A 57671-nucleotide genomic window follows, 5' to 3' on the forward strand; every position below is an offset into this window, starting at 1 on the left:
AGCGTTAATCAGAAAGCTTTATCTCACCAGGCAAGCACCCACACGAATTGCCTGAATTCTTTGTTAAAGATCGCTCATCAACGCATTTCGTGATGAGGATTGCTGAAGCTCTTTATCAAAACCGCCAAAGGCTTACTTGATAAGAGAAGGAAGCTAAGAAGCTGTCCGATCAGCGAGGCCGCCATTTTACCGTGGAAGCTGTCGGTGTCAACCAGTCATTTCATTCAAGATTTTAAAATCGATTTAAAAATTCGAAATCGGACGCAACAACCTGCGACCAATGACCATCAACAGGCGGCGCATTATATATTCAGTCTTAGTGATTACAAGAGCCAAACAGAAGATAATTACACGACAGCGGGAGAGGCTTTATTAAACAGCCGATAAAAGTTATCTGTTGTTATCTGCGCCAATTCTTCAACACTTACACCTTTTAATTCCGCAAGGTAGCGAGCAACGTCGGCAACATATTTAGGCTCATTGGATTTTCCGCGATGAGGAACAGGAGCCAGATAAGGGGAATCCGTTTCAATCAAAAGACGATCAAGCGGCATTTTCTTGGCCACCTCTCGCAAAGCATCAGCATTTCGAAAGGTCACTATTCCTGAGAGAGAAATATAAAAATTCATATCCATGGCAGCTTTAGCCATTTCCCAACTCTCAGTAAAACAGTGAAGAACACCTGCCGACTCCTGACACACATGAGCTTTCATCAAGTTCAACGTATCTTCACGGGCGTCCCGAGTATGGATAATAACCGGCAGGCGCGCCTGAGCGGCCACCTCCAAATGTGTCACAAACCGCGACTGCATCTTTTCTTTACGATCACCGGCATAGAAATAGTCCAGCCCAGTTTCACCAATCGCCACCACTTTCTCATTCTGAGCCAGCTTGAACAACTCATCAGCCGTTGCCTCTCTGCACTTATCTTCTAGTGGATGTACGCCAACAGAAGCCCAGACATTATCCAACTCAGAAAGCTTAAGTACGGAAGGGAAATTTTCGAGGTCGATGCAGACACAGAGAATAGTATCAACACCAGCCTGACGGGCAGCTTGAACCGCTGCTTTTACATCGCCACCATAGGGCTCGAGATCCAGACGGTCCAGGTGGCAGTGGGAGTCAACAAACATAGAATCACATAGTATTGGTAGGACGCTCAGACTTAAGCGCACCTGCCAGATGAGTTTCGATTTTCCCGCGAACAAGATCATCCTGATCAGTGAACTGCAGCCCAATACCAGGCTGGCGATTACCTTGAGCCCCACCTGGGGTTACCCAGGCAACCCGGCCAGCAACAGGTAACTTGCCCGGCTCATCCATCAAGGTCAGTCGCAGAAAAACCTCGTCACCAACGTTGTAGCTTTTACTGGTTGGTATAAACAACCCTCCCCCCTGCAGGAAAGGCATATAAGCCGCGTAAAGCATCGCCTTATCTTTAATAGCTACAGAGATAATACTTCCCTTACCGCCCAAACCTGCCATGTAAAGCGCCCCTCACATATCTCTTCTATTTATATTCTATACGGTCAGCGCCAACCAGCGCCCTAAAACAGACTCTATTAATAGCTGCTTATTCAGAGTTACCTGAGACTGGACTATTGATCTCTGCTCCAGCAACCATTGCAACATGTCTAGCAATTTACGTGAACCTGCCCGATCAGCGATATAGCGAAGCATTTTCGCCATATCTGCTGTCTGCAGATAGCCGTCATTACCCGTTGTGCTATAGCGTATCATTTCCTGCAGCCACAACCCGAGCCACTCAAGCACAACGACCTGGTCATAGGTCTGCCACACTAAAGCCATTTCGGCAGGGGTCACCTTACCCCGAGTCAAACCTGTCAGCCCGGTTCTCATGGTCTCGCGCTGCTCAAGCAATCCTTCCTGTTCATAACGCAAAGCGGTAGACGGCTCACCAGCTGCAAGTTGCAAAAGAGTGAGAGCCTTTTCCTGCTCAGGGACAGATTCTTTCAACCATTCAAGAGCAACTTCTGTGGTCGGCCGGGTAAACAGTACCTGCTGGCAACGACTGCGAATAGTTGGCAGCAGACTACTGACCTGCTGACTCACCAGCAGCATCAACGTATCCCGCCCCGGCTCTTCCAAACATTTCAGCAGCGCGTTGGCAGAACTGATATTCATCGCCTCCGCCGGACAAAGCACAACCACCCGAAAACCACCCTGCTGAGGGGTTTTCTCGGTGAACTCGATCATACTGCGAACCTGAGCAACCTTTATTTGCTTGCCCCGCTCTTCCGGCTCGATCAATAACAGATCCGGGTGGGTGCCGGCCTGATTCAGCTGACAATTCCGGCAACGCCCGCAGGCCGAACCGGCAGTTTTGTCATGACACAACACATACTGAGCAAAGGCCAGGGCAAACTCACGCTTCCCAACACCGGTTTGCCCCCGCAGCAAAAGCGCATGGGGCAACTGTTCATTAGCCAGACGCTGACTCAACTGCTGCCAGTTTTCACTGTGCCATGCCATCGGCTTGTAGAGCCGAGATTCACCCATGATTCACCCGACTTTCCAGAACCTCTTTAAGAGCAGCCTGGACTTGTTCAATAGAGTGCGCAGCATCAACAATTTCAAACCGATCAGGCTCATCTGCCGCACGAGCAAGATAACCCTGACGCACCCGAACAAAGAAATCCATCTTTTCCAGCTCAATACGATCAAGCTCACCACGCCCAGAAGCCCGGGCCATTCCCACCTCAACAGGAAGATCCAGGAGGATTGTCATATCTGGACGCAACTCTCCCTGAACCAGAGATTCGAGAGCAGACAACGATTTCATGCTCAACCCGCGCCCTGCTCCCTGATAAGCAAAACTGGCATCAGTAAACCGATCACACAGCACCAGCTTACCGGCAGCCAAAGCTGGCTTAATAACCGATTCAATATGCTGAGCACGAGCTGCAAACATCATCAGCAGCTCAGTCATATCCGCAACCTTTTCATCGCCCGGCGTCAGCAACAATTCGCGTATACGCTCTGCGAGAGGTGTGCCACCAGGCTCACGGGTTTGAACAAATTCAATATTCTGACTTTTCAGCCAGGCAGAAATAAACTCGATACTGGTTGTCTTTCCGGCACCCTCTCCACCTTCAATGGTTAGAAAGAAACCGGGATAACCGGTTTTACCCTGTACAGACATAACACTTCCTGCGCCCTAATTCGTTTCCGGCGGCTGATCAGCTACCGGTGTACTGCGATAATCTTCGCGTCGGTTTAACTGATACTTTCGCACAGCACGGTTGTGTTCTGCGAGAGAATTGGAAAATTTGTGGGAACCATCACCACGAGCAACAAAATAAAGCGCCACCCCATCAGCCGGATTCAGAACAGCCCGAATAGCCTCACGCCCCACTGAAGCAATAGGTGTAGGCGGCAAACCGTTGATCCGGTAAGTATTATAGGGCGTGCGGGTATTCAAATCCCTGCGGCGTATCTTTCCCTGATAATTCTCCCCCATTCCGTAAATGACGGTGGGGTCACTTTGCAAACGCATCCCTTTTTTCAGGCGACGTACAAAGACTCCCGCAATAACAGGACGCTCTTCAGAAACTGCCGTTTCACGTTCAACAATGGAAGCCAGAACCAGCGCCTCATAAGGAGTCTTGTAGGGGAGCCCTTGCTGACGACCTTTCCACTCTTCCTGTAAAACATTCATTAGCCGCTGGTGAGCCCTGCGCAGAATAGAGAGATCAGTATCTCCCGCCTCATAAAAATAAGTATCCGAGAAGAACAACCCTTCCGTTGAAGGCGAATTGATCTGAAGAATTGATGTCAGTTTCGCATCATCCGCAGAATCCAAAACCAGATCCAGACGGGATTCCTGCCAGCCAGCCAGATTTTCCGACAGAGTCTGCCCTTCAACGAGAGTCACGGAATACTGAATAACATCTCCAGAGGAAAGGTGTTCTACCAAACTGGCAACAGTCGTACCGGGAGAAACAGAGTATTCACCGGCAACCAGCCCGGTATCCTGCCCAGTCAGCCGACCATAAGCCTTAAACAGAAGCGGCTGATGAATTAGTCCCTGAGAAACAAGGCGAGAAGTGACCGCCGAGAAGGTGTCACCCTTTTCTACCACAAACACAACATCCCGATCAGAAACAGATTGCTGCAACCAGGAAGAGAGATAGAAGAAGCAACCCCCTATAAAAACGACACCCAACGTTAGCAGTAAAGAAAAAACTCTGAGATAACCCTTTAACATTACTGCCAACCATTAACCTTCAGCATTCAAAATAATCCTTAAGCAAAAAGCGCCGCAAACTCTTTCTGAATTCCACGGGAAACAGTCCCCGGCGCCCAGCGCTGTTTGCCACACTCCCTGACAGGCAAAATACCCATTACGCTATTTGCGAAAAAGACTTCATCCGCCGCCAACAAATCATCCAGGGTAAGGCGACAAACCTTCACAGAAGAACTTTTCCGAGAAGCTTCCAGCAACCATTGGCGACACACCCCCTCAACCCCACACCGGGAAAGATCCGGCGTCAGGATTTCACCCGATACTACCAGAAAAACATTCGACATAGTGCCTTCAACCAGGTTGCCGGCAATATCGCTCACAACCCCCTCTTGAAACTCCGAACCCTGCCACTCACCTCTGGCAAGCACCTGCTCAAGGCGATTCATATGCTTCAAGCCAGCAAGCACTGGAGTGTGACCAAGACGGGCTTCACAAACCTTTACCCTGATTCCATCTTCAAACCAGGATTCAGGAACACCCTTTGAAGGAAACCAGCCAAGTGCAGTGCGGCCTGTAGTATTAGCAGGATTGTAACCACGCCCACCACTGCCGCGGGTTACCATCACCTTTAGGGTCCCGTCACCGCACTCACAGATAACGTTCGAAACCTGTTGAACCACACCCTCCAAATCCAAAGGCAAGCGCAGCCGATCACAGGAACGCTGAAGGCGGCGATAGTGCCACCTCTCAAGAGGAAGCCTTCTGCCAGCAATACGAATGGTTTCAAAAACGCCATCACCGTACTGAAAGCCCCGATCAGTGATCGGAACAGTGTCAGCCTGCTCACCATCCACCCAGAACCGGGGACAAACCTCTTCAGACACCTTCAATTTAAAACCTTACTGAAAACGGGAAAAAGCCAGGGTTGCATTGGTACCACCAAAGCCAAAGGAGTTAGAGAGTGCATGATCTATTTTCATGTCACGGGCATTGCCGGAAACATAATCCAGAACACACCCCTCATCAGGGTTATCCAGATTAATGGTTGGCGCGGCAACCTGCTGATAAATAGATTGAGCTACCACTGCAGCCTCAAGGGCGCCAGCAGCACCAAGCATATGACCGGTCATGGATTTGGTAGAACTCATAGCCAGTGTTTTTGCATAATGGCCAAACACCTGTTCAACTGCACGAGATTCCACCACATCACCTGCCGGCGTTGAAGTACCATGGGCGTTTATATAGTCAATCTGCTCAGCATTTAATTCAGCATCTTTCAACGCACCAGCCATAGCCTGAACTGCTCCATGACCATCTTCAGGCGGTGACGTCATATGATAGGCATCACCACTCATAGCGAAGCCGCTGACTTCAGCAAGAATTGTGGCACCACGAGATTGCGCATGTTCCAGAGACTCCAACACCAACGCAGCCGCACCATCAGATAGAACAAAACCATCCCTGTCACGATCCCATGGGCGACTGGCCGCTTGCGGATCATCATTGCGAGTGGACAGCGCCCGAGCTGCTGCAAAACCGGCAATCCCGATTTCGGCAGAGCCTTTTTCAGAACCGCCAGCCACCATAACATCAGCATCACCCCAGGCAATAGTGCGCGCAGCCATTCCTATACAGTGGGTTCCTGTCGTACAGGCTGTTGTCATAGCAAAGTTAGGGCCACGAAGATTGAACTGCATGGAAAGCCATCCAGCAATCATATTGGTTATGGCAGAAGGGACAAAAAACGGGGATACACGACGAGGCCCTTTTTCACCGATAAGAGCAGCCGTTTCTTCAATGGTGGTAATACCGCCAATGCCTGAACCGAAAGCAACACCTGTCCGAGGGCTCAGCTGATCATCGATTTCAAGACCGGAATTACGAATCGCCTCAATGGATGCTGCCAGACCATACTGAAGAAACAAATCCATCTTTCGGGCATCTTTTGGTGAGAACCAATCTCCCACCTGAAAATCATTCACTGCACCACAGATTTTTACCGGGTAAGAAGCCGTATCGAAATGCTCTATAAGGCCGATACCGCTTTGCCCTTCCAGCAGCTTCTGCCAGGTCGCCTCAAAACCTGAAGCCAAAGGAGTTATTGCACCAACTCCAGTAATCACGACACGTCTGCGGTTCATTTTATTCTCCTGCAATATCCTGTTGCAGCGGGCTTCTTACGCCCCGACACTAAACACCATAAAGCAGAAAGGCCGCACATTCTCCAGTTCTTATGAACGGGTCAGGTGCGGCCTCTCGGGAATTCGCGTCAATTACTGACGTGCAAATCTATTACTGATGAGCAACAACGTAATCGATAGCTTCCTGCACAGTAGTAATCTTTTCAGCTTCCTCATCGGGAATCTCGGTTTCAAACTCTTCTTCAAGAGCCATCACGAGTTCTACCGTGTCGAGAGAGTCAGCACCAAGATCTTCTACAAAGGAAGACTCATTGCTTACTTCCTCTTCCTTAACGCCAAGCTGTTCGCAAACAATCTTCTTGACGCGTTCTTCAATAGTACTCATGCCTTACTTTGCTCCTGTCTATTCCATGCAGACTGAACTGCGAAAGAGTAGTGTATATAAACGCCTGAAAGAATTTCAAGCGGTTAACTAAATCAAAATTCATACATTAGGTGATACATTAGCTATGCAGTCATGCATTTGCCAGATATCACCCCATATACATACCGCCATTTACGTGCAGGGTTTCGCCTGTCACGTATGCACCTTCATCACCGGCCAGAAAAGCTACAACACCGGCAATTTCTTCAGGCTGCCCGAGTCGCCCCAGTGGAACCTGGTTCAACAGGTTTTCACGATGCTCTTCCGGCAACCCTTTTGTCATATCTGTATCAATAAAACCCGGAGCTACGGCATTTACAGTAATCTGCCGACTGCCCAGTTCACGGGCAAGAGAGCGAGTATAACCCTCAAGACCAGCCTTGGCTGCCGCATAATTCGACTGCCCGGCATTACCCATAGAACCTACTACAGAGCTGATATTGATAATCCGACCCCAGCGAGCTTTAGTCATAGCACGCACACAGGCCTTACTCATGCGATAGATAGAGCTGAGGTTAGTGTTAATAACACTATCCCATTCATCATCTTTCATACGCATCAGAATATTATCACGGGTAATACCCGCATTATTCACCAGAATTGTCGGCGCGCCAAATTTTTCAGCAATCTCTTTAACAACACTGGCAACAGATTCCTGATCAGCCACGTTCAGGCACATACCCATGCCCGCAACATTATTTTGCTTCAGGAACTCTGAAATCGCTTCAGCACCACGTTCGCTGGTAGCCGTACCCACAACAGTGGCTCCAGCAGCACCAAGGCGCAAGGCAATAGCCTGACCAATGCCACGACTCGCACCAGTTACCAGAGCTACCTTACCAGACAGACCAGCACTATCCTGCTGCATGCCTTTGAATCCTCTTATCAATCAAACTCAGCTTTTACTTTATTCAGGAAAAGCTGAAAGACTTTCCATCCCGGCAACCGGTACAGAACGCTCAATTCGCTTACCAAGTCCAGCCAGAACTTTACCAGGGCCACACTCACTGAATCCGGTCATACCTTTGGCAACCATATACTGCACAGACTCCACCCAGCGCACCGGCTGACTCAACTGGCTGACCAGATTCGCACGGATAGCGTCAACATTTTCCGTCACCTGTGCTGTCACATTCTGGACTACCGGAATAACCGGTGCAGATAAAGTGATACCAGCCAGGTCCTGACCCAGCTTAACGGCCGCTGGCTCCATCAGAGCACAATGGGATGGAACGCTCACAGGAAGAGGCATAACCTTACGGGCACCCGCCTCAGAAAATACAGAACCTGCACGCTCTACCGCAGCTGCTGAACCAGCAATAACAACCTGTCCGGGTGCATTAAAGTTTACGGCAGACAACACCTCACCAGCCTGTGCTGTTTCTTTGCATAACTCGATAACCTTTTCATCATCAAGTCCCAGCACAGCTGCCATAGCACCCTCACCTTGAGGCACCGCATCCTGCATGTACAAACCACGGTTACGCACCAGCCGCACAGCATCATCAAATGCCAGAACGCCAGCCGCAACAAGGGCAGAATATTCACCAAGACTATGACCGGCAACGAAAGCTGGCTGTTCACCACCACGAGCCTGCCACAAACGCCATAAGGCGACACTGGACGCCAAAAGAGCAGGCTGGGTATTTTCTGTCGCATTCAGCGCTTCAGCCGGACCATTAAGAATCATGTCACGGAGATCAAAACCCAAAACCTCTCCGGCCTCAACCAGAGTGTCATTAACCACTGCTTCCTGAGAAGCCAGCTCGGCCAGCATACCCACCTTCTGGGAACCCTGCCCTGGAAAAATAAATGCAGTACTGGAACTCATTGACTCGGTAAATCCTGTTACTGAATGACCCTATTATAGGGAAATGAAATTACGCAGTCGGTAAAAATATGTTTCTCAGACATTGCTACAAGGTAACAGAAATGTGACATTCCTGAGACAAACAGAAGAAACTCAGGAAAACCTGCAAGCAAAAAACCGAAACCGCACTTAAAACTGCGCAGCTTAAAGCATCAACTCCAGACGCTCATTAATGCGTTGAACAGCAGACTGTTCAACAGCTTTAACCGCCTGATCAATAGCATACCCAAACTGTCGTTCATCAGAGGCTCCATGACTCTTTACAACAACGCCCTGCAAACCAAGCAGAGTAGCACCATTAAATCTTGCCGGGTCAATATTTGCGGACAACATTTTGATCAATGGCCGCGCTAGCCACAACAAAGCCTTACGCCACCACGAGAGACCATCACCACTTATAAAGCGGCTGACAGCAAACCGGACCACACCTTCACTTGCCTTAAGAGCGACATTGCCCGGATAACCATCACAGACGACAACATCAACACGCCCGGAAAACAGGTCGTCACCCTCAACATAGCCGCAATAGTTCAAGTGTTCGTGTTGTACCAACAACTGCTGGGCCAGACGCACCCGCTCACAACCTTTTACATCTTCTTCGCCAACATTCAGCAAACCTACGCGAGGTTCTGCAACATCGTAGACTTCGCTCATCATCAGCGAGCCCAGTACGGCAAACTGCATAAGAAGATCGGAGGAACAATCTACATTCGCCCCAAGATCCAGCAGCAATGTATGACCAGAGGCAGACGGCACCTGACCAACAAGCGCAGGGCGATCAATTCCAGGGAGAGTTTTCAGAAGGTGGCGCCCCATAACCATCAGCGCTCCGGTATTACCGGCACTGACACAGGCCTGAGACATGCCCATTGCAACCTGCTCTAGGGCAAGCCACATGGAGGAATCCTGTTTACGACGCAAAGCCTGGGTTGGCTTGTCATCCATTGTGACAGTCTGTCCGGCATGAACAACCGTCACTCTGTCGCTTTCACTATCGGGAAACCCGTTATCTTTTAAACACTGGCGAATTAAAGATGAATCCCCCACAAGCACCAGATGAAGATCTGCATGCCTGTCCAACGCATCCTGCGCAGCCCGGATACGAGAATGGGGACCGCAGTCCCCACTCATCACATCCAGCGCTATGGTCGTCATTTGACCCAAGCGTGAATTACTCAGCTTTGTCAGCGATAACTTTCTTACCACGGTAGAAGCCATCTGCAGTCACGTGGTGACGCAGGTGAGTTTCACCGGAAGCTGCATCTACAGACAGGGAAGGAGCAGTCAGCGCATCGTGAGAACGACGCATGTCACGCTTGCTGCGAGTCTTACGATTTTTTTGAACGGCCATGGATAAATCTCCTGAAAAAATTACTCACCGGTTTTCAATCCGGCCAGCACACTGAACGGGTTGGGGCGCTGGACATCCTCGACATCCAACTCTTCAGCACCGCCTTCCGGCAGAGTGCTGTATGCCTCCTGACCACTATGACATGTTTCATTTTCGTGATAGGCGAAAGCAGGTAAACCAAGCAACACTTCCTGTTCCAGGAGTGGTACCAGCTCCACATTTTCATCTTCCACAACAAATAACGGATCAAGATCTGCCGGCAGGTTCCGGGCTTGCTCTTCATTCCGAACAACAGCCATGTTGACACAGGCAGCAAATTGAATCTCAGCCACATCAAGACAACGCTGACAAATCATAGACAGAGTTCCTTGCATCTCACACTGAACAACGGCTCGACGCTGGTGATCAACATCAAACTTCAGTGCTACCTGCAAACTCGCCCGATCGTCAGCAAGAATATCTTGTAGCCTGGGGCATGAGGCTACAGCTAATTCACCTTCCAGCGTGGCATTCTGATATGCCAGCTTACGGGGTGAAATATGCTTGGGTAACTGTCCGATAAACATAAGCGCGCAATAATAGGGACATCAAAACCGGGTGTAAAGATGCAATACATGATTTCCACACACCGGATTGACCCTATAGACTAGCGCACAACCGCCACTTTCTAACGCCACTCTCTTATCTTAACGACCAAAAGCCCCGTTAACGCCCATGAACATTATACTCGCATCTGGTTCACCTTATCGCAAACAGCTACTCAGCAGGCTCAATATTCCTTTCTCCTGCATCAGCCCGGATGTGGATGAAACCCCCGAACCCGGAGAAGATCCAATTCTACTGGCAGCCCGCCTGAGCAGAAAAAAGGCAGCTACTATTTACACCTCTCATCCAGCCAGCCTTATTATTGCCTCCGATCAGGTGGCCGTTCGTGGAGACACAATTCTTGGAAAACCTGGCACGGAAGAAAACGCTATTCACCAGCTCCAGCAATCCAGCGGGCAGATCGTTAAGTTTCTCACCAGCCTTTGCCTTCAAATACCCGGCAACAACGAACCAGTCGTTCGCGTCACTCCCTATCAGGTAAAATTCCGCGAGCTATCCGAGGAAGAGATTGTCCGCTATGTAAAAGCAGACAACCCTCTGGATTGCGCCGGCAGCTTTAAATGGGAAAAGTTGGGTATCAGTCTTTTTGAGAAAATGGAAGGCAGCGACCCCACCGCACTGGAAGGGTTGCCATTAATAACCCTTTGCGAACTCCTGAGAGAACAAGGGCTGCAGATACCCTGAGCAGGTCACGCCATCCACACACCCCTCCCGTACTATCACGCATATACAAGAACTATACAGCATCTCTACCCTGCCAATCCTGGAGGTTAAAGGCTTTAACCTCCAGCCGCGCCCAAAACACAACGACCAATTCATAGCCGTTATAGGTGAAATTTATGACCAAGCAGAGATATAGGACATATGCTCTGTTACTAACCTCACTATTTGCCGGACAAACCCTAGCAGCAGATCTTACGGCAGGTATTGAGCCTACATCTTCCGATGCATTCGAATCCAAAACAGGGCAATGGTCACTGGGGCTTGCAGCAGGAAATATCGACAGCCCTTATAAAGATATCGATAACTCCTTCTCACCTGCACCAATCGTACATTACGAAGGAGAGAGAACCTTTATTCGAGGGCTCCGCCTTGGTTACAAGCTGTTCAGCAAAGATAACTTCTATGTCAACGTTATCAGTGAACGGGGCATCGACTCCTTTGATGACAAAGACTCTGATGACCTGAAAGGTCTTGAGGACCGCCGCCACAGTTACAACGCTGGCTTCCATGGCGGCTGGAAATCCAAGAGTGGCAACCATATTCGAGCAGCCATTCTTACCGATATCAGCAACACCCATAATGGCTCTTACGCCAACCTGAGCTATGGACGCATATTTGGCTCACTCCAGGACGGCTGGACCATAACTCCTGAAGTTGGCGTTAACTGGATGAACAGCAACTATGCCAATTATTATTTTGGCGTAACTGAGAAAGAGCAGGCGAAAACAGGCATCAAAGCCTACAACGCAGGCGCCGAGCAAAATTACTATTTCAAAGTCAGCGGTACTTACCGCTTAACTCGCAGAACATCCCTTGTGGGCAACATTTCCTATAGAAAGCTAGGGGATGAAGTTAAAAACAGCCCCATGGTGTCTGACGATAAAACAACGTCAGCCTTTATTGGCGCCGTTTACCACTTCTAACCCAAAAAAATGGGAGCCAAAACAAAGGCTCCCATTTTTTGCAACAGACAATTTAACAATTATCGCACTACAGGCCCTTCCAACCCTAAACTAGCGCTGATGGTTTCTGCGGCACTGGCACCAATTTGACTGGCAAACCGCTCAAGAGCACTGGGCTTAACGGTGAAATCGACTATATCCTCCACACCAACCACCTCACGTGCGACATAACCAGAACTACCCAAACCATCTACAAGCCCCAAACCAAGCGCCTGCTGCCCTGTCCAGATAAGGCCTGAGAAAATCTCCGGCGAATCACTTAAACGATCACCCCTGCCTTCTTTCACACTGGCAATAAACTGCTCATGAATACTGCGCACGGTGCCACGCAGATGCTCAGCAACCTCAGGATCTTCAGGTTGAAATGGATCGGTTAGCGCTTTGTGCTCACCGGAGCCATAAAAACGACGGGTTACACCAACCTTCTTCATGGCTTCCTCCAACCCGAAGGTAGCCATATAAGCGCCAATAGAACCTACCACTGAACCCTGATCAGCATAAATTTCATCAGTAGCCGCAGCCATATAATAAGCAGCTGAAGCACCTACATCAGAAATCACACCGTAGATTTTAATATCACTGCGCGTCTCGCGAAGGCGGTTGATTTCGTCATAAACATAACTGGCCTGCACAGGGCTGCCACCAGGACTATTTATACGAAGGATAACACCACGAACCTTTTCATCTTCATAAGCATTGCGCAACCCGGTCACAATAATATCTGCGTTTGCTCTCTTGTCGGCAGCAATAGCCCCCTGAATATCAATCAGAGCCACATACTCTTTTGGAGCAGCAACCCTGCTCCCTTTCAGGGAGAATGCGATGGAACCGATAGCCGCAAACAACCAGATAAAAAACAGAAACCGGAAAAAAATACTCCAGCGCCTTGCCCGCCGCTGCTCATTAGCGGCATTGAACAGCAATTTTTCTATTAACTGACGATCTTCTGAAGCCATGGATTCTCCACCACCCTGGTTATCTGACATTTATTATTCTCCAGATTTCTTTTTCTGGTACAGGTTGAATATATCAGACCTGCGACAAACCGTTCAGCACCGCAACCAACTCCTGCGGTAAAGGCGCATTAAATTCACGATAGCTGCCATCGGGGAGATTTACCCCTACTTTTGCCGCATGAAGAAACAATCGCTTTAACCCCGCCTGCTGGGCAAGCTGAGCTGTACGTTCAAAGCCGTATTTGGTATCACCAAGAATCGGGTGACCAGTATGAAGAGTATGAACACGAATCTGGTGGGTACGCCCGGTTTCAAGGCTGGCCTCAACCAAGGTAGATTCACCATAACGCTGCAACACCTTAAACCGGGTGCGGGATGGCTTACCATCTGGAGCGACACTTACCATTCGCTCACCGGACTGCAAAACATTTTTTCGCAGTGGCGCGGAAACAGCCGCTTTCCGGGCAGGCCAGCGACCATCTACCAGTGCGTTGTAAACCTTCAACATATGGTGTTCGCGAATTTGGGCATGGAGATGGCGCAGCATACTGCGCTTCTTCGCCACCAGAAGGCACCCGGACGTATCACGGTCAATTCTGTGCACCAACTCAAGAAAGCGACAATCAGGGCGCAACTGACGCAACGCCTCAATCACCCCAAGACTCACCCCACTACCGCCATGAACAGCCAAACCACTCGGTTTATTCAGCACCAGTAGGGAATCGTCTTCATAGATAATGGCTGCCTCAAGCTTTTTGGAGACTTCCATACCAGGAGCAACAGGCATCTTGGCCTCACTCACCCGTATGGGGGGAATCCGGACAACATCTCCCCCTTGAAGCTTGGTCTCAGCCTTGGCACGACCTTTATTAACCCGCACCTCACCCTTGCGGATAATCCTGTAGATCCGAGTTTTGGGTACCCCCTTCAGGACTACACGCAAGAAATTATCCAGCCTCTGGCCGGCCTGATCTTCATCAACCGTGACAAAACGAACGGCAGCACCTTTTTTCTGGCTGTCGCTCACCCCATCTCCAACGTTTTTGTCTACCGGAGCACCGGTTTTCAGAACTTCATTCATCATCAGCATATGGTAACAGTTTTCCTGCTGTTTGAAGCACTTAGGAATAGCTGATATATTTCCAGTACTGTTGCGGATTACATACAATCGCATCAGAGAATGTAACAAAGTGATAAAAAGTCCGTATACCCGCACTCGTGTCATGGAGAAAATGCCCCTTCTGGCTGTCCAACTGACCAGTGCCCTCTACGGCACAGCCTGAATGGCGTTCTGAAGACTGGAACCCCTCTAAGGCATATTTACAGAATGGCGCAAAGCGAAAGAACATACTTTGCGCTGCGAGTTAACCAGCGTCATCCAGATTGACTGGACGCTCCTATTACAAATTCAATAGTCAAGGCTTCAGGCACTCGTTCACTGCTGAGAAACACTCCCACATTAAGGAGTTACAAGACTCGGCAACAGATAAGACCTGAACCCTGGTTCGCCAAAGGCGAGATTAGCCCCTGAGAGAGAACAGCTCAGGGCATTCCCTGTTATGCAGAATGCTGCAGTTTCAGGATGATAAGAAGAATGAATAATAGGACGTACCAGGCATGAAGAGGATGGCCTAACAGATAGAACCGGATTTGCATGAAAAGAATGCTAATCAATGCGACACAACAGGAAGAGCTGCGTGTTGCACTGGTCGATGGCCAAAAACTTTATGATCTCGATATTGAATCGGGCGCCCGCGAACAAAAGAAAGCCAACATCTACAAAGGTAAGATCACCCGCGTAGAACCAAGCCTCGAAGCGGCTTTTGTTGATTTCGGTTCGGAGCGTCACGGCTTCCTCCCTCTCAAAGAGATTTCCCGCGAATACTTTACTGGCAACCCCGGCTCCGGACGCCCCAGCATCCGTGATGTGATCAAGGAAGGTCAGGAAGTTATTGTTCAGGTAGATAAAGAAGAGCGCGGTAATAAAGGCGCAGCTCTTACTACCCTGATCAGCCTGGCAGGTCGCTATCTGGTACTGATGCCCAATAACCCTCGTGCTGGCGGTATTTCCCGTCGTATTGAAGGTGAAGAGCGCACCCAGCTCCGTGAAGCCCTGGCCCAGCTCGACATTCCACAAGAAATGGGCGTAATCGTTCGTACTGCAGGTCTTGGCCGTGATGCCGCCGACCTCCAGTGGGATCTGGACTACCTCCTGAAAGTCTGGAGTTCCATTAAGGAAGCGACCGCCGACCGCCCTGCTCCATTCCTGGTTTACCAGGAAAGCAACGTAACCATTCGCGCTATTCGCGATTACCTGCGCCAGGACATTGGTGAAGTTCTGGTCGACAACCCAGTCGTACACAAGGAAGCCCTGGAGTTCATCTCTCAGGTTATGCCTCAGTACCAGAACCGGGTGAAGCTGTACCAAGACGAGGTCCCCCTATTCAATCGCTTCCAGATCGAAAGCCAGATCGAAACAGCCTTCCAGCGAGAAGTGAAGCTTCCTTCCGGCGGTTCCATCGTTATTGACCCAACTGAAGCACTGGTTTCCATCGATATCAACTCTGCCCGCGCAACCCGTGGCGGCGATATCGAAGAAACCGCACGCAACACAAACCTTGAAGCGGCAGAAGAGATTGCCCGCCAGCTTCGTCTGCGTGATATCGGCGGCCTGATTGTTATCGACTTCATCGATATGAGTTCTAACAAGAACCAACGCGATGTTGAAAATAAGATGCGCGAAGCCCTGCAAATGGACCGCGCCCGCGTACAGCTGGGTCGCATTTCTCGCTTCGGCCTGCTGGAAATGTCCCGTCAGCGCCTACGCCCTTCTCTGGAAGAAACAAGCGGTATTGTCTGCCCACGGTGTAACGGTCAGGGCACCATCCGTGATATCCATTCTCTGGCTCTGTCCATTCTGCGCCTGGTAGAAGAAGAAGCTCTGAAAGAGCGTACTTCTGAAATCCGCGCCACAGTACCTGTTGCAGTTGGTACATTCATGCTGAACGAAAAGCGTGATGTTATCAGCCGCATTGAAAAGCGCAGCAAAACCCGTGTTCTGGTTATCCCTAACCCACACATGGAAACACCTCACTTTGAGGTTCAACGACTGCGTGACGACCATATTGGTGAAATTCCGGCCAGCAGCCTGGAAATCAGCAAAGAGATTCAGCCTGAAGCTCAGGAATACCTGCAGGACAAAGAACTGCAGAAAGCCCCTGAAGCTGCGGTTCGCAATATCACCCCTAATAAGCCAGCCCCAGCCCGCACTCCGGCGACACAGAAGGCAGCCGATTCTGAGTCTGGCGGCCTGTTGAAAGCTATTGCCAAAACCTTTGGCAGCCTGTTCTCTGCTCCAGAAGAAGAGAAGCCTGCACCCAAGACACAACAGCGTCAGGAAAAATCCAGCAACAATCGCCCAGGCGGCAACCGTCGTAACGACCGTAATCGCAGTAACGACCGCCGTCGAGATGATCGCAACGCCCGCAACGAACAACGTCGTGAGCGCAATAAAGATGCACAGGAAGAGCGCCAAACTCGCGAACGTCGCCAACCACAGCGTCGCGATCAGCGCAATGAACGCAGTCAGGAAAAGCGTGACGATTCCCGTCGTCAGCAACAGGACAATCGCCAGAACGAAGCAAGTTCCAGCGAAGCCCTGAAGCGTCCACAGCAAACTTCCAGCTCCGGTGAGCAGCAGGAAGAGAAGCGCCGCCGCCCACGCAACTTGCAGAACCGTCGACGTAACAACCGTCAATCCCAACGGGATCGTGTTCAGCCAGATGCGCAGCAGCAGACTACTGAAGCGCCAGCTCAGCAACCCCAGGCACAGCAAACCGCCAAACCTGAAGCTGCTCCACAGCAACCAGCTAAACAGGAGCAAAAGCCTGCACCACGCAAGCCTAAGCAGGAGCAACAACAGCCTGCAGCCGCTAAGCCGGAAGCACCAAAAGAGACTGTAAAAGTTGAAGCTGTTGAAAGAAAGATTGAGGAGAAGCCTGCTCAACAGAAGCCACAGCAAGAAGCCGTTAAAGCTGTAGCGCCTGAAGCAGCTCCTGCAGTTCAGCCTGAAAAAAACCCTCAACCTGCACCTGTTCAAAAGCCGGCCGCCGAAACTCCAGTCGCTGCACCAGCACAGGAAAAGCCAGCTATTTCTGAAAAACCAGCTCAGGAAAAGCCTGCTGAGAAACCTGTACAACCTCAGCAAGCCGAACAACCAAAAGCTGAAGAGAGCAAGCCCGCAGAAACAAAACAGGCTCCTGCGCCTGCGGCGGTAGAACCTGCTCCAAAACCAGAAGTAGCAGAAAAAACTGCAACTCCAGCTCCGACAGCAGAAACAGAAGAGGCTCCGGCTGCTTCTGAGCGCCCTCGCCGTCGCCGTCGCGCCACCCGTGCCGCTAACGATCCACGGGAGATTCGCCGCCGCAAGCTTGAAGCTGAAAAGGCCACCGCTGAAACCGCAAAACCAGCTGAGCCGGGTCCTGTAGAAGCACCAGCACCTGAGCAGAAACCAGCTCCAACACCGGCATCTGAGCAACCTGCTCAGCAGCCAGTAAAAGAGCAACCTCAGCCAGAGCAAAAGATTGCCCAGGAACCACAGGCAACTGCAGCTCCAGAGCAAACCAAGCCAGCAACACAAACACCTGTTGTTGACCAAAGCTCTGATCAGTAACGACTACTGAAATACGCTGATAAAAAATCCCCGATCATTTCTGATCGGGGATTTTTTTATGCTTTTAAAACAATATAAGCAAAACGAAAAAAGATTTAATAAACCCTTGGCTCTATCTCGAGATCAACACCAAACCGCTCACTGACCGCTTCACGTATATCACCAGCAAGTGCAAGGATTGCGGAACCATCAGCTTGCCCATGGTTAACCAGCACAAGAGCCTGATACTGATAAACACCAGCACCACTGCTGTAGGTAACACCTTTGAAGCCGCACTGATCAATCAGCCAGCCTGCGGCTAATTTCCAATAATCATCACCAGCAGGAAAGGCAACGATACCAGGCTCCCGCTCTAACAATTGCTGGTAATGATCGTGGCCAACCACTGGATTTTTAAAAAAACTTCCAGCGTTACCCAATTGCTCTGGTGAAGGCAATTTCGAATTACGTATTCGGCAAACAACGTCACTGACCAGCTGGCCAGTCACAGGACTACCACCTGCAGCCTGCTGCACTTCTTTTTGAAGCTGGCCATAACCCAATTGAGATTCAAAGGTTTTCGATAAAATAAAAGTTACCGAGACAATTACAAACCGGTCCCGATACCTTCCTTTGAAGACAGAATTGCGATAGCCAAACTGGCACTCTTCAGCCGTCAGAGTAACAACCTCACCGGTCACCATATCCATAGCCTGCAGGCTATGAAAAACATCTTTTATCTCAACACCGTACGCCCCGATATTCTGAATGGGTGCAGCACCCACACAGCCAGGGATGAGTGACAAGTTTTCCAGTCCATAATAATTCTGACTCAGGGTCCACTGCACAAACTCATGCCAGTTTTCACCAGCGCCAGTCTTTATCAGAACCTGACCATCAGTTTCACCGGGAATGACTTCACAACCTTTAATGGCAAGAGCAATGACCAACCCTTCAAAGTCACCACTAAAAATAACATTACTACCTTCACCTAGCGGGCAGATAGGCAGCTTCTTCTTACCTGCCCACTCCAGAGCTTCACGAAGCTCACCTTCTGATGAAACCCGGGTCAGATAATCAGCAAAACAGGAGATACCCATCGTATTGTAGGGTTTAAGGTCTACGTTATGATTTAACTCCAACATCACAACGCATCATCCCTGAGTCCGGCAACAAGGTTATCCGCAGCCTGCTCAACCAGATCAAGAACATTGCTGAAATCTTTTGCGCCACCATAATAAGGATCAGGCACCTCATCCGTGCCAATAACACCGGAGTAAGGTAAAAACAGGCCGACCTTCTCTTTGCATTCTTCCGGGCAACAACTCATTAGCTCATCATAATTGCTGTAATCCATAGCCAGAATCAGATCAAACCGGGAAAAGTCATTAGCCTGCACCTGCTGTGCCCGCAATCCGGAAAGGTCATAACCCCGGGCTTTTGCCGCTTCAATTGCCCTGGCGTCCGGAGCCTCACCAACATGCCACGCTCCAGTACCAGCGGATTGCACTTCTACAAAATCAGAAAGACCGGCCTCTTCAACTTTCCCTTGCAGAATACCATGGGCTGTTGGGGAACGGCAGATATTCCCCAAGCAGACCAGTAAAATCCTTTTCACACGGTTTCCTCTATCTCTTGTTGCTCAGCATAAACAGAACGAACTCGCTCCAGATCGGCTTCGGTATCCACACCAGCTGGAGGAACTTCACAGGCTTCAGCAACATGAATGCGATCGCCATTCCACAGAATGCGCAACTGTTCGAGTCGCTCGGTAATTTCCAAGGGAGACTCGCCCCAGGTGACAAAGCGATTTAACAAGCCAACCCGGTAGGCATAAATCCCCAGATGCCTCTGATGCAAGGCACTGCTACCAACGGTTTCACGGGTAGCGGCAAAATGATCACGATCCCAAGGCATAGGGGCACGGCTAAAATAAAGTGCCAGCCCATTCAGATCCGAAACAACCTTCACCGCATTGGGGTCAAACAGCTCATCCGCCTCAGTGACAGGATGAGACAGGGTGGCGACTGAAGCCTGCACACAAACTTTCAGGTTTTCAGCTACCTGATCAATAACAGCTGGCGGAACCAAAGGTTCATCACCCTGAACATTGACAACAATCGCATCCTCAGAAAACCCGTATTTACTCACGACTTCCTGAAGACGATCCGTGCCGGTCGGGTGATCAGCACGGGTCATACACACCTCAGCACCAAACCGGACAGCAACGCCCTGCACCTGCTCATCATCCGTAGCGATGATAATACGTGAAGCCTGGCTGCGGGATGCCTGCTCCCAGACATGCTGAATCATTGGCTTACCACCAATATCAGCCAGAGGCTTACCCGGAAGGCGAGTGGAAGCAAACCGGGCCGGAATAATTACGGTATAGGACATGTCGGTAATAATCTTGTGCTGATCAGAGTCGTTCGTCGGTCGTTAAAGTGCGGGCTTCTGATTCCAGCATGACCGGAATATCATCCCGCACCGGAAACGCCAGCCCACAAGGGCGGCAAATCAACTCATGTGTCTCACGCTCATGCTTCAGATCCCCTTTGCAAAGAGGACAGGCAAGAATTTCAAACAGTTTCTTGTCCATGAAATATCACCACATTGAAAGCCGGCTTCAGCCAGCATCAGAGATTACCCAGGCGATCCAGTACTTTAGCCCAGAATGGCTCGGGAAGTTGGGCTTCAACAGCCAGATACCACCAGTTTTTCCTGGCGAAAGGCCGGCACTTGATAGCATCTTTGCCGGTCATTATAACGATTCCATCCCCCAGGGACGATAAGTCATCGCTTTGAAACCCGTGATGGTCAGCAAACGGGTGCCGTTTAACGGTAAAGCCCTGCTGCTCAAGGGTTAAGAAAAACCGTTCCGGGTTTCCGATACCCGCCACACCATGCACCGGATAGGAAGGATTAACGGGAAAATCCCGAGAACTGCCATCCACAGCAATCATCCCTGCGGGCTTCAACTCCATAAGAACAGACTCAACAGGAAGCTCTCGCTGTAACGCACCGTTACTGACAACAAGATCAACACTGTGTAACCGCTCACCGGATTCCCTGAGCGGCCCGGCCGGCAAACAATAGCCATTGCCCAACCCTCTTGCGCCATCAACCAAAGCGATTTCCAGATCCCGGTGCAAACGATAGTGCTGAAGCCCGTCATCACTGATAACCAGGTTACAGTCCGTATTCTCCAGCAAATATCTCACCGCTCTCTGACGATCGGTATCAACAATCACAGGAGCCTGAGTCAGCTCAGCGAGCATCACCGGTTCATCACCACAGATAGAGGGGTTACTTCCCTGCCCCACCAATTGAGGCTGACTGTTTTTGCCGGATCCATAACCGCGACTGATCACTCCGGGGCGATAGCCTTCCTCCCGCAAACGCTTAACCAGTGCTGCCACCATGGGGGTTTTCCCTGTGCCTCCAGCAGTCACATTACCAACAACAATAACCGGAACTGGTGGTTTCCACGGAGGATTCGATCGGAAAGCCTGAAGGCGCTTATCAGCTTCACGCTTAACAAGAGCTGACAATGGTACAAGAGGGTAAAGGGAGAGACTGAGTTCAGACCTGTACCAGGCCCGAACTAGTTTTTCAGATAAAGAGTTTTTCACGCGCGACAAAAAGGAAGATCCCATTATTTGGTTTCAGCTTCCTGAGTGGCAATACTGAGTTTAGAAAAGCCCAGCTCTCCCGCAGCTTCCATGGCAATTACCACAGATTCATGGGGTGTTTTTGCGTCGGCTATGAGTACAACTGGTCGGGTAATATCGCCGCCAGATGCCCTTTCCAGAGCTGCCTTTACAATTTCAAGACTATTGCCGGGCAACACTTGTCCGGAAATCGCATAAACACCGGTCTGACTAATCTCAATCTTTATTTCCCGCTGCTCTATAGGAGCCTGAGCAGACAGGGAGGCTTCCGGTAGGTCAACCTCCAGACGAGTTTCCCGGGTAAAGGTAGTGGACACCATAAAGAAGATCAGCAGCAGAAAAACAACATCGATCAGGGGCGTCAGGTTAACTGATACTTCCTGAACAGGCTGGCGCCGGAACTTCATGCTTTACCACCTTCGCTGAAGTCCACCTTCCGCTCACCCTGAACAACTTCAACCAGGCGAGTAGCATCCTGCTCCATTGTTACCACCAGCTCATCAACACGGCGAACAAGGAATCGATGGAAGATAACCGCAGGAATCGCGACACTCAAACCAGCAGCGGTTGTCACCAGCGCCTTGGAAATACCACCAGCAAGGATAGCGGCGTTACCGCTGCCTTCCAGCATAATGACCGTGAACACATCGATCATACCGATAACGGTACCCAACAGACCCAGCAGTGGAGCAACTGCGGCCACAGTACCCAGAGCGTTCAGGTAACGCTCCAGCTCGTGAACAACTTTGCTCGCAGCCTCATCGATACTTTCTTTCATGATTTCGCGGCCATGACGGGCATTGGCCAGCCCAGCCGCCATGATTTCGCCCAGAGGGGAGTTACGGCGCAGCTCTTTCAGCTTGTCATTAGTAAGCTCGCCATCCTTAAACCACTTCCACACCTGTGGCAGGAGGTTTTTGGGAGCCACTTTTTCCCGTCTCAGTGACCACAGACGTTCGATTACAATAGCCGTTGCCAGCACAGAACAAAGAACAATCGGCAGCATCAACCAGCCACCAGCTTTTATCAGCTCGAACACCTGCGGAAACACCTTTAAAAATGAAAATTCGGCTGCCCACTTTACCATAACCCCTGCGCCAGTCTACCGACCATCGACCGAACTGGCTCACAGTTTTCAAGCTGCCGACCATCATGAAGAAGTCGACTCCACCAGTATCCAGCCTCTTTTCTGTAACAACTCAGCTGCAACCCTCCCTGCTTGCCAAGTACATAGGTCTGGGTGCCGGTTTCTGCAGTATTCAGCACTGTGATCCGTCGATCATGATAACGGTGAATAACAGCACTGGCCGGGTGATGAAATCTGTTTTTGTATCCGGCTGATACGGAGGCGTATTCAGGTTTGACCACATTCAAAAACATTGCTGAAGAAGAGGTGTCACTCCCATGATGGGGAGCAAGCAAAAGCTGGCTCTGGAGTTGATTGCCATACTGTTTTACCAGCAACCGCTCCCTTCGCCGCGTAATATCACCTGCCAGCAAAGCGCACCCATTATTGGTACAAATTCTCATAACACAAGAACGGTCATTAACGGGTAAGTTACCTGCTTCCTCCCCTGCGCCAAGATACTCAAAATAAATGCCATCCCATTCCCAGCCAGCTCCAGCCTGACAGTACTCACCAGATTGCTCATCTGGAGCAATGACTTCAGTCTTAGGGAAATAAGAACGCAGAACATCCAGACCACCAATATGATCACGGTCAGTATGGGAGATAATGATTTTATCCGGATACAGGTGTCCCATCTGTTGCAGATAAGGAAGGATCACAGCTTCTGCCGCTGAAAAATGGGGAGAAAAACGATCTCCGGTATCGTAAATCAAGCTGTGATTCCGGGTACGAACAGCAACCGCCAGCCCCTGCCCTACATCAAGAACAGAAACCTCAACAATTCCGTCGCCCGGCTTCTTAATAGCTGGCCATAGCCATGGGATAAAACAGAACAGTCCTAACCATCGCCAACCCAAAACCCGTGGCGCAAAAACAATAGCAACACCAACAGCAGCCATAAGCAGGGTTGGTAAACCAGGAACAGGCGCTAAAAAGCCGTCAGGGGTAAATTCAACTATCCACTCAAGCCCTGCCTGCCAGATTTCAAGAACCCAGCACACCCACTGAAGAACTATTAAACCTGCAGTTTTCCATAATACGGAAAGAGCAAGTCCGATAGACATCAGGGGAATGAGGACCATCCCTACAAGCGGTATAGAAACGAGATTTATAAAAGGAGAGAACAGGTTCACCGGCTGATGCATAGAGGCCAGTACCGGAGCCAGTGCAAAGGCAACTACAAGCTGCGACCAGAATATTGAACCAAGCTGTGATTCATTTCTTCGATAACTGAAGGCATACAAGAGTGCAGCCACCGCAAGAAAGGAAAGCCAGAAACCGTTGGCAGTAACGGCCATAGGTTCGATGAGTAGAACAGCGCAAAGCGCAAGAAGGTAGATAGTTAGCCTGGGCAGACGAAATCCCAAACTCAGCACACCAACTCCCACTCCAAGCATGATCAGCGCCCGCTGAACCGGAAGACCAAAACCAGCCATCAGGCTATAGAGAATTGCCATACCCAGCCCGGTTACTCGCCCAATCACCGGGACTGGCCAGCGATGCAGTGGAAGCAAACCCAAAAGAGCCAGGCATCGAACAAGCCCCCAGCCAAATAAAACAATAAGACTGATATGCAACCCGGAAATCACCAGCAAATGCACAGTCCCAGTTTTACGGAAAAGCTGCCAACTATCCTGTGACACACCACGGGTATCTCCTAAAAGAAGAGCCCGAACAACACCACTCCCCGGCTCAGCAAGATTATTCTTGAGCCACTGGCTAAGACTATTTCGCCAAACAAAAAGTCCTGTTGAGGGAGCATCCATTAGGCGCACATTCTCCACAGCATCACAGGTTCTCACATAACCCGTAGCCGTAATGCCCTGCCTCAATAAAACAGTCTGATAATCTCCAGCTCCATCACTGGCAAATCCATGGGGGCGTTTTAAGCGCACACACAGTTGCCATGTTTCTTTGGGGGACAGGTGCGGAGCATCAAACCAGCTGAGAGATACTTTGTTGCAGGTGGCGGGTAACCCCGGTGGAGGAACAATCTCGCCAGAAAAAGTAAATCGTGTACGCTCCCCCCTAATATCTGGCAAGCTGACAATCTTCCCGGACATTTTCAGATCACGGCCGGTTAATTCATCTGGAAGCCAGCCGTTAATACGCTGGATTTGATTCCAACCGCCATAAACAAACCCACCTAACAGAGCGACTAAAAGCAAGGAGGGGAACGTTTTCCGCAAAACCACTGTCAAAATAAGAAGACTGGCTGAAGAGACAATCAGCAGGACAGAATAGGTATCAGCCCGCAGGTACGGAGACAAGATTATTCCACTGGCAAAACCGGTCAGTACCTGCCACATAAGCATCTGTCACGTATGGAGAATAGTCAGTTTTCAGGGCATACTGCATCGCTGCCTGAAAACCCTGAAACATAGACTATTGTGTGTTGCAGGCAGGCTTTGACTTTTAAGTCGCCACAACGTTGTGAATTATCAAGGAACAGGCCTAATCTATCGGCATGGCGAGGAAATTGATTCAACGGTATTTACCGGATCCGGCTCAATTAAGAGAAAACAAATCTCTTAAATTTCTGGGCGATCATTTGCTGGACCCAAATATCTGGCATCTGAATCGGCGCTCAGTTGCTTTGGCATTTTTTGTCGGGATTTTAGTTGCCTTTATCCCCATCCCCTTTCAAATGGTTGTGGCAGCCTGTCTGGCACTTCTTATCCGTTGTAACCTGCCAGTCTCTGTCGCGCTGGTCTGGATTACCAATCCAATCACCATGCCGATTATGTGGTACACAACCTACAAAATTGGCTGCTTTATTCTGCAAACACCGGTGGCACCTCACCATGGTTTTGAAATCAGCCTGGAATGGCTGACCGCAGAATTCGCCAGAATCTGGCTACCACTCTATCTTGGATCCTTTCTTACCGGGCTGTTTTTTGCCATTATCAGTTACGTAGGCATACGACTGTTCTGGCGTTGGCATATTGTCAGGACATGGAAACAGAGGCAGAAAAATCGTTCCTGCGATTCTGGAAACGAATAAACATCAGTCTGCTTTGCCGTATTATTTTTACCTGAAACAACACCGTTAACGAGTGCATCATGAACAGAAGCAACCGCGGTTTTAGCCGTCGCAAGCCAAAGCTGCAGGGTCGGGGAAAACTCGAAAATATTGCCACCGATGGTCCCCACAGTGACTGGCTGGGCATGCCAGATTACTACATCCACACCTTGACTGTGGAAGGTGAGGAATACAAATACCTCAGCGCCGACAAAAATCTTGATGTCAGCATTGGTGACCTGGTCTGCTTCCGTTATCAGGAAGCTGGTAAAGAGAAGCGTATCGATAAACGTTCTCTCGGCATTGCCATTGACCCGGCAAGCCTGAACCTCTAACAAAAAGGCCGAACTCACAGGAGTTCGGCCTTTTTGTATTCAAACAGCGTTAAAGAGTTAATCTTCCAACAACTGCCCATCCACCAGTTTCAGAACCCGACTCATTTTTCCTGCCAGATCAGGATCATGGGTAACCACAACAAAAGCCGTATCAACCTGTTCTGCCAGTTCCAGCATTAGCTGATGAATACGGTCTGCCGTATGAATATCGAGGTTGCCAGTTGGCTCATCCATCAACACCAGCGCTGGCTGGGTCACAAGCGCCCGGGCAATTGCCACCCTTTGCCGCTCGCCACCAGATAGTTCAGCAGGTTTATGATGAAGACGCTGTTCAAGCCCTACTCTTACCAGCAGCTCTTCTGCCTTCTTTCTGGCTTCAGCAACGCTGGTACCTTTTCTTATCAGCAAGGGCATCGCGGCATTTTCCAGAGCGGTAAACTCCGGCAGCAAATGATGGAACTGATAAACAAAGCCAAGATAACGATTCCGAAGCTCACCCCGTTCGTTATCACTCATCGACGCCATATCATTACCGCAAATGGCAACAGAGCCAGACGAAGCCTTATCCAAACCCGCCAACATATTCAGCAAAGTGGTTTTACCGGAACCGGAACTGCCAACAATAGCAACCCGCTCACCACGGAAAATCTCAACATTAATACCGCTTAAAACCGTGAGTTTTTCCGGCCCTTCATCATAAGCTTTGACCAGCGCTTGACATGACAGCACAACATCCCTGGAATCATTCATAGCGCAAAGCCTCTGCTGGCTGAATTCTGGCAGCACGCCAGGAAGGATAAAGAGTCGCCAGAAAGCTCAAACCAAGACTGGCAGTACAGACAGTAACAACATCCGACCACAACAATTGAGAAGGCAGGTCACTGATAAAGTAAACGTCAGCACTTAGGAAAGAGATCCCCATAACTCTTTCAATAAAGCCAACGACAGAGGCCACATTAAGAGCAGCAATAACACCAAGCACTGTACCCAGACAGGTGCCGACAACGCCAATCACAGAACCCTGAACCATAAAAATACTCATAATGGTTCCTGGGCGAGCACCAAAGGTACGCAGAATGGCAATATCGGCCTGTTTATCGGTCACTACCATCACCAATGTGGCAACAATATTAAAGGCGGCCACCGCCACAATCAGGGATAACAACAACCCGACCATGGTTTTTTCCATTTGAATAGCCTGGAACAACCGCCCCTGGGTTCGAGTCCAGTCATTCACGTAATAACGACCCGGCAACTGCATAGCGGCTTCCCAGGCAAGACGAGGCGCATCAAACAGATCAGTCATTCGTAACCGCAGCCCTTCAACCCCACTCTGGTAGCGCATAAAGCGGGCGGCATCGGCAATATTAATATAAGCCAGGGAAGCATCTAAATCCGCCCCCACTGCAAACAATCCAGAAACCCGAAAACGCTTCATTCGAGGAAATACACCGGCAGGATTCACGGAGGCATCCGGCAACACAACAGTAACCATATCCCCAACAGAAATCCCAAGAGAACGAGCCAGCAACTCCCCCAAAACAATGCGAAACTCACCAGCCTCAAGATCATTCAGGCTGCCAGCCACCATATGCTGTGGGAGAATGGAAACCGTATCTTCCAGCCCAGGATCAATGCCATAAATCATGGCACCTTTGACCTGTCCCCGGGCGGTCATCATGCCCTGTCCTTCAATATAAGGAGCGGAGGCTTCAATACCGGGGATAGCCTGAACCGTTTTCTTTAAATCCTGCCAACCTGTCAGTTCCCCCTGTGCGGCAGAAATAGTGGCATGGGGTACCATACCCAAAATACGTTGACGCAGTTCACGGTCAAAGCCGTTCATAACCGACAACACAACAATCAGCACCATCACACCCAGCACAAGGCCAGCCATGGACATGGCAGAAATAAACGAAATAAAGTGATTCCGACGTTTAGCCCGCGTATAGCGCAAGCCAATAAAAAACGGCAGGGGTTTGAACATTCGATCTCCTGTTGAATGTCCCCGGGACGAAAAAAGAAAACATTATGCCAGAGAAGGGGGAAACTGGCAGAAAGAAATCACAGCCGCTTCTAATTAGTTTAGAGAGTGATTTAAAGCACAAATAAAAACGGCCTTAGCCAGAATGACCAAGGCCGTTTTTACAGATGAAGGGATTAGTCTTCGTTAACAGCACCGATCTTATGAATGGAAAGATCAGCTCCCTCAAACTCTTCCTCTTCAGAAAGACGCAGACCAAATACAACCTTAATAATGCCATAGGTCACAAAACCACCAATACCAGCGATAGCCACACCAGCAACAGTTCCTACCAACTGGGACATAAAGGATACTTCGCCCATACCGCCCAGCGCTTGCAGACCGAAGATACCAGCTGCAATACCACCCCAGGCACCACAAAGACCATGAAGTGGCCATACACCCAAAACATCATCAATCTTCCATTTGTTCTGAGTAGTGGTAAATGCCCAGACAAACAAGGCACCAGCCACCAGACCAATCACCAGCGCACCAATCGGGTGCACAATATCGGAGCCAGCACAGATAGCTACCAGACCAGCCAACGGTCCGTTATGAATAAAGCCGGGGTCGTTACGACCAACCACCAGTGCAGCGAGAGTTCCGCCAACCATTGCCATCAGAGAGTTCACAGCGACCAGACCACTGATACTGTCAACGGTCTGGGCAGACATCACGTTAAAGCCAAACCAGCCTACGGTCAGAATCCAAGAGCCCAAAGCGAGGAAAGGAATATTGGAAGGCGCGAAAGCCACCAGCTTGCCATTACGGTAGCGACCCTGACGCTTACCCAGCAGCAATACCGCACCCAATGCTATCCAGCCACCAACAGCGTGAACAACAATAGAACCGGCAAAATCACGGAATGGCAGGCCAAACTGTTCTTCCAGGAAAGCCTGGAAGCCAAAGTTGCCATTCCACACCATGCCTTCAAACAATGGGTAAAGGAAAGCAACGATCAGGAACGTTGCCAGCAGCTGAGGGTAAAATTTCGCCCGTTCGGCAATACCACCAGAAACAATGGCAGGAATCGCCGCAGCAAAGGTCAGCAGGAAGAAGAACTTCACCAGCTCATAACCTTGCCCGGTAACCAGCTCCTCGGCACCGGAATAAAAGCTCACGCCGTAGGAAATCTGATAACCAATAAAGAAGTAAGCCAGTGTAGACACACCGAAGTCACTGATAATTTTGGATAGTGCGTTCACCTGGTTTTTCAGGCGCACCGTACCCACTTCAAGAAATGCGAAACCCGCATGCATTGCCAGAACCATAATGGCTCCGAGCAATATGAAAAGTGTATTCGTCCCCTGTAAAAGGGATTCTACAGCGCTGTTCATGTGTTCCATAAATCTGCCTACTGGTTGTTATTACTGCTTTATTGCACCAAAGGAGTGCTTTATTGTTCTTGTCCGCACCCCTAAGGGTCACCGCGACATGGAATTCAGGAACTGCTATCACTTACAGGAAAACAGTGTCCACTCCAAAACCTGCCTTAAACTCTCTCAAACCTCTCTGGCTCAGGCACTCTGTCCGTACATCAAGGTGAATTGCTATCACTCCATTCGCACCACAAAGGAACCATTTAAGAAAAAGGCACTAATCAAAGGCAATTTTCATACCTGAATATGCCCACTAATTGTGCGGGTATAACTTTACTCTGGCGGTCTTGCTTTGCCCACTCCATAATCCTGCAGCTAAATTCGTTACCAGTAAGTTCACTAATTATGCGTTTGGATCGTTATATCAGCGAATGCACCGAGCTCAGCCGCGCCAATGCCAAGAAGGCTTTGCACCGGGGAGATATCACCTGCGATGGTGTTGTGGTTAAAAACTCTGGCTTTAAAGTGAACGAAGACTGTGAAGTTCACCTGCTGGGGGAGCGGCTGTATCATGTCAGCGACCGCTACATCATGCTGAATAAACCTGCCGACACAGTCTGTTCCAATGTTGGCGAAGCAGACTACCCATCTGTTCTCACCCTGATTGACCTGCCGAAAGCAGAAACCCTGCAAATAGCCGGTAGACTGGATGCGGACACAACTGGCTTAACCCTGATCACCAGTGACGGGCAATGGGGACACCGCATTACTTCCCCCCGTAAAGCCTGTGGTAAACGCTACCGTGTCTGGCTGGCAGAATCCCTAGTAGAAACAGCGGAAGCAAAACTCGCGGAAGGTATTCAACTGAAAAGCGAAGCCAAGCCAGTTCTGCCCGCCAAACTGGAACGTATTTCTGATACAGAGATTCTGCTGACTATTACCGAGGGCAAATATCATCAGGTGAAAAGAATGTTTGCCGCGCTGGGTAACCGGGTCATTGCCCTGCACAGGGAGCAGGTTGGGCATATCGAACTGGATGAAGCACTGGAACCTGGAGAGTGGCGTGAACTCACTCCAGAGGAGATAGCCAGCGTTTAATCTCTACAGAGCTGTCTCTGCCACTTTCAGCAAACCCAGTGTTCGGTGAATACCTGCGGGCGTAAGCTCTTGTTCACCACCCTCCCCTTTGCTGGTCATATCGGCTATTTGGGTGACTTCATCCTGAAAGGCTTTCGCTCTTTCCGGTACAAGAGATGTAACAAATTCACTGATCATCGGCGGTCCGGCCAGTGCCGCCTGTTGAGCCATGGGATTGGATTCTCCGAGTTCTACTGGATACCACTCCATAGCGAGGCTGACAGAGGCCAGGGCTTTGGCAAGCTGTGAACCTGGTGCTTGCAATCCTTGTTGCAGCTGCTGCCTTTTATCTTCGGGCAATCTCTCTACTGCCCGAACAATAAAAGGAGTTACCAACTCTGAAATCTCCCCAGTCCCCAACCGATCATCTGGTTTAAGAACTGCGGCTAAAGCGTAGGCATCCCGAACAAGGCAATAACAGCCCAGAACCAGAGCATCACTGTTATTCTCTGCCATGGCATTCAGGTAAGACTGAGCACTTTTATAAAATTGCGCTTCTGCTGGCTTCTCTGGAGCTACCGGGTACTGGCTCAAAGCCGGGCGTGCAAGCTCAGCCCATGGCATTGGCCTGGAATGAGATTCTGGCAACGGAAGCTTGTCCAATCCTGATGGAGGTATTGTTGATAGCGTGCGCTTATACATTGCGCGAAACGACTGAGCGCTAACAACACTTTGTCGCCCCTCCACCAAATCATTGGCTATAGATTGAACCCGCAAATCAAAAATAGGGCCAGCAGAATGTTTACGGGCTGTTTTCACCAGCCCGGCACACAACATGTTTCCCACCTGAAAAACACTGTGGATATGACGATTTCCAGAATTAAACATGCAGTGAGCCTTTAATATCCCCATCAGATAGGACATTTCCGTGCCCGGCTTACCCAGGGCTTTGAGCATAACTTTCCTTTCACTTTTTGAAGCCTTTGTGTAGACATCATCAATAATCTTGCTGAGTAAATCCTTTAGCTGCTCTTGTGATACTTCTGCGTCTTCACAGCATGCGTTTAAAGAGTGGAGCACCTGATTCAGCGCATCAATAATCAGAAATGCGTTATCACCGGATATAGCAGCGGCAAATTGTTCTACATCGGCTGTGAGCCTTTGAAGTTGCTCCGGGGTTGGCGAAAGGACATCCAGCTCAACAGGCTGGTTGCTCATAAAAGTTTTCAGTTCATGCTCTTCAACAACAGCCACTGAGCGCTGCCCCAACAATTTATCCGCCCAGGCCTTGGGGAGAAGTTTTTCAGCAAGTCTCGAAAGAATATTCGCCTTATCCGTTCGCCCATTTGGTTTACGGTGTTCAACCGCACTTAGGAAGCTGTTTTTAAGTCGAACTAAGGGTTGGGGCATTCTCATGATTAATATTCCTGAAACTTATCAGGAATATCGGCGGCCAGCCCTTGAAAACCAGCATCAAAAAAGGAGGCACAAGGCCTCCTTAGTCATCACACAGACAAAACTCAATGCCGGTGCGTCAGCTTCCAGCAACGGTGAATCTTCTGATTGCGCTTAAAGTCCTGATCAATGGTTTGAGCAGAGATCTCCTCAACCTTAAACAACTCAGTCAGCTCTTCATCCATACGGAATTTGCGGAAGTTATTGGAGAAGTACAGCACGCCATCACGGGCCAAAAGTCCCATAGCCCGCTTCAACATATCTTTGTGTTCTTCTTGAATATCAAAGACATCCCGCATTTTCTTCGAGTTGGAGAATGTTGGCGGATCAATAAAGACCAAGTCATAAGTGTCCTTACAACCTTTCAGCCATTTGATGCAGTCAGCGTTTTCCAGCTTATGGCGATCACTAAAACCATTCAGGGAGAGATTCTGCCGCGCCCATTCCAGATAAGTCTTAGAGAGATCAACACTGGTGGTCTGGCTGGCTCCACCAGCCGCCGCATGCACAGTTGCCGCACCGGTATAGCAAAACAGGTTAAGGAAACGTTTGCCTTTAGCTTCCTTTTGAATACGCAGACGCATTGGACGATGATCAAGGAACAGTCCGGTATCCAGGTAATCCTTTAAATTCACCAGGAAACGGCAGCCACCTTCGGTTACCTCAAAACGTTGCTGCTGATCTCCCATCTTCCGGTACTGGTTTTTGCCAGCCTGTCGGCGACGCTGTTTCAGGGCAATCTGTTCGGTCTTGACCGGAAGCACTGTAGGAATAGCCTGTAACACATCATGGAGACGCTCTTCCGCTTTCTGCTCATCGACGGACGCCGGTGCACGGTATTCCTGCACCAACACCTGATCTTTGTAGATATCAATAGCAACCGCGTACTCAGGCATATCGGCATCGTAAACCCGATAGCACTCCACTTCGTTTTTACGGGCCCATTTCTGCAATGTTTTCAGGTTCTTACGCAGACGATTTGCGAACATCTCCGCGCCTTTACCCAGGCTGATTTCAGCCGCTGGCTTTACCGCAATCTGGGAAGCTTTCTGCTCTCCTGATGCAGGTTCACTATTTTGAGCTTTGCTCTCTTCATTGCGCTTATGGAAGCCGTAATACCACTCAGGCTGAATATCAAAGGTAAACAGCTTGGCTTCCAGAGCACCATTGAAGAAGCTGTAATTTTTGCGGGCACGCAATCCCATACGGCGAGCCAGGGTTGGATTGCTGGTAATGATTGCTCCCTGCCAGCCCTCAAAGCAGTTGCGGAAGGTTTCACCCAGACGCTGGTACATCCACACAAGACTGGACTCATCCCCCAAACGCTCACCGTAAGGTGGGTTACAGATCACCAGACCAGACGTGTTTTTAATAGCCTCAACATTGGCCAGTTCGCGGGTTTCGATATGAATGCGCTTTTCAAGCCCGGCACGACGCAGGTTATCGTGAGCCTGACGCACAACCCGAACATCACCTTCATAACCAATAAAACTGTTGTTCAGTTTTTCCAGCCCCGCTGTGCGGCGCTCACGGGCTTCTTCCAGCAATTCTCGCCAGATCTTGGGAATATGGCCGGACCAGTTATGGAATCCGTAGTTAAGGCGCAGCAGTCCCGGTGCAATATCTGCAGCAATCAGCGCACCTTCCAGCAGCAAGGTGCCGGAACCGCACAGAGGATCAACCAGCGCAGCGCCTTCTTTGGCCATTTGCGGCCAGCCAGATCGAATCAACAGTGCAGCGGCAAGGTTCTCCTTCAAAGGCGCTTTACCGGTATCCAGACGATAGCCACGGCGGTGCAAACTCTCGCCAGACAAATCCAAGGAGATATCTGCCCGGTTACGGCTCATGCGCACATGAACACGAATATCCGGGGAAGTTTTATTTACCGCCGGACGGAAACCGGCTTTGTCACGCAGGCGATCACAGATAGCATCTTTAACAACAAGCGCGCCGAAGTGACTGTTATTTATAGCTTTACTGGTGCCATTGAAGGTAATGGCCAAAGTGGTATCAGGTTCGAAATGATCTTCCCAGGGAATGGCCTTAACCCCGTCATAGAGAAGCTCGCGGGCTTCCGCATCTATCTGGCGAAGATGCAGCAAAATACGGTTAGCCAGCCGTGACCAGAGACAGCTGCGGTAGGCGGCCTGTAAACCACCCTTGAAATGGCAGCCGGCCACAGTCAGGCGAATATCCTCACCACCAAGGGCGGCCAGTTCTTCGGCCAGCAGACCTTCCACGCCCTTCGGGCAGGAGGCAAAGAATTCGTAGTTATCGGACATTGTCACCTTCAAACAGAGTGATCATGAAGCAGATCGAAAAATCTGGCCGATTGTACAGTCTATATCGGGGATTACGAGCCGTACCGCTCGCACAGGTACAGATAAAGACCGAAAAGCTGAGATGTAGTGCAAAAGCAGTGTTTTACCATGCTTATCAGACAAACGGTCAATATCTTTTGATTTCAGTTATTTATTGGCAAAGTTTCCCCTGCATAGTGAGTTTTAAACTAAGTAGTTATAGCGCTATGTCCATTCGTTCCTCGACAGATTGGCAGGAATCCGATAGAACTTACTGTCGTAGTGATGTGAAAACATCCCCTCCCAACCCGGAAAGGTTCTCCAGACTAGAGGACTGGACTGATGTTCCTTTCCGTGACATATAAATTCCGGTCAGCTGGCGAGCTTTCTGGAATGCTGTATCCGAATAAGGAGGCTACTTCGCAATGAAGAGACAAAAAAGAGACATGACAGATCGGGCTTATGCCAAAGGCTACCAGATGGGAGCACAAGGGCGGCCAAATGAAAACTGCCCACATGCCAACGAAAATGATCAACGTCAAGCCTGGCTGAATGGCTGGCGCGAAGGTTGGTCAGACCACGTGGAAGGCTTCACCGGCGTTTCCGGTATCCACAAGCTTAATGAGCATCAGCTTTAACTGCTAACTCTCCTTTTCTCTTCTTGAAGACACTTGGCTCTTGAAGAAAAAATCCTCAGCCACTCGCTGAGTTCAGTATTTAAAAGGCCCCGATACTTTATCAGGGCCTTTTGTTTATCTGGATTTTAGTCAGCCTTCTTGGCCAGCTCAGCCGCTACCGCTTCAGACGCTTCCGCCACCAGATCCGGGCCACGGAAAATAAAGCCACTGTAAATCTGTACCAAACTCGCGCCAGCTCTTACTTTTTCTACAGCGTCCGCCGCGCTCATAATGCCACCAACGCCGATAACCGGAATCTTTCCGTCCACGGCTTCAGCCAGAACTTTGATTTTATCGGTAGCCAGCCCGGTGAGGGGTTTACCACTCAAACCGCCCTGTTCCTGGGCAAACTCATGGCCGGCGACGGCATCACGCTCAAGAGTGGTATTGGTGGCAATAACGCCGTCCATGCCACAGGCCACCAGCTGGCCGGCAATTTCCCGCAATTCATCATCCGTCATATCTGGTGCCAGTTTGATAGCGATAGGCACATAGCGATGGTGCTCTTCAGCCAGACGTGTCTGTTCTTCTTTCAGTGCTTTGAGAAGAGATGTGAGATGTTCACCAAACTGGAGTTCACGCAATCCCGGAGTATTGGGAGAAGAAAGGTTAACGGCGACATAACCGGCCCAAGGGTAAACCTTCTGCAGGCAGGCAATGTAATCATCATTGGCCTTTTCAACCGGAGTAATCTTGTTCTTACCAATGTTGACGCCAATTACAGCTTTAGTCTTAGCCTTGCGGATATTGGCGACCAGATGATCGACACCCTTATTGTTGAAGCCCATACGATTGATAATGGCTTCATTTTCTACCAGCCGGAACAGGCGGGGCTTGGGGTTTCCGGGTTGAGCCAGAGGGGTCACGGTACCAACTTCCACAAACCCAAAACCAAGATCACCGAAAGCACCGATACATTCACCATCTTTATCCAGACCGGCAGCCAAACCAACAGGATTGGGGAAATCGATACCCATCACCTTAACTGGAGCATCTGGGACTGGGCGGATAACCTTCTTAATCAATCCCAGGCGCTGGCCTGCTCCCAGAAAATCCATAGTGACATCGTGAGCTGTTTCAGGGGTGAGGCGAAACAATAGCGAGCGAGCCAGCTTATACATGGTGATTCCTTGCAGTCGAGGTGGGAATTCTGCGCCGGATTATATGGACTCCCATAGAGGCAATCCACTGTTATTGGTACGGTTTTTTCTTAAAATGTAGCCCCAACCAGGCCACATTTTTGAATACATCCATAGTCTTATCCTCCAGTTTTTTCGAAACTTCCCCCGGAAACGCCGGTCATATGTGGTAACCGGACGTTTTTTCAGGGTTAAACCCTGTGCATGGAGGCACGAAAATGGACTTACTTTCATCACTCGCCAGCTATACCACCCCTCAGGGAAGCCTGTCATCACAGAGCAGCCTGTATGAAAGCGTTAGCAGTAGCGTTACCAAAGCCACAGGGCTGCGGTTAACCTGCCTGGCTGATGATCCTTATCTGTCTGCCAAAAGCACCCAAGAAAGATCTCTGGATCAGTACAGTATCACCAGTACTGATGATGAAGAGGAGTTTCACTCCCTGACTTCAACTCAAACGCCTCCAACGGAAGTTGAAGATGAATTTCGCTCTATCCCAGCAAGCCAGCAATCTCTCCTCGGTAAGTCCTGGGAACCTGTATCTATGCCAGCTGGCGCTGAAGAAACCGACGAAGAAGATGAAATTGGTGAGGATGAATACGATGTCACCGCCCTCACAGAACAGGCTCTGGATACACAGGAAAGCCTCAAGAAAGATCTGAACGGCATGTCTCCAGCCCTGTTCATTAGCGACCTGCCCGGCCAGAACATTCTTACCGCGCAGTTCCGCAGAGATCAGCAAGGCACTATTGATTTGATTGGCTGCCGTCTGAGTGTGCTTGAAGACGATATGAACTCGTTTACCTTCAAAGGCGATGCTCCCCAGAAAATTGAAGACCTGCTCGATAATTTCAGTGAACTGGAAAAAAATCCTTCTGAAGACAACCTGCTGAAAGTTATTGAAGGTATTCGGGACTACGAAGTGTCCCGTAAAAAGGACTCCTGGCTGGAAAAACTGAACATTTGCTTTATCGGCATTACAGAGCTTCTGGCTACGCCTTTAGCCAAAGCTTTTGAGGGACTTCTTCCAGCTGAAGTTATGGAAACTGACGGTGAGAACCTGCTGGCTGACCCTAGCCAGATCACTCACAAAAACCACGGAAAAATCAAATCTGATCCGAGCGGTCTTGCCCGTAATCTGGTGAATTTCGCTCAACAGGAAGCCTCCCGTTACCACGATAGCAATGCCAAGGCTCTGCTGAATACCCTGGAGCAAAATGACTACCCCCATCCTGACGATGCCGTAAACCCAATGCTGTTGATTGATACACTGGCACGCAGGCGCCCGGATGTTGTATTTAAACTGTTCCATCAATTCCTGGTAAATGAAATTTTCCTGGTTCCCGCAGACAAGCAGGACAAACTCCGTCAGGAACTGCAGCTGGTTAACGAGGCAGGTAAAAACTCCGACGAGCTGCTGAAAGTTATGGAAGAACTTCCTGAGCTGGCAGAGATTATCGCTGTACGCGCTCAACACCAGTACCTTTCTGATATTACCGAATATCTGGTGCAAACCATTGAACAACAAATCCAGACTCATGAGCCACTTGCGTCAGATACCATTGACGGTCATAAAAATGACCTGAAAAATGCGAAAACCATCGCTAAAAATCTGGGAATGTCCGAAGCCGTTCAGACTCTGGCCAAACTGGACTCCAGAATTGAACATCTGGAAGCTCTTCCCTGTCACCACGCTATTCAAACCGGTCATCTGCACGGTGAGCAGGTGTGGTACCTGAACTCTGATATCGAACTGACTCAGACCGCGGAAGCCATCAGCGGCAAGAGCGCGGGCACCAAGGTCGACCTGGCTATCACAGAGCTGGAAAAATACCGTCAGGTTCAGCCAGGATGTGGCGCTGTTGAACTGACCCAGCATATGAAGAGTCGCGACCAGCTGGTCAAAACCCAGATCGACGCTTTACTGGCTCAGGCTCGCACGGTTCAACATAACAAAGGCTCTGATGAGTTTGAAAAGCTGTGTGCCCGCATCCGCTATCTGGAATCAGAGCGCCCTGACGCGCCGTATCTTGACGATGAAATGGACTATTGGGCAAAGGCTGCCAATCTTGGCAGCAAAATGCTCAAGGGTAATGAAATCCCTACAGAACACGTTCTGCAAGAGCTGGAGCTGGAAAGAACCTTAATTGTTAAGGGAGGTTATGCCTTCGGAAATGAAGCCATGGACCTTCTGGGTAGCCTGCCAAGCGTCGGCCTGGACCTCATTGGTAACACAGTCACCGCTGGCACTAACGTTGTCTATGGACTGAAAGATCTCATTCAGGGCAAAGTCAGTCCTTCACAGGCTGCTGTTGCCGCAAGCCACATGGGCAAGGACGGACTGACCGTTCTGGCCAAAACATTCCAGAAAGAGCTAACAGCCGCAGCCGCCATTGGCGCGAAAAACCCAAGAATTATCCGTGGATTAGCCGGCAACCTGCTTCAAGCTAAGTCTGTAGCCCTGAACACCCTATCAGGTACGTCCCCTGTTATCGCCATGTTTGACGAATTGCATAACCGGGTATGGGCTGAAGCAGCGACAACTCATTTCCTGGAAAATGTGAACCATGAAGCAGTAAGCCTGGACAACCTGACCGACGAAGAGCTGGCTGCGGTGAAAAAGATCCTGACCATCTGCAAGCTGATGGAAGCCGCGCCTTATTTCCCAACACTGCTGGATGCTGCCTTCAAGACTTACCAGAATGGCACAAATTTCCTGGCTCAGTTCTGGACCTGGTCCTCTGCCGGAGCAAAGTTGGTTTACAGCCGCATTGTGAAGAATGTGAACACCATGGATGAGAAAACCGTCCGTGACTGCAACTACGCCATGGATATTATGACCAGCGGCCTGGCGGTGGCTAATACCCGTCAGCGCATGATGCAGCGCTGCGGCAGTGCACTGGCAGATATTGCCAGCAAACACTCTATCCCTGCAGTGATATCCCGCGCGGTTATTCTGGAGCCGTTCAAGTCTCTGTTTAACGGTTTTAAAGATGCTCTGGGCAAATTTTTGCGCAGAGAGCGAAACAGCGTCACGCCCCTGCTTATGCAGTCCTGGAAGGTAGCGTCGGTATTTGGCCCGACCCTTGTTTCCGCTGGTTTTTCAGCCGCTACTATATTGTCGGGTGGAATCTTTGGCATCTTATCCTCCTTTGGTTTTATGAGTGGCTGTCTCTTTTGGGCCTGGTACCGTGCCGACAGTCTGAACCATCAAAATGGATTATTGAGTCTTGCCGAACGCGTGACTGGCTTGGTTGAGGGCATTGCTACTCGAAGCACACCGGATATTGATAAAGAAGTTGATAAGGTCATGAGCGAATCTGGCTACAACAACAGCATTGAGAAAATGTCCAAAGCCCACGGGTACCGCAACCTGTATAAGAGCCACTGGAATAAGTGGATTGAAGAGCAGGAGCAGAAATTCCGTGACTCAGAGAAGAAGATTCTCGAACAGGAACAAAAAGAGCTGCAGAGCCTTGAGGCTGAGCTGGAGCAGATCAAACGTGAAAACTGGGAACTGACAGAAACAGATCAGGAGTGGATCGAAAGGCAAACCAAGGAAATAAAAGACTCTACTGAGCTGAAACTGGCCAGAGCCAAACGTGTCATGCTGTGGATGCAAGACACTCATGACCAGAAGCGTCAGGAGCTGCAAAGCAGTCTGGCAAACAATGAGACAGCCCAAAAGGATTTAAAGAACCTGGATCAGCAACGCGAGATGCTGCAGTGGCTTGAGAATAAAGATTTTGGCGCACTCACCGTTGAACAGATCCTTTCCAAGCTTCCTGAGGCTGAGACCTTACTTATTCCTCAGGATCAAGAGCGCCGTATCTTCTGGCTGATGGCGCTGGAAGAGCGTTACAGCGAGAATCTGTATCACAGACTGGGCACAGAGAAGCTTCCTCGCAACAAAGTCGAACTACAAGATGCACTGGTAGACTTTATGACTCAGAGCATGATGGGTTCCATGGTGAAGCAGTATTACAAGCCCGCTCACACAGCATGGATGGATACCTGGGGCGAGACCCGCGTCGACATGGTGAAATGGGCCAGAAAGCGTATGAACAATGCCATGAGCATTGCGATGAGAAAGGTACTAACCAGTGTATACAGCTCCTATGGTAAGGGCTGGTGCAGCGAAGAAGGCATGCTGACTGAGCGTGAATTTGAAAAAGGTCGCAAAAACAATAAAGACCTGGATGCCGCGATCACCAGCAAGTTCAACAATATTGTCGCTGCAATCTGGATGAACATGTTTTCTTCTGATCGAAAGATGGCCCGTAAGCAGCTTAAGGAAAGAGGATTCAAGTTCGACGAGCGTGACAACCTTCCTGAGTATATGAGGTGGGCAGTTTAATGACAACGGGCAGCCATCTGGCTGCCCTTTTTTTTATCCATGCAATCAACTCTCTCAGGCTATGCCAAAGCCTGTAAGCCACTCATAACGGCAAGAAACTCTTCCATATAAGCTTCATAGGCAACCTGAATAGCTTCTACAGCTTTCATAAATTCGTCAGGAGAACCTGGCGTGCCGTCATAAACTGTTCCAAATATAACTTCACCGCCACTGGCTTCAACTCGCTCCAATGCAACATTATTTGCACCAGCCCAGTACTCAATCAAACCCTTGATTGCCTCAAAATCGTATAGCTCTTTTGTTACCAGGGGTGTTTTCAATCGAATTCTCACAGCCCCCTGCTCGTCCTGATGAAAAGTCACATTTGCCAGCATCGGATTGATATTCGATTGATAAGGGTTTGGAACTGGAATCAAGAGTGAGCGCTCATCTGGAAATACATTTCTGGGAAATTTTGTTCTAAATGCCCCTAGAAACGCATCTCTCTTGTCCTTAAGGCTTTGTCCCGCAAAGCGTTGAACCACGCTATGAATGCTTTTCACACGCAGAAGCTGCCCCAGAAACTCTGGATTACTGGGGGCAACATGAAATGCCACAGCCGGATATGGCACATCGCTGAAAGAGACAAATGAAGGTTTAACAAAGCATTCGCGTTCACAGCTTGAAGAGAAATCCACCTTACTGTAATGAGCAAAGGCAGCCGGCATGATAAATACTGTCCTGTGCTCCAGAGGCTTGCCTTCTTCCGGACAACTTACCTGCAGCCCCAGATAAAAGCGTCCTGAAGAACAATCAACCTCATATAGGTGATCAGCAACTTTTCCAACTAAGCAAAACGTTTCATTACCGGCCCGCGCACCTTCCTTCAAGCTGTTTATTCCATAACAAAACTTGTCCCGGGTGACACATCCACCTTCCAGATGACTGAAGACCTTCTCAAGGACTTTGACCTGTTCGAGTGATTGACACTGACGTTTTAGCTCCTCAGAACGAGACCGTAAATGCTCGCGACAAGTCGCTTCCTGCACACTCCTGTCAGTAATGGGTTTTCCACTTGAATCGGAAAGGTAATACTCCTTAATAGTTTTCTGGCCGGGCCAAACATCAACAATCACCGAAACACTTTTATTGGGCTCATGGTCTGGCATACCAACAGGGGACAGCAAACCTGATGTTCTCAAGTAACTGGGGGGAAGTGGAAAACTCATTTTAGTCTTAACAACCTTTGTTTCTGTCTATTGGACGTTCGACCACTTCGAGAGAAAAAAGGCGAGCACTTCTAACTCAATAGTTAGAGATGAAGGGTAACGAAAACGGGCAGCCTTTGGGCTGCCCGCATACTTTACAACAGAGATAGAACTTAGCTGTTCTGTGCCAAATCCAAAAGTTCCCGGGTAGCTACGGTGTACATGGCCAGCTCACTGCCAGCAGCACCCCGCAACTCTTCCAGAATTGCATTCCAACGGGACAAGGCAATAGAATTTGCCTCACTCCAGCGCTTCAGCAATTCACAGACATCTTCTGCAGAAGGATCAAGTTTCAACAGATTTACAGTCAGTGCCCGTTGCTGCAGTGCCAGTTCATCCCTGACACCTTCACGAGCCAGCCCCTGCCAGTGATTCTGAACCTCCAGCCGGCTGAGTTCCTGATAGAACCAGTGCAGATCAAGATGCTCGCCAATGGCAAAGAATGCAGAAGCAACCTTCTCAAGTTTCTCACCGGTCTGATCAACCGCCTGAATCACTGACAGCATGCTGAACAAGTGACGAACGCCGGCAATACGCTGAGCCAGCTGTTCAGGCACATTTCTGGCCACCAGCTGATCAACCTGCTCCTGCCACTCTTTGCGTTGACGCTCTGGCAACAGGTCTGAAAGGTTTTCCATCAGCTGACACAAGCGACTCTGATAATGTTCAACACAATCAGCAGTGTTTCGATCAACCTGCTTCATGCGAACCAGCCAACGGGTAGCTCTGCGCAGCAGGCGCATCACCTCGCCCATTAACTCATGCTGCAGCTCACTTTCAACAATATGATCCAGGCTTTCAATATCAGACCACAACCGCTCTGCGCCAAAGATATCTCTGGCCACGACAAATCCGGTCACAATATCAGCAGCATCGGCACCAGTGGATTGCTGCTGCCGGCTGACAAATGTCAGCCCCATCATATTGATCAAATAGTTGGAAATCTGAGTCGCTACAATTTCCCGATTCAGACGGTGCTGAGCCAGCGGCTCACCATACTTTTCAACAAGAGCTTTCGGGAAAGCTGTGACCAGCTCCCGAGCCAGATACTCGTCATCCGGTACTTTGGATTCCAGAAGCTTCTCTTTCAAATCAGCTTTGCTATAGGAAATCAGTACAGACAATTCTGGTCTGCTTAAACCTTGGCCAGCAGCCTGACGCTCACGAATAATTTCATCATCTGGGAGGAATTCAATAGCCCTATCCAAACGCCCTTCTGCTTCAAGGGCATGAATAAAGCGCTTGTACTCTTCCATCTGGCTCAGACATTCACTCTCCGCAAGAGTAATTGCTTGGGTCTGGCGGTAGTTATTGCCCAGTACTAGAGTGGAAACCTCTTCGGTCATATCCTCCAGCATCCGGTTCCGCTGTTTGCGGGTCATATCTCCTGCCGCAACGATCTGGTTGAGCAGAATCTTGATATTTACTTCGTGGTCAGAACAATCCACGCCACCGGCATTATCAATAAAGTCCGTATTCAGCGCGCCACCATTCAAAGCATATTCAATACGGCCGAGCTGGGAGAAACCAAGGTTGCCGCCTTCACCCAGTACTTTCGCCTGAACCTGGGCACCATCAATACGCAGATTATCGTTGGCCTTATCCCCCACATCGGCATGACTTTCATGGGAGGACTTCACATAAGTGCCGATGCCACCATTCCAGATCAGATCCACTTGAGCCTTCAGAATGGCTGTGATCAATTCACTGGGAGTAAGACGATTAGCTCGAATACCAAACGCTTTTTTCATTTGAGAAGAGATGCTGATGGATTTGGCATTACGGGAGAAAATGCCGCCACCTTCAGAAATCAGCTTGCTGTCATAGTCTTCCCAACTGGAGCGAGGCAACTTAAACAGCCGTTCACGCTCGACATAGCTTGCGGCAGGATCGGGATCAGGGTCCACAAAAATATGCATATGGTTAAAGGCCGACACCAGCTTCAAAGCTTTGGAACTGAGCAAACCATTACCAAATACATCCCCGGCCATATCACCGATACCGACAACAGTGACCGGATCTTTCTGGACATCAACGCCCCGTTCACGGAAGTGGCGTTGCACGGAAACCCAGGCACCTTTAGCGGTAATGCCCATCTTCTTATGGTCATAACCGGCACTGCCACCTGACGCAAACGCGTCACCCAGCCAGAAGCCATAACCTTCAGCAATACCGTTGGCTATATCTGAGAAGGTTGCCGTGCCTTTATCTGCAGCGACAACCAGATAGGTATCATCTTCGTCGTAACGAATAACATTGCTGGGGTGAACAACTTCGTTATCCACCAGGTTGTCTGTCACATCCAGCAAACCACGGATAAAGCGTTTGTAGCAGGCGATACCTTCTGCCTGAATTTCTTCGCGGGAGCCATTGGCTGGCAAGCGTTTAGGAACAAAACCACCTTTGGCGCCAACCGGTACAATCACCGCATTCTTAACCTGCTGGGCTTTTACCAGCCCCAATACTTCCGTGCGGTAATCTTCCACCCGGTCCGACCAGCGCAAGCCACCCCGAGCAACCTTGCCGCCACGGAGGTGAACACCTTCCACAGCCGGCGAATAAACAAAGATCTCAAACATAGGCGCAGGCTTGGGAATATCAGGAATATCCCCCGGCGCAAACTTAAAGGACATGTAATCATGATTCTGGCCGCTTTCGTCTAACTGGTAAAAGTTGGTACGCAGTGTGGCAATTATGGTTTCCATGTAACGGCGCAGAACCCGGTCCTCAGACAGAACACTCACGCCATCCAGCGCTTCCAGAATATTCTGTTGATATTGTTGTCTACGGGCTTTTCGCTGCTCCTGGGTCAGATCAATACTTGGATCAAAGGACACTTCAAACAGTTTCAGCAGCTGCAGAGCTATCTCATTGTTATTGCACAAAGTGTCTGCAATATATCCTTGGCTGAAACCAAAGCGAATTTGTTTGATATAGCGAGCATAGGCTCTCAACATACTGACCTGGCGCCAGTCCATACCAGCCACCAACACCAGACGGTTAAAGCGATCATTTTCCGCTTCACCATCCCAGGTACGCTGGAAGGCTTTCTGGAACTTACCCGCAACTTTCCGCAAAGGCAGTTGCTGGCCGTGAGTCAGGGACAGAGTGAAGTCATGAAGGCTGACCCGAACCTTCTTACCATTCACCTTCCGGTAGATATAGTAAGGGTGTTCGCCAATAACCTTCAGACCAAGATTTTCCATAATCGGAATAAGGTCCGACAATGGCAAAGATTTTCCTTGATGGAAAACCTTGAAGTGCAGATAGCCATCATCATCGATGGGCTGGTAAAAGCTCATCGCCATAGGTGAATCAGCGTTGAGGTGTTGAATATGCTCAACATCGGCAACAGCTGTCAGGGCGGTAAACGCATCCCTGTAGCTGACCGGGAAACCGCCTTCAAAACTCTTTAGCAGGGCATGTCCATCGACTTCCCCACGAGCTTCCATAAGAGCATCACGGAACTCTTCATCCCAGGAGTAAGCCGCTTGGTTAATCTCTGCGGTAATAGCCTTGGGATTAAAGTCATCACAGCCTTTCTCAGACAGACGCAGAACGTAATGAACCCGGGCCAGAATGGATTCTGAAAAGTGCGTGGTAAATTCCGCATCCACAGCATTCAGCCGCTCACAGAGAATATCCTGAATCTGGGTACGCAGGGTGGTGTCGTAGACCTCCCGCGGAACATAAACCAGTACAGAGCAGAACAGTCCGTTAGGATCACGGCGCATAAACACCCGAATCTGATTGCGCTCCTGAATACGTAGGATTCCCATAATGGTTTCAAACAACTGATCTACAGGTGTCAGGAACAGCTCTTCTCTTGGGAAAACCTCAATCGTCTGGGTGAGCTCCTTGCCATGATGGCTACCCATATCCAGACCCGCCAGCCGAACAATATTACTGACTTTATTCCTCAACCAGGGAATCGCACGAGGGCTCTGGGTATATACCGGAGAGGTATAAAGCCCCATCAACCGGTATTCACCAATCACCGTGCCAGACTTATCAAAACGTTTAACCAGGATAAAACTGGGGTATGCCGGACGATGAACACTGGAACGTACCGCCGCAGTGGCAAAAGACAACAGGGAATGATCCGCAAAGATATTGCGATCCAGTTCTGGTTCCAGTGAGACACGATCCAGTTGTCCGCTGTGCCTTGGGCGCAGAAGACCAAGCCTCTGTCCTTCTACGGGAACCACTTCTGTCTGCTCTTTACCGCGATCTACCGACAGCTCTTCAAAGGCCAGGAAGGTAAAGTTATTGTCCAGCAGCCAGCGCAGGTATTCGACCACCTCTTTGACTTCACTGTCTTTTGAAGAGGAACCAGCTTCCAGGCTGCCAATCATCTCTTCGACCTTGCGGCAGATTGGCCGGTAGTCGGCTACAACCCGACGCACATCAGCCAGTACATCTGAGAGGTCTTTCTGTAGGGCTTCCAGCTCACTTTCCTGGGCAAGGCGGTTTACTTCGATATAAAGCAGGGCTTCTTTGTTTGAGCTCCCGTTTCCGGCAGTGACCAGCTTATTGTTATCATCGCGGTCAACACTGAGCACACAGTTACGAAGATGATGAATTGTGGCTCCGCGCTCGTTCAGCTTCATGCGTACAGAATCCACAATAAAGGGCATATCCGGATGCACAATCTGAATAATGGTATGGGTTGAGTGCCAGCCGTTATTCTCGTAATCCGGGTTCAGCACTTCAATTTTGGGGGCACTGTGGTCATGGGTCTGGAAAAAGCGCCAGAACGCCAAAGTACTGCCCAGAAGGTCACGACGCCTGTAAGAAGTCAGTTCTTCCGGCGTTGTGATCGAAAAAAAAGGTTTCAGAAAAGTTTTGAGCCCTTCCAGCTGCTCTTCGGGAAGATGACCGGACAACTCCAGTTCCAGCTTCCCAATAAACTCATCCCTGCTATCTGCGTAAACATGCCCCATTAACCGGTTCCCCTGGCATTGATCAGGTACTGCCTGGCAAAAATCATCTTCCTAAAAATCCGGGCCTTCGCCCTGAGAAGACGATTCCCTCCTCCTGTTTGTATCTGCGGATTTCTCCAGCCCACAAGCTAAAGGTTCCACACAGCGACAATTACCCACAATACTACGGCATGTCCATAGCGTAGCGAGTACTAAACGACATTTTCTTGTAGATTTTCGTAAAACAAAGGAATCAACCAGACGACGAGGATCTGGCAGAGATTTCCGAAAGAACATCCAATTTTCGATAACGAAGCATCACCAGATAGGCCGTGGGAACAATCAGCAGGGAAAACAAAGTCCCCATAATCATGCCTCCCACCAGCACCAGACCGATATCAGAACGACCTTCAGAACCTGGCCCGGTAGCCAGCGCCAGCGGCAGTGCCCCAAAAATCATTGCCAGACTGGTCATCAGAATGGGGCGCAAACGTGTTGAAGCCGCTGAAACAACTGCCTCCACGGCACTAAAACCTTCTGCCATTTTGCGATTGGCAAAACTGACAATCAGTATGCCGTGTTTGCTGACCAAGCCCACCAACGTCAGTAAACCAATATTTGTATAAATATTGAGCGTGCGACTGCATATCCAGAGCATCAAAAGCGCTCCAACAATGGAAAGCGGCACCGTGAGCAAAACCACAAACGGATCGATAAAACTCTCAAACTGCGCTGCAAGTATCAGATAAATAAACACTATCGCCATAAGGAACAACCAGCGAATGCTGTTTTCAGAATCAGTCAGTTGCTGAATAGAACCTGCAAAAGTCATGGACTGATCATTACCCAGCAAACCTCCAACCCGCTTGGTAATTTCATCTTTCAGTGTGACAAGAGAAGTGCCCGGTACAATATCCGCGTGAACCGTTGCTGCACGGGAGCGGTGCCAGGTTTCAATAGAAGGAGCAGCCGTTTTATTTTTCACGGTAATCAAGCTGGATAACGGCAAAACCTTACCGCTGGAAGAGCCAACATTAATGGAATCCATAATACTGAAATCCCCCAACCATGCCCTGTCCAGCTGCGCTCTGACACTGAAAGTCTGCCCATCAGTGGTACGAATCTGGGTCGCACGTTTGGCTCCCCCCATCATCACCTGCAGGCTGTCCCTAATATCAGTCAGGCTAACACCATACTGGCTGGCCTTTTCCCGATTCAGGGTAAATTCCAACTCAGGAGTGTTATAGACCAATGAACTTTCAACATTTACCAGCCCATCAATATCAGACAGAGCCTTAACCACCTTTTCGCTGAGGTTACTCAGAGCTGATGCCACCGGATCACGGTTAAGGGTTTGCAGTTTTAACTCAAGCCCCCCAGCTCCAGTGCCATAATCCACTGGATCAGGTAGCTGAAAAGAAATATTCATCGCAGTCACAGCATTTCCAACACTGTGATTTAGCTGCTTTACCAAGGTAGCGGCATCTTCGGAACGCTTCTTCCAGTTATCCAGTGTGACAAAGCTTGTTGGAGAACCGAGATAGTAAGAGACAACGGTCTGGATATTCTCCTGACTAGCCAGAAATCCATCCAGAAGAATCATATTGCGGTTAATAAATTCCTGACTGCTGGCCGGAGGCAGAATAATACCGGTTTCGATATAGCCAATATCTTCTTTGGGAATCAGCTGTCGTCCCAACTGGGCATACACAAGAAACCCTGTTAAAAAACACAAAGCTGCAACAGCCATAACTGATTTAGGGTGCTGCAGCAGTTGCCCCAACCGCTGACTGTAAGCCCGATCCAATTGATCCAATTTTGAGGATAAAACCCTGACAACTGCAGAAGCTTGCCCGGCTGGCTTCAGGGTATAAGCACACATCATTGGAGAAAGAGTCAGGGCCACAAACCCGGAGATCAAAACAGCAGCGGCAAGAGTAAAAGCAAACTCCCGAAGAATCGTAGCGGTAAAGCCATTGGCAAAACCGACTGGCAAATACACCGCCGCAAGGGTTAAAGACATGGCAATCACAGCGAAGGTTAATTCCCTGGAACCTTTGATTGCTGCCAGAACCGGTGATACCCCCTGACTGATATGACGATGACTGTTCTCAACCACAACAATGGCATCATCCACCACCAGCCCTATAGCCAGAACTATGGCCAACAGAGTGACAATATTTAAAGTGAACCCCAGCACTGCCATCACTGAGAATGTCGCCACAATACATACGGGAATGGTGACCACTGGAATAATGGCGAGCCTTAGCGAGCCCAGAAACAACATCATAACCAGAACAACACAGGCAATAGCCTCAAAAACCGCTTTACGGCATTCATCCAGTGCCTTTTTCAGGAAGTGTGATTGATCATAGGTCGTAATAACCGTCAGCCCTTCCGGCAGGTGTTGCTCAATATCTTTCATTTCTTTTTGAACAAGATGAGCCACAGTCACAGGGTTGGCTCCAGCGAAGGGGCGCACCTGCATCACTATGCCTTCCTTCCTATCAATCAGAACGGGTTGATGATCAAGTCTGGCCTCCCCCCATTCCACTGAAGCAACATCACCAATAGTGACAGCCTGCCCATGATCATTGCGAAGAACTATCTTTGAAAAGTCATCTGCCGTGTGAAGTTGGGTATCAGAAACCAGCACGTACTGCCGGTCGTGGCTGATAATCGATCCGGAACTGATACTGATATTGTTATTGCCAAGAGCATCGTAAATATCTGAGGCTGTGATATTGAGATAGGCCATTTTTGCAGGATCAAGAAACACCCACAGAACTTTCCCGCCGTAACCAAACAACGGCACAGCACCCACACCATCAATCGCCAATAATCTTGGGGTAACCTGAATCCGAAGATACTCATAAATATCATCAAGACTCATGTTTGATGAGCGAAAGCCAAAAGACAGCGTAGGAATTGTTTGCCAATCGGCACCAGAATCATCAGACACCACGGGAGGATGAGGCATACCTTCCGGTAAGAGATCCAGAGTTTTGGCAACCTTGCCCCTGAGAATATTCAGCACCGCATAATAATCCACATCCTCCCGGACTTTGGCAGAGATATGACTACGCCCTGTCCGGCTACTGGTGCTGATATCTTCCAGCCCATCAACATTCCCAATAGCATCCAGAAGATGGCTGGTAACTTCCTCCGCCATAAACTGGGCGCTGGCACCAGGTAAAACGCTATCAATTGTTGTCCGATGCTGGCGAAACTCAGGAAAGTAACGAACCGAAAGCATCTGCAAAGAGGCCAACCCAGCAGCCACAAGCAAAAGACTGAGAACCACAGCAAACACAGGGTGGCGAATACAGACTTCCGGTAACTGCATTATTAACCAGCCTTTTGTTTTGCAGCTGAAGAAGTGGTGACAAGCTGACCATCGGTAATTTTCTGAACGCCACCAGAGATCACGGTTTCGCCAACCTTGACACCACCTTTGACAATCACCATGCCGTTATCCAGATGATTACCAAGATCGATGGCGGCTTTCACCGCTTTCCCGTTCACAACCCGGAATACATAATTGGTATCAAGCTGAACGGTAACAGACTGCTGAGGCACCACAATTTTCTTAACGCCGGTATCAAGAACATGGGTAATACGCACCAGCTCACCCGGCGATAATGCTCCGTCGGAATTTGGGAGTTCAGCCTGCAGTGCAAAGTGCCCGGTGGCATCATCCACGGTTGCGCCGACAAACTTTAACTTTGCCTCAAATATTTGATCGGGCGCGGCATCAACTTTTAGCTTTACCGTTTGCCCTGCCTTTACCTTGTGCTTTTGGGACTGGTCGAGAAAATATTCAACCTTTAACGGATCAAGCTGAACCAGTTGCACCAGAGCTGTTCCTGCATCGACATAAGCTCCCAGCCCCAGTTGGAATCGCTCAAGATGGCCAGCAAAGGGAGCAATCAAAAGCAGATCATGCATTTTTGCCTTTACTCCATTGAACTTGGCCTGAGCCACTTTCAGGGCAGAATCAACGCTGATGTAATCCTGTTTGGAAAACACTCCACTGCCTTTTAACAGCTGATAACGCTGATGTTTAGAACTGGCTTCTTCAAGGTTGGCCTGAGCCTGAGCCAGTTCAGCAGAAACAATACTTTCGTCCAGAGCAGCGACCGTATCGCCACGGCTGACTACAGCTCCGTCTGAGACATGAATAGATTTGATATGACCGGCCACCTGAAAACTTAGCTGAGTAGCCGCCATCGCCTTTAAGGTTCCAATAGCTTCCAAAGTGTCAGGTATGGTTTGTTGAGAAACTTTTACCACTGTGACTGCAACCGGAGCAGGAGCAGTTGACGACTTTGGTTTGCTATCGGCCCACCCGACCCAAGCAAAACCAAACAAGTAAAAACCTGTAAGAATACGAACGTACAGATTCACTGACACGCCAAAGCCCTGTGTGAAGACCTACTTAAGGCTGTCTAGCTTAGAAGGGATTTCTGTTTTTGGATGAGAGTTCACCCCTGTCAATTATGCAAGCGAAACACAAAAGTACTTTTAGCAGGGAACTTTTTGGACGCTTGCCTGTCGAAGCACTGTCATTTCTGTGCATTCCCAAAGCCAACAATGGGTAAAGCGCATAACTTGACACCGAAAAAACATTCGCTGATAAATAGTCAGCACCTTTGTATTTAACGGTTTTACCTGTTCTAAGAAGAAGTGAGTGTATTTATGGAATCAGCGACAAATGTATCCCCTTCCCGTCAATCCATTCTGTCGCTAAGAGACTACCTCCGCAAAATGATTATTGGTCAGGAACGGTTGCTCGATCGTTTGCTGATCGCTCTGCTGGCTGACGGCCATATGCTGGTTGAAGGGGCGCCAGGCCTGGCCAAAACCAAAGCCATTAAAGATCTTGCCAATGGTCTTGCTGCAGGTTTTCAGCGTATTCAGTTTACTCCCGACCTCCTGCCTGCTGATATTACCGGCACCGAGGTGTATCGCCCGGAAGATGGCAGTTTCCGTTTTCAGCAAGGTCCGATTTTCCAGAACCTTGTTCTGGCTGATGAAATCAACCGTGCACCGGCCAAGGTTCAGGCAGCTCTGTTGGAAGCTATGGCGGAACGTCAGGTCAGCGTGGCCGGCACTACTCATAAGTTGCCGGAACTATTTCTGGTTATGGCGACCCAGAACCCTATTGAACAGGAAGGCACCTACCCTCTGCCAGAAGCCCAGCTTGACCGTTTCCTGATGCATGTGAGTATTGATTATCCATCCATCGAAGCAGAACGGGATATTCTTCGCCTGGCTCGTGGTGAAGCCCTGCATATTGAGCAGGCCGTACCTTCCATGATTCCTCAGGAAACGATCTTTGCCGCGCGTGAAGAAGTGCTGAAGCTGCATATGGATAGCGCTGTTGAAAATTATATTGTTCACCTGATTGATGCCACCCGTGACCCAGCCAAGTATCAACAGAACCTTGGCCAGTTACTGGAATACGGTGCCAGCCCTCGGGGAACCATTGCCCTTGATCGCTGCGCCCGCGCCCATGCCTGGCTGAATGGCCGTGACTTTGTCACCCCAGATGATGTTCAGGCGATTGCCCATGATGTGCTGCGTCATCGTGTTATCCCAAGCTACGAAGCCGAAGCTCGGGGCATGAATGCAGACCGGATTCTTGCTCAGCTGATGCAACAGGTTGCAGTTGCCTAACCTCTCCAAGAAAAAGAATTAAGGAGAGCATTGTATGAGTGGCGCTTATACCAGCCTTGAAGAACTGACCCGTCTGGCAGCTCCGGCCAGACGTATGTCACTGTTTCGCCCTGGCCCCGCTAAAGCCTTGATGGCGGGTGGTCACCAGTCCCGTATTCGTGGCCGGGGCATGGATTTCGAAGAGTTTCGTGGTTACCAGCCGGGCGACGATATTCGTACCATCGATTGGCGGGCCAGTGCCCGCACCAATAAAACTCAAACCAGAGTTTATCGGGAAGAAAGAGAACGTCCGGTGCTTCTGGTTCTGGATCAGGGACCGGGATTATTCTTTGGTTCAAAACTGAATTTCAAATCTGTTGCTGCTGCAGAAGCAATGGCCATGCTGGCCTGGAAAACCCTTCATCATGGCGACAGGGTTGGAGCACTGTTAGCTGGCACAGATTCTCACAAAGAATTTCGTCCACGACGTTCCCGTCAACACCTTCTGCAGCTATTGCAACAGACTGCGGGAATGAATCAGCAGTTAAAAGCCGGGCAGGCCCGTAATGACAAAGCGCTTGATACCATGCTGGCCAGCGCTTCACGATTGGCACATCCTGGCTCACTTGTGGTGGTTATCAGTGATTTCCATGGCATCAGCAGCAATGGCCTGAAAAATCTGGCATTGATTGCCCGTCACAATGATGTGATGGCTGTTCAGGTGTTTGATCCCTTTGATCAACAATTACCAGATGCCGGATTGTACAGTGTCAGCGATGGGCGTCGACGCGGCATTCTCGATACCCGAGTCAAACGCAATAGAGAGCTGTACAGTTCACAGGCCGCACGCAAGCAGAAGACTCTGACTGAACATCTGAATAAATACCGTATTCCTTTAATGCGTATTAACAGCAGTCTGCCAACCGATGAACAGATGCTTGGGCATATTCATTCACCGGCCAGTCATTCTGAAGGAGGTTCCCAGTGACACCTCCACAACAAATGCCACAAGCAGCAAATCCTTTAGACGCACTTGAGCCTAATATTCTTCCGGATCCTATAAGTTTCTGGCCACCAGCAGTCGGTTGGTGGATTCTGGCAATTCTGATTGTCTTGGTTGTTGCTGGAGCAGGAATCGCTTTTTGGCGTTGGTACAAACGCAATGCCTATCGGCGAGAAGCCTTGAAAAAGCTGGACGCCATTCAGCAGAGTTACGAGCACCATCAAGATCAGTTGAAACTGATGAAACAGTACAACCATCTTTTAAAATCTGTTGCGTTAAGCGCATTTCCCCGAGAGCAGGTTGCTGCACTTAATGGCGATAACTGGCTGAAGTTTTTGGATAAGGGCTTGAAACAGAGTACCGAATTCAGCAAAGGTGAAGGTAAAGCACTTGGGCAGGTTTACAGCACCACTGTTAATGCAAATTCAGAAAAACTCCATAGCACAATAAAACTCTGGATTCGCAAACACAAGGCTCCGCAATCCAAGAAAATAAGAAGCACTAAAAAGGAAGGTTTCTCTCATGCCTGATGTATTAAAAGGGCTTGAATTCACCCTTCCCTGGATTCTGATTCTGCTGCCACTGCCATGGCTGGTTTATCGTTTTTCCAAGCCTGCCAATAAACAGCAAAGCGCATTGCTGGTACCGTTTTATAACGATCTTCCGCTGGAAGATTCTCTTTCTTCCCCTGCAGGCAACCGCAAGGCTCCTCTGCTCTTGTCTGGCCTCGCCTGGTTATTGCTGTTATTGGCAGCCGCAGGTCCACGCTGGGTAGGAGAGCCCGTTGAGCTTCCGGTAACTGGCCGGGATACCTTACTGGCGGTGGATCTTTCTAACAGTATGTCCCAAAAGGACATTTCCTTGAGAGGGCGGGAAGCCGATCGTCTGGAAGTCGTGAAAGATGTGGTCTCACGGTTTATTGATGGCCGCAAAGGCGACCGGGTTGGGCTGGTACTGTTTGGTACCCAGGCATACCTGCAGGCACCATTGACGTTTGATATTGAAACACTTCGCACCCTGCTGAATGAAGCCACTATTGGTATCGCAGGCCCACTTACGGCTATAGGCGACGCTATTGGTATGTCGGTCAGACAACTGCGCAAACGGCCACAGGATCAGCGAGTCATGATTCTGCTGACCGATGGAGACAACACCGCAGGTAACCTCAGCCCAATCAAAGCCGCAGAGATTGCGGCACAGGAAAAAGTCACCATTTATACCGTGGGCGTTGGTGCAGAAGAAATGATTGTACCCGGTATTTTTGGCTCCAGCTTTGGTGCACAGCGGGTTAATCCTTCTGCTGACCTTGATGAAGAAACTCTCACCAAAATCGCCGAGTTAACCGGTGGCCGTTATTTCCGGGCCCGCTCTGCGGATGAGCTAAAGCAGATCTACACCATTATTGATCAGCTGGAACCTGTTGAGCTGAGCAAGGAAACCTTCCGCCCAGTGAAAGAGCTGTTCTATTGGCCACTAAGCGCAGCCTTTATTCTGGCTCTTATGCTGGCTGCCATAAAAACCCTGCCTTCCCTTCGCAGAACGGGAGGTGAAGTATGAGCATGATTGAACAATTCCATTTTCTACGGCCACTATGGTTGCTGGGTGTCATTCCAGTCCTGTTTCTTGGCTGGACACTCTGGAAGCAAAACCTGCAGGCTGGTCAGTGGCAAAAACTTATCCCAAATCATCTGCTGGAACATCTTCTGGAAGGTGAACAACAAACCCGCAGCCGTGCACCTGCCATATTGGCAACACTTGCCGGAATTATTGCCGTGATTGCTCTGGCTGGCCCAACCTGGCGCCAACTGACTACCCCAGTAGAAAAGAGCCGCGCACCTCTGGTGCTGGTTGTTGATCTTTCCCGCTCTATGCTGGCCGCAGACCCAAGCCCAAATCGGCTGGTACGGGCCAAGCAGAAACTGACCGATATCGTACGTCTGCGTAAAGATGGTTTAACCGGATTGGTGGCTTATGCCGGAAACAGCCATGTGGTTACGCCCCTTACAGACGACAGCGCCACTCTGATCAATATGATTCGGGCACTCGACCCAAGCATTATGCCGGTGCCCGGCAGCCGTCCGGAAAAGGCGGTAGTTCAGGCTGTTGAACTGATGAAACAAGGTGCCGGGCAGGCCGGAACTATTCTTCTGCTCACCGATGGTATGGAAGAAAGTCAAAGCCAGACCCTTACCAATATTTTAAAACAGTCCGGCGATAAACTTTCCATTCTGGGCTTTGGTACAGAAGCCGGAGCACCGGTTCCCGGTGATAATGGTGGTTTTCAGCGCGACAGAAACGGCGCCATTGTTATGGCTCAACTAGACAGAGATATTCTTGCCAGTACTGCCAAAATCAACGGTGGCCGTTACAGCGACCTGACTCTGAACGACAATGATATTCTTTCATTGATACCCGGCTCTTCAGTTACAGACGAAACCATTCGGGTCGATCGCAGCTTTGACAGCTGGTATGACGAAGGCCGCTGGCTGGTTTTACTGCTGCTGCCTTTTGCCGCCCTCGCCTTCCGTCGAGGCTGGGTACTCCCAGTTCTGTTATTGGGTTTAAGTTTTCAACCCCAACAAAGTTATGCCATGGAATGGAAAGACTTATGGGAAACACCAGATCAACAAGCACAAGCATTACTTGAGAACGGTGATGCGAAAGCTGCTTCTGAAACCTTTGAAACCCCTGAATGGAAAGCTGAAGCACTGGATAAAAGCGGTAACTATGAAGAAGCCGCCAAGTTGTTCAGTCAGCAAAATTCAGCGGAGGGTTTTTACAATCAGGGCAATGCTCTGGCTCGAGCGGGCAAACTTGATGAATCGCTCAAGGCTTATGACAAAGCCCTTGAGAAAAACCCAAATCTGGAAGTTGCACAGAAAAACAAACAAATTGTTGAGGACCTGAAAAAGCAACAGCAGCAACAAAACAACCAGCAACAGAGTGATCAGAACCAGAACTCAGACAATAATGAGCAAAACTCTGATCAAAACCAGAGCTCTGAAAGCAATTCCGAAAACTCGGAAAATAAAGATTCCCAGAATGACAATTCTGAATCAGATAACCAAGGCTCAGACTCTCAGAACCAGCAAAAAAACCAACAGCAATCTGAAGATCAAAAGTCTGGTGATTCAGAGAGCGAGCAAAATCAAGGCAGTTCAAACGAATCTTCAGAATCAGAAGAACAACAATCCCAACAATCTAAAGATGCACAAGAAGATGCTGGTGAGCAGCCTCAACCATCACAGCCGGAGCAATCCGAGAGTTCATCTCAGGAACAAAGCCAACAGTTTCAAGATGACGAACCAGATCAGGATGCCAAGCAGATAGAAGCCTGGCTGCGTCGCATTCCGGATGACCCTGGCGGCTTACTGCGCCGTAAGTTTGAGCAGCAACAGCAGAGACAGCCTGTCCAGCAGGGAGAGAAGACATGGTAAAACCAAGCGTATTATTTCTGGCGCTGGCCACTGCCAGCGCCCCTGTACTGGCCGCATTGACCGCTACCGTAGACAAACTGGTATTGAATGAAGGCGAAGCCATTCGCTACTCACTGGAGAGTGATAACTTTTCCGTAATGGGAAGCCCCAACTTCTCACCTTTGGAAAAAGATTTCATCATCCTGAGTCGAGGACAAAGCCAGAGCCGGGTTATTAATTTCTCTGGTGGGCAGAATAATTCCACAACTACCTGGAAACTGATCCTTCAGCCAAAAACTCCAGGAACCTTTTCTATTCCACCGGTCAGTTTCAATGGTGATCAGTCACAACCCATCACTGTTGAAGTCAAGAAAGGAAGTTCGGATGGTCAGGGTACTGCTGCAACCTCGAATGTTTATATCCGCTCCAGTATCAGTACAGAGGAACTCTGGCAAAACCAGGAAGCCATTCTGACCCTGAAGATTTACTCCCGCGTGGATTACGCTGAGTCTCCAAACCTGACACCTCCGGAAGCCGACAATGTTAGCTTTAAAGTGTTGGGCAAAGATGAAGACGAGGAGCAGATCATTAATGGCGTGCGCCACAGAGTGATTACCCGCCGCTATATGGTTTCTCCTACACAGGCGGGCACTGTAACCATACCCGGCCAGATTCTTACCGGATACATAGAAGGTGAAGATCCTTACGGCCGCAGTCGTTTGATGCGCATGGTACGCCCGGAACCTTTCCGAGCGGTATCACCTGATATGACTTTAAAGGTCAATCCTATCCCGGCTAACTGGCCAGCCAATAAACCATGGCTACCAGCAGAAAGCATGGATATCATGGAATCCTGGAGCAGTGACACGACAAAGATTGCCGCAGGTGATTCAGTTACTCGCACCGTAAAGATTCGTGCCCAAGGCAGTAACAGTGCCCAGATTCCACCTCTGCCGCCATTACAGCTATTCAATGTGAAAACCTACCCTGATCAGCCTAAAACGGAAGACAGTGTTGGCAGTCGTGGCCCTA

47 protein-coding genes (1 of these 47 running past the window's edge) are annotated in these 57671 nt (G+C 49.6%); 14 read left to right on the plus strand and 33 right to left on the minus strand.

Translation table 11 applies throughout. The annotated features are described in order from the left end of the window. Positions 1-347: 347 nt before the first annotated feature. From ACY2RR_RS12060 to ACY2RR_RS12120, 13 genes are all read right to left on the minus strand, one after another. Entirely contained in the window at positions 348-1133 is a 786-nt protein-coding gene (locus ACY2RR_RS12060; RefSeq protein WP_490108402.1) for a TatD family hydrolase, read from the minus strand. A 4-nt stretch (positions 1134-1137) separates the two neighbouring features. Continuing rightward, positions 1138-1485: a PilZ domain-containing protein gene (locus ACY2RR_RS12065; RefSeq protein WP_490108403.1), complete on the minus strand. Its 348-nt coding sequence runs from the start codon at positions 1483-1485 to the stop codon at positions 1138-1140. Positions 1486-1521: 36 nt separating this feature from the next. Next, positions 1522-2520, minus strand: a complete 999-nt coding sequence (locus ACY2RR_RS12070; protein ID WP_490108404.1) for a DNA polymerase III subunit delta' — start codon at positions 2518-2520, stop codon at positions 1522-1524. Continuing rightward, positions 2513-3163, minus strand: coding sequence for a dTMP kinase (gene tmk, locus ACY2RR_RS12075; RefSeq protein WP_490108405.1), 651 nt, complete (start codon positions 3161-3163; stop codon positions 2513-2515). Before tmk ends, ACY2RR_RS12070 begins: the two co-directional genes overlap by 8 nt. Positions 3164-3178: 15 nt before the next feature. Next, a complete protein-coding gene (gene mltG, locus ACY2RR_RS12080; protein ID WP_490108406.1) occupies positions 3179-4228 on the minus strand; it encodes an endolytic transglycosylase MltG in 1050 nt (349 codons plus the stop codon). Positions 4229-4266: 38 nt separating this feature from the next. After that, positions 4267-5091 carry an aminodeoxychorismate lyase gene (gene pabC / locus ACY2RR_RS12085; protein WP_490108407.1) on the minus strand — a complete coding sequence of 275 codons (825 nt, stop codon included), beginning with the start codon at positions 5089-5091 and terminating at the stop codon, positions 4267-4269. 15 nt (positions 5092-5106) lie between these two features. Beyond that, positions 5107-6348 (minus strand): beta-ketoacyl-ACP synthase II, encoded by a 1242-nt coding sequence (gene fabF, locus ACY2RR_RS12090; RefSeq protein WP_490108408.1) that lies wholly within the window; start codon positions 6346-6348, stop codon positions 5107-5109. Between the two features lie 151 nt (positions 6349-6499). Further along, positions 6500-6733, minus strand: coding sequence for an acyl carrier protein (acpP, locus tag ACY2RR_RS12095; protein WP_087111464.1), 234 nt, complete (start codon positions 6731-6733; stop codon positions 6500-6502). A gap of 148 nt (positions 6734-6881) precedes the next feature. Then, the gene (gene fabG / locus ACY2RR_RS12100; protein WP_490108409.1) at positions 6882-7640 is read right to left on the minus strand and encodes a 3-oxoacyl-ACP reductase FabG; all 759 of its coding nucleotides are present in this window, start codon (positions 7638-7640) and stop codon (positions 6882-6884) included. A 39-nt stretch (positions 7641-7679) separates the two neighbouring features. After that, positions 7680-8603, minus strand: coding sequence for an ACP S-malonyltransferase (fabD, locus tag ACY2RR_RS12105; RefSeq protein ID WP_490108410.1), 924 nt, complete (start codon positions 8601-8603; stop codon positions 7680-7682). 183 nt (positions 8604-8786) lie between these two features. Beyond that, positions 8787-9797 (minus strand): phosphate acyltransferase PlsX, encoded by a 1011-nt coding sequence (plsX, locus tag ACY2RR_RS12110; RefSeq protein WP_490108411.1) that lies wholly within the window; start codon positions 9795-9797, stop codon positions 8787-8789. 16 nt (positions 9798-9813) lie between these two features. Beyond that, a complete protein-coding gene (rpmF, locus tag ACY2RR_RS12115) occupies positions 9814-9993 on the minus strand; it encodes a 50S ribosomal protein L32 (RefSeq protein WP_281646951.1) in 180 nt (59 codons plus the stop codon). A 20-nt stretch (positions 9994-10013) separates the two neighbouring features. Then, positions 10014-10559 carry a YceD family protein gene (locus ACY2RR_RS12120; RefSeq protein WP_490108412.1) on the minus strand — a complete coding sequence of 182 codons (546 nt, stop codon included), beginning with the start codon at positions 10557-10559 and terminating at the stop codon, positions 10014-10016. A 148-nt stretch (positions 10560-10707) separates the two neighbouring features. Here ACY2RR_RS12120 and ACY2RR_RS12125 point away from each other — a divergent pair, with 148 nt between their 5' ends. Continuing rightward, complete coding sequence (locus ACY2RR_RS12125; protein ID WP_490108413.1) at positions 10708-11283, plus strand: Maf family protein; 576 nt, start codon at positions 10708-10710, stop codon at positions 11281-11283. A 155-nt stretch (positions 11284-11438) separates the two neighbouring features. Next, positions 11439-12245 carry a MipA/OmpV family protein gene (locus ACY2RR_RS12130; RefSeq protein WP_490108414.1) on the plus strand — a complete coding sequence of 269 codons (807 nt, stop codon included), beginning with the start codon at positions 11439-11441 and terminating at the stop codon, positions 12243-12245. A gap of 59 nt (positions 12246-12304) precedes the next feature. Here ACY2RR_RS12130 and ACY2RR_RS12135 read toward each other — a convergent pair whose 3' ends face one another. Next, the gene (locus tag ACY2RR_RS12135) at positions 12305-13270 is read right to left on the minus strand and encodes a S49 family peptidase (RefSeq protein ID WP_490108415.1); all 966 of its coding nucleotides are present in this window, start codon (positions 13268-13270) and stop codon (positions 12305-12307) included. A 43-nt stretch (positions 13271-13313) separates the two neighbouring features. Continuing rightward, positions 13314-14321 carry a 23S rRNA pseudouridine(955/2504/2580) synthase RluC gene (rluC, locus tag ACY2RR_RS12140; RefSeq protein WP_490108710.1) on the minus strand — a complete coding sequence of 336 codons (1008 nt, stop codon included), beginning with the start codon at positions 14319-14321 and terminating at the stop codon, positions 13314-13316. Positions 14322-14894: 573 nt separating this feature from the next. On the opposite strand from rluC, the gene rne reads away from it, so the two are divergent. After that, positions 14895-17912, plus strand: coding sequence for a ribonuclease E (rne, locus tag ACY2RR_RS12145; RefSeq protein WP_490108416.1), 3018 nt, complete (start codon positions 14895-14897; stop codon positions 17910-17912). A 95-nt stretch (positions 17913-18007) separates the two neighbouring features. Here rne and murB read toward each other — a convergent pair whose 3' ends face one another. The 8 genes from murB to ACY2RR_RS12185 are packed head-to-tail and all read right to left on the minus strand — an operon-like array spanning position 18008 to position 25000. Then, positions 18008-19036, minus strand: coding sequence for a UDP-N-acetylmuramate dehydrogenase (gene murB, locus ACY2RR_RS12150; RefSeq protein ID WP_490108417.1), 1029 nt, complete (start codon positions 19034-19036; stop codon positions 18008-18010). After that, positions 19036-19509 carry a low molecular weight protein-tyrosine-phosphatase gene (locus ACY2RR_RS12155; RefSeq protein ID WP_490108418.1) on the minus strand — a complete coding sequence of 158 codons (474 nt, stop codon included), beginning with the start codon at positions 19507-19509 and terminating at the stop codon, positions 19036-19038. The genes murB and ACY2RR_RS12155 overlap by 1 nt, the downstream gene beginning before the upstream one ends. Next, positions 19506-20288, minus strand: a complete 783-nt coding sequence (gene kdsB / locus ACY2RR_RS12160; protein ID WP_490108419.1) for a 3-deoxy-manno-octulosonate cytidylyltransferase — start codon at positions 20286-20288, stop codon at positions 19506-19508. Before kdsB ends, ACY2RR_RS12155 begins: the two co-directional genes overlap by 4 nt. A gap of 22 nt (positions 20289-20310) precedes the next feature. Then, complete coding sequence (locus tag ACY2RR_RS12165; RefSeq protein ID WP_281646958.1) at positions 20311-20490, minus strand: Trm112 family protein; 180 nt, start codon at positions 20488-20490, stop codon at positions 20311-20313. Between the two features lie 37 nt (positions 20491-20527). Continuing rightward, positions 20528-21523, minus strand: coding sequence for a tetraacyldisaccharide 4'-kinase (gene lpxK, locus ACY2RR_RS12170; protein WP_490108711.1), 996 nt, complete (start codon positions 21521-21523; stop codon positions 20528-20530). A gap of 23 nt (positions 21524-21546) precedes the next feature. Next, positions 21547-21969 (minus strand): ExbD/TolR family protein, encoded by a 423-nt coding sequence (locus ACY2RR_RS12175; RefSeq protein ID WP_490108420.1) that lies wholly within the window; start codon positions 21967-21969, stop codon positions 21547-21549. Further along, a complete protein-coding gene (locus ACY2RR_RS12180; protein ID WP_490108421.1) occupies positions 21966-22601 on the minus strand; it encodes a MotA/TolQ/ExbB proton channel family protein in 636 nt (211 codons plus the stop codon). The genes ACY2RR_RS12175 and ACY2RR_RS12180 overlap by 4 nt, the downstream gene beginning before the upstream one ends. Positions 22602-22642: 41 nt before the next feature. Continuing rightward, the gene (locus tag ACY2RR_RS12185; protein WP_490108422.1) at positions 22643-25000 is read right to left on the minus strand and encodes a DNA internalization-related competence protein ComEC/Rec2; all 2358 of its coding nucleotides are present in this window, start codon (positions 24998-25000) and stop codon (positions 22643-22645) included. Between the two features lie 158 nt (positions 25001-25158). Between ACY2RR_RS12185 and ACY2RR_RS12190 the strand changes: the two genes are divergently transcribed. Together ACY2RR_RS12190 and ACY2RR_RS12195 are read left to right on the plus strand one after the other, a co-directional pair. Continuing rightward, a complete protein-coding gene (locus tag ACY2RR_RS12190; RefSeq protein WP_490108423.1) occupies positions 25159-25695 on the plus strand; it encodes a DUF2062 domain-containing protein in 537 nt (178 codons plus the stop codon). A gap of 59 nt (positions 25696-25754) precedes the next feature. Beyond that, entirely contained in the window at positions 25755-26048 is a 294-nt protein-coding gene (locus ACY2RR_RS12195) for a hypothetical protein (RefSeq protein ID WP_490108424.1), read from the plus strand. Positions 26049-26105: 57 nt separating this feature from the next. Here the strand turns inward: ACY2RR_RS12195 and lolD are convergent, their stop codons facing one another. The 3 genes from lolD to ACY2RR_RS12210 all read right to left on the minus strand — a co-directional run bounded on the left by lolD (position 26106) and on the right by ACY2RR_RS12210 (position 29417). Next, positions 26106-26798 carry a lipoprotein-releasing ABC transporter ATP-binding protein LolD gene (lolD, locus tag ACY2RR_RS12200; protein ID WP_490108425.1) on the minus strand — a complete coding sequence of 231 codons (693 nt, stop codon included), beginning with the start codon at positions 26796-26798 and terminating at the stop codon, positions 26106-26108. Then, positions 26791-28035: a lipoprotein-releasing ABC transporter permease subunit gene (locus ACY2RR_RS12205; RefSeq protein ID WP_490108426.1), complete on the minus strand. Its 1245-nt coding sequence runs from the start codon at positions 28033-28035 to the stop codon at positions 26791-26793. The genes lolD and ACY2RR_RS12205 overlap by 8 nt, the downstream gene beginning before the upstream one ends. Positions 28036-28208: 173 nt before the next feature. After that, positions 28209-29417 carry an ammonium transporter gene (locus ACY2RR_RS12210; RefSeq protein WP_490108427.1) on the minus strand — a complete coding sequence of 403 codons (1209 nt, stop codon included), beginning with the start codon at positions 29415-29417 and terminating at the stop codon, positions 28209-28211. Between the two features lie 378 nt (positions 29418-29795). Between ACY2RR_RS12210 and ACY2RR_RS12215 the strand changes: the two genes are divergently transcribed. Next, positions 29796-30488: a pseudouridine synthase gene (locus ACY2RR_RS12215; protein WP_490108428.1), complete on the plus strand. Its 693-nt coding sequence runs from the start codon at positions 29796-29798 to the stop codon at positions 30486-30488. Between the two features lie 3 nt (positions 30489-30491). On the opposite strand, the gene ACY2RR_RS12220 is transcribed toward ACY2RR_RS12215, so the two are convergent. Together ACY2RR_RS12220 and rlmKL are read right to left on the minus strand one after the other, a co-directional pair. After that, a complete protein-coding gene (locus tag ACY2RR_RS12220; RefSeq protein WP_490108429.1) occupies positions 30492-31883 on the minus strand; it encodes a hypothetical protein in 1392 nt (463 codons plus the stop codon). A 104-nt stretch (positions 31884-31987) separates the two neighbouring features. Next, entirely contained in the window at positions 31988-34204 is a 2217-nt protein-coding gene (gene rlmKL, locus ACY2RR_RS12225; RefSeq protein ID WP_490108430.1) for a bifunctional 23S rRNA (guanine(2069)-N(7))-methyltransferase RlmK/23S rRNA (guanine(2445)-N(2))-methyltransferase RlmL, read from the minus strand. Between the two features lie 443 nt (positions 34205-34647). Here rlmKL and rmf point away from each other — a divergent pair, with 443 nt between their 5' ends. After that, a complete protein-coding gene (gene rmf, locus ACY2RR_RS12230; RefSeq protein WP_281646196.1) occupies positions 34648-34860 on the plus strand; it encodes a ribosome modulation factor in 213 nt (70 codons plus the stop codon). A 125-nt stretch (positions 34861-34985) separates the two neighbouring features. Here rmf and ACY2RR_RS12235 read toward each other — a convergent pair whose 3' ends face one another. Continuing rightward, the gene (locus ACY2RR_RS12235; RefSeq protein ID WP_490108431.1) at positions 34986-36020 is read right to left on the minus strand and encodes a quinone-dependent dihydroorotate dehydrogenase; all 1035 of its coding nucleotides are present in this window, start codon (positions 36018-36020) and stop codon (positions 34986-34988) included. Positions 36021-36256: 236 nt separating this feature from the next. On the opposite strand from ACY2RR_RS12235, the gene ACY2RR_RS12240 reads away from it, so the two are divergent. Next, a complete protein-coding gene (locus tag ACY2RR_RS12240; RefSeq protein WP_490108432.1) occupies positions 36257-40393 on the plus strand; it encodes a hypothetical protein in 4137 nt (1378 codons plus the stop codon). 59 nt (positions 40394-40452) lie between these two features. Here ACY2RR_RS12240 and ACY2RR_RS12245 read toward each other — a convergent pair whose 3' ends face one another. From ACY2RR_RS12245 to ACY2RR_RS12260, 4 genes are all read right to left on the minus strand, one after another. After that, entirely contained in the window at positions 40453-41601 is a 1149-nt protein-coding gene (locus tag ACY2RR_RS12245) for a hypothetical protein (RefSeq protein WP_490108433.1), read from the minus strand. 152 nt (positions 41602-41753) lie between these two features. Further along, positions 41754-46583 carry an NAD-glutamate dehydrogenase gene (locus ACY2RR_RS12250; protein ID WP_490108434.1) on the minus strand — a complete coding sequence of 1610 codons (4830 nt, stop codon included), beginning with the start codon at positions 46581-46583 and terminating at the stop codon, positions 41754-41756. 232 nt (positions 46584-46815) lie between these two features. Further along, complete coding sequence (locus tag ACY2RR_RS12255; RefSeq protein WP_490108435.1) at positions 46816-49908, minus strand: efflux RND transporter permease subunit; 3093 nt, start codon at positions 49906-49908, stop codon at positions 46816-46818. Between the two features lie 2 nt (positions 49909-49910). After that, positions 49911-50975 (minus strand): efflux RND transporter periplasmic adaptor subunit, encoded by a 1065-nt coding sequence (locus tag ACY2RR_RS12260; RefSeq protein WP_490108436.1) that lies wholly within the window; start codon positions 50973-50975, stop codon positions 49911-49913. Positions 50976-51260: 285 nt separating this feature from the next. On the opposite strand from ACY2RR_RS12260, the gene ACY2RR_RS12265 reads away from it, so the two are divergent. The 6 genes in view from ACY2RR_RS12265 to ACY2RR_RS12290 are tightly spaced (at most 34 nt apart) and all read left to right on the plus strand, a layout consistent with a single transcriptional unit that may run on beyond the window. Next, positions 51261-52241: an AAA family ATPase gene (locus tag ACY2RR_RS12265; RefSeq protein WP_490108437.1), complete on the plus strand. Its 981-nt coding sequence runs from the start codon at positions 51261-51263 to the stop codon at positions 52239-52241. Positions 52242-52275: 34 nt separating this feature from the next. Beyond that, positions 52276-53208 carry a DUF58 domain-containing protein gene (locus ACY2RR_RS12270; protein WP_490108438.1) on the plus strand — a complete coding sequence of 311 codons (933 nt, stop codon included), beginning with the start codon at positions 52276-52278 and terminating at the stop codon, positions 53206-53208. After that, positions 53205-53753: a DUF4381 domain-containing protein gene (locus ACY2RR_RS12275; RefSeq protein ID WP_490108439.1), complete on the plus strand. Its 549-nt coding sequence runs from the start codon at positions 53205-53207 to the stop codon at positions 53751-53753. Before ACY2RR_RS12270 ends, ACY2RR_RS12275 begins: the two co-directional genes overlap by 4 nt. Beyond that, positions 53746-54780 (plus strand): vWA domain-containing protein, encoded by a 1035-nt coding sequence (locus tag ACY2RR_RS12280; RefSeq protein WP_490108440.1) that lies wholly within the window; start codon positions 53746-53748, stop codon positions 54778-54780. Before ACY2RR_RS12275 ends, ACY2RR_RS12280 begins: the two co-directional genes overlap by 8 nt. Next, on the plus strand, positions 54777-56660 hold the full coding sequence (locus ACY2RR_RS12285; protein WP_490108441.1) for a vWA domain-containing protein: 1884 nt from the start codon (positions 54777-54779) through the stop codon (positions 56658-56660). The genes ACY2RR_RS12280 and ACY2RR_RS12285 overlap by 4 nt, the downstream gene beginning before the upstream one ends. After that, positions 56654-57671, plus strand: partial view of a BatD family protein gene (locus ACY2RR_RS12290; protein WP_490108442.1) — the 5' portion only. 713 nt of this gene lie beyond the right edge of the window; the window shows 1018 of its 1731 coding nt (coding positions 1-1018); its start codon is at positions 56654-56656; its stop codon lies off the right edge, out of view. The genes ACY2RR_RS12285 and ACY2RR_RS12290 overlap by 7 nt, the downstream gene beginning before the upstream one ends.

It is taken from the genome of Parendozoicomonas sp. 2304DJ65-17, from assembly GCF_058148445.1.

Coding starts and splice junctions, on each gene's coding strand:
- rluC (WP_490108710.1), bottom strand. CDS start 14,321: ATGAATGAAGTTCTGAAAACCGGTGCTCCGGTAGACAAAAACGTTGGA.
- ACY2RR_RS12205 (WP_490108426.1), bottom strand. CDS start 28,035: ATGTTCAAACCCCTGCCGTTTTTTATTGGCTTGCGCTATACGCGGGCT.
- rne (WP_490108416.1), top strand. CDS start 14,895: ATGAAAAGAATGCTAATCAATGCGACACAACAGGAAGAGCTGCGTGTT.
- ACY2RR_RS12185 (WP_490108422.1), bottom strand. CDS start 25,000: ATGTGGCAGGTACTGACCGGTTTTGCCAGTGGAATAATCTTGTCTCCG.
- lolD (WP_490108425.1), bottom strand. CDS start 26,798: ATGAATGATTCCAGGGATGTTGTGCTGTCATGTCAAGCGCTGGTCAAA.
- rmf (WP_281646196.1), top strand. CDS start 34,648: ATGAAGAGACAAAAAAGAGACATGACAGATCGGGCTTATGCCAAAGGC.
- murB (WP_490108417.1), bottom strand. CDS start 19,036: ATGTTGGAGTTAAATCATAACGTAGACCTTAAACCCTACAATACGATG.
- ACY2RR_RS12195 (WP_490108424.1), top strand. CDS start 25,755: ATGAACAGAAGCAACCGCGGTTTTAGCCGTCGCAAGCCAAAGCTGCAG.
- ACY2RR_RS12240 (WP_490108432.1), top strand. CDS start 36,257: ATGGACTTACTTTCATCACTCGCCAGCTATACCACCCCTCAGGGAAGC.
- ACY2RR_RS12190 (WP_490108423.1), top strand. CDS start 25,159: ATGGCGAGGAAATTGATTCAACGGTATTTACCGGATCCGGCTCAATTA.
- ACY2RR_RS12065 (WP_490108403.1), bottom strand. CDS start 1,485: ATGGCAGGTTTGGGCGGTAAGGGAAGTATTATCTCTGTAGCTATTAAA.
- ACY2RR_RS12135 (WP_490108415.1), bottom strand. CDS start 13,270: ATGTCAGATAACCAGGGTGGTGGAGAATCCATGGCTTCAGAAGATCGT.
- tmk (WP_490108405.1), bottom strand. CDS start 3,163: ATGTCTGTACAGGGTAAAACCGGTTATCCCGGTTTCTTTCTAACCATT.
- ACY2RR_RS12120 (WP_490108412.1), bottom strand. CDS start 10,559: ATGTTTATCGGACAGTTACCCAAGCATATTTCACCCCGTAAGCTGGCA.
- ACY2RR_RS12165 (WP_281646958.1), bottom strand. CDS start 20,490: ATGGACAAGAAACTGTTTGAAATTCTTGCCTGTCCTCTTTGCAAAGGG.
- ACY2RR_RS12265 (WP_490108437.1), top strand. CDS start 51,261: ATGGAATCAGCGACAAATGTATCCCCTTCCCGTCAATCCATTCTGTCG.
- mltG (WP_490108406.1), bottom strand. CDS start 4,228: ATGTTAAAGGGTTATCTCAGAGTTTTTTCTTTACTGCTAACGTTGGGT.
- ACY2RR_RS12125 (WP_490108413.1), top strand. CDS start 10,708: ATGAACATTATACTCGCATCTGGTTCACCTTATCGCAAACAGCTACTC.
- ACY2RR_RS12130 (WP_490108414.1), top strand. CDS start 11,439: ATGACCAAGCAGAGATATAGGACATATGCTCTGTTACTAACCTCACTA.
- ACY2RR_RS12255 (WP_490108435.1), bottom strand. CDS start 49,908: ATGCAGTTACCGGAAGTCTGTATTCGCCACCCTGTGTTTGCTGTGGTT.
- ACY2RR_RS12210 (WP_490108427.1), bottom strand. CDS start 29,417: ATGGAACACATGAACAGCGCTGTAGAATCCCTTTTACAGGGGACGAAT.
- rpmF (WP_281646951.1), bottom strand. CDS start 9,993: ATGGCCGTTCAAAAAAATCGTAAGACTCGCAGCAAGCGTGACATGCGT.
- ACY2RR_RS12220 (WP_490108429.1), bottom strand. CDS start 31,883: ATGAGAATGCCCCAACCCTTAGTTCGACTTAAAAACAGCTTCCTAAGT.
- ACY2RR_RS12280 (WP_490108440.1), top strand. CDS start 53,746: ATGCCTGATGTATTAAAAGGGCTTGAATTCACCCTTCCCTGGATTCTG.
- ACY2RR_RS12245 (WP_490108433.1), bottom strand. CDS start 41,601: ATGAGTTTTCCACTTCCCCCCAGTTACTTGAGAACATCAGGTTTGCTG.
- ACY2RR_RS12285 (WP_490108441.1), top strand. CDS start 54,777: ATGAGCATGATTGAACAATTCCATTTTCTACGGCCACTATGGTTGCTG.
- rlmKL (WP_490108430.1), bottom strand. CDS start 34,204: ATGTCCGATAACTACGAATTCTTTGCCTCCTGCCCGAAGGGCGTGGAA.
- kdsB (WP_490108419.1), bottom strand. CDS start 20,288: ATGTCCTATACCGTAATTATTCCGGCCCGGTTTGCTTCCACTCGCCTT.
- fabF (WP_490108408.1), bottom strand. CDS start 6,348: ATGAACCGCAGACGTGTCGTGATTACTGGAGTTGGTGCAATAACTCCT.
- ACY2RR_RS12250 (WP_490108434.1), bottom strand. CDS start 46,583: ATGGGGCATGTTTACGCAGATAGCAGGGATGAGTTTATTGGGAAGCTG.
- ACY2RR_RS12070 (WP_490108404.1), bottom strand. CDS start 2,520: ATGGGTGAATCTCGGCTCTACAAGCCGATGGCATGGCACAGTGAAAAC.
- acpP (WP_087111464.1), bottom strand. CDS start 6,733: ATGAGTACTATTGAAGAACGCGTCAAGAAGATTGTTTGCGAACAGCTT.
- fabD (WP_490108410.1), bottom strand. CDS start 8,603: ATGAGTTCCAGTACTGCATTTATTTTTCCAGGGCAGGGTTCCCAGAAG.
- ACY2RR_RS12060 (WP_490108402.1), bottom strand. CDS start 1,133: ATGTTTGTTGACTCCCACTGCCACCTGGACCGTCTGGATCTCGAGCCC.
- ACY2RR_RS12175 (WP_490108420.1), bottom strand. CDS start 21,969: ATGAAGTTCCGGCGCCAGCCTGTTCAGGAAGTATCAGTTAACCTGACG.
- ACY2RR_RS12215 (WP_490108428.1), top strand. CDS start 29,796: ATGCGTTTGGATCGTTATATCAGCGAATGCACCGAGCTCAGCCGCGCC.
- fabG (WP_490108409.1), bottom strand. CDS start 7,640: ATGCAGCAGGATAGTGCTGGTCTGTCTGGTAAGGTAGCTCTGGTAACT.
- ACY2RR_RS12235 (WP_490108431.1), bottom strand. CDS start 36,020: ATGTATAAGCTGGCTCGCTCGCTATTGTTTCGCCTCACCCCTGAAACA.
- plsX (WP_490108411.1), bottom strand. CDS start 9,797: ATGACGACCATAGCGCTGGATGTGATGAGTGGGGACTGCGGTCCCCAT.
- ACY2RR_RS12270 (WP_490108438.1), top strand. CDS start 52,276: ATGAGTGGCGCTTATACCAGCCTTGAAGAACTGACCCGTCTGGCAGCT.